This window comes from Paracoccus alkenifer (assembly GCF_900108405.1).
GTDB lineage: Bacteria > Pseudomonadota > Alphaproteobacteria > Rhodobacterales > Rhodobacteraceae > Paracoccus > Paracoccus alkenifer.
Genome location: NZ_FNXG01000006.1, coordinates 1 through 56929, shown reverse-complemented (window position 1 = coordinate 56929; position 56929 = coordinate 1). Strand labels below are relative to the sequence as shown.

55 protein-coding genes, 1 tRNA gene and 1 pseudogene (1 of these 57 cut by a window edge) are annotated in these 56929 nt (G+C 64.8%); 36 read left to right on the top strand and 21 right to left on the bottom strand.

The window, feature by feature from the left end; genetic code table 11:
- The 7 genes from BLW83_RS13445 to BLW83_RS13415 all read left to right on the top strand — a co-directional run.
- On the top strand, positions 1-244 hold the 3' portion of the coding sequence (locus tag BLW83_RS13445) for a DUF2303 family protein (RefSeq protein ID WP_090848758.1). 608 nt of this gene lie to the left of the window's left edge; only the last 244 of its 852 coding nucleotides appear in the window; its start codon lies off the left edge, out of view; it ends in the stop codon at positions 242-244.
- Positions 245-367: 123 nt separating this feature from the next.
- On the top strand, positions 368-1228 hold the full coding sequence (locus BLW83_RS13440; protein ID WP_090848757.1) for an outer membrane protein: 861 nt from the start codon (positions 368-370) through the stop codon (positions 1226-1228).
- A gap of 1 nt (position 1229) precedes the next feature.
- A complete protein-coding gene (locus tag BLW83_RS13435) occupies positions 1230-2234 on the top strand; it encodes a phosphoadenosine phosphosulfate reductase domain-containing protein (protein ID WP_218139132.1) in 1005 nt (334 codons plus the stop codon).
- Positions 2235-2263: 29 nt separating this feature from the next.
- A complete protein-coding gene (locus BLW83_RS13430; protein WP_090848756.1) occupies positions 2264-2524 on the top strand; it encodes a hypothetical protein in 261 nt (86 codons plus the stop codon).
- On the top strand, positions 2521-3210 hold the full coding sequence (locus BLW83_RS13425) for a hypothetical protein (protein ID WP_090848755.1): 690 nt from the start codon (positions 2521-2523) through the stop codon (positions 3208-3210). Before BLW83_RS13430 ends, BLW83_RS13425 begins: the two co-directional genes overlap by 4 nt.
- Entirely contained in the window at positions 3207-3437 is a 231-nt protein-coding gene (locus BLW83_RS13420; RefSeq protein ID WP_090848754.1) for a helix-turn-helix transcriptional regulator, read from the top strand. The genes BLW83_RS13425 and BLW83_RS13420 overlap by 4 nt, the downstream gene beginning before the upstream one ends.
- Positions 3437-4519, top strand: a complete 1083-nt coding sequence (locus tag BLW83_RS13415) for a site-specific integrase (protein WP_245728883.1) — start codon at positions 3437-3439, stop codon at positions 4517-4519. Before BLW83_RS13420 ends, BLW83_RS13415 begins: the two co-directional genes overlap by 1 nt.
- A 23-nt stretch (positions 4520-4542) precedes the next feature.
- On the opposite strand, the gene BLW83_RS13410 is transcribed toward BLW83_RS13415, so the two are convergent.
- Positions 4543-4618: transfer RNA gene (locus BLW83_RS13410), tRNA-Ile, on the bottom strand.
- Between the two features lie 129 nt (positions 4619-4747).
- Here BLW83_RS13410 and purM point away from each other — a divergent pair.
- Positions 4748-5797 (top strand): phosphoribosylformylglycinamidine cyclo-ligase, encoded by a 1050-nt coding sequence (purM, locus tag BLW83_RS13405; RefSeq protein WP_090848752.1) that lies wholly within the window; start codon positions 4748-4750, stop codon positions 5795-5797.
- Entirely contained in the window at positions 5797-6420 is a 624-nt protein-coding gene (purN, locus tag BLW83_RS13400) for a phosphoribosylglycinamide formyltransferase (RefSeq protein ID WP_090848751.1), read from the top strand. Before purM ends, purN begins: the two co-directional genes overlap by 1 nt.
- 79 nt (positions 6421-6499) lie before the next feature.
- Here the strand turns inward: purN and BLW83_RS13395 are convergent, their stop codons facing one another.
- From BLW83_RS13395 to BLW83_RS13370, 6 genes are all read right to left on the bottom strand, one after another.
- Positions 6500-7843: a branched-chain amino acid ABC transporter permease gene (locus tag BLW83_RS13395; RefSeq protein WP_090848750.1), complete on the bottom strand. Its 1344-nt coding sequence runs from the start codon at positions 7841-7843 to the stop codon at positions 6500-6502.
- A 15-nt stretch (positions 7844-7858) separates the two neighbouring features.
- The gene (locus BLW83_RS13390; protein ID WP_090848749.1) at positions 7859-8860 is read right to left on the bottom strand and encodes a branched-chain amino acid ABC transporter permease; all 1002 of its coding nucleotides are present in this window, start codon (positions 8858-8860) and stop codon (positions 7859-7861) included.
- A 33-nt stretch (positions 8861-8893) separates the two neighbouring features.
- On the bottom strand, positions 8894-9604 hold the full coding sequence (locus BLW83_RS13385) for an ABC transporter ATP-binding protein (RefSeq protein ID WP_090848748.1): 711 nt from the start codon (positions 9602-9604) through the stop codon (positions 8894-8896).
- Positions 9604-10491: an ABC transporter ATP-binding protein gene (locus BLW83_RS13380; protein WP_090848747.1), complete on the bottom strand. Its 888-nt coding sequence runs from the start codon at positions 10489-10491 to the stop codon at positions 9604-9606. Before BLW83_RS13380 ends, BLW83_RS13385 begins: the two co-directional genes overlap by 1 nt.
- A 110-nt stretch (positions 10492-10601) precedes the next feature.
- Positions 10602-11786, bottom strand: coding sequence for an ABC transporter substrate-binding protein (locus BLW83_RS13375; RefSeq protein WP_090848746.1), 1185 nt, complete (start codon positions 11784-11786; stop codon positions 10602-10604).
- A gap of 121 nt (positions 11787-11907) precedes the next feature.
- Positions 11908-13092, bottom strand: a complete 1185-nt coding sequence (locus tag BLW83_RS13370; RefSeq protein WP_090848745.1) for an ABC transporter substrate-binding protein — start codon at positions 13090-13092, stop codon at positions 11908-11910.
- 239 nt (positions 13093-13331) lie between these two features.
- Here BLW83_RS13370 and BLW83_RS13365 point away from each other — a divergent pair, with 239 nt between their 5' ends.
- Positions 13332-14756: a class II 3-deoxy-7-phosphoheptulonate synthase gene (locus BLW83_RS13365; RefSeq protein ID WP_090848845.1), complete on the top strand. Its 1425-nt coding sequence runs from the start codon at positions 13332-13334 to the stop codon at positions 14754-14756.
- A 318-nt stretch (positions 14757-15074) separates the two neighbouring features.
- On the opposite strand, the gene BLW83_RS13360 is transcribed toward BLW83_RS13365, so the two are convergent.
- Together BLW83_RS13360 and BLW83_RS13355 are read right to left on the bottom strand one after the other, a co-directional pair.
- Complete coding sequence (locus tag BLW83_RS13360; RefSeq protein WP_090848744.1) at positions 15075-15785, bottom strand: PAS domain-containing protein; 711 nt, start codon at positions 15783-15785, stop codon at positions 15075-15077.
- 114 nt (positions 15786-15899) lie between these two features.
- Complete coding sequence (locus tag BLW83_RS13355) at positions 15900-16469, bottom strand: LabA-like NYN domain-containing protein (protein ID WP_090848743.1); 570 nt, start codon at positions 16467-16469, stop codon at positions 15900-15902.
- Between the two features lie 32 nt (positions 16470-16501).
- On the opposite strand from BLW83_RS13355, the gene folK reads away from it, so the two are divergent.
- The 4 genes from folK to BLW83_RS13335 all read left to right on the top strand — a co-directional run bounded on the left by folK (position 16502) and on the right by BLW83_RS13335 (position 20359).
- On the top strand, positions 16502-17071 hold the full coding sequence (gene folK, locus BLW83_RS13350; RefSeq protein ID WP_090848742.1) for a 2-amino-4-hydroxy-6-hydroxymethyldihydropteridine diphosphokinase: 570 nt from the start codon (positions 16502-16504) through the stop codon (positions 17069-17071).
- 64 nt (positions 17072-17135) lie between these two features.
- Positions 17136-17492 carry a DNA-directed RNA polymerase subunit omega gene (gene rpoZ, locus BLW83_RS13345; protein WP_090848741.1) on the top strand — a complete coding sequence of 119 codons (357 nt, stop codon included), beginning with the start codon at positions 17136-17138 and terminating at the stop codon, positions 17490-17492.
- A 24-nt stretch (positions 17493-17516) separates the two neighbouring features.
- The gene (locus tag BLW83_RS13340; RefSeq protein WP_090848740.1) at positions 17517-19637 is read left to right on the top strand and encodes a RelA/SpoT family protein; all 2121 of its coding nucleotides are present in this window, start codon (positions 17517-17519) and stop codon (positions 19635-19637) included.
- Positions 19638-19723: 86 nt separating this feature from the next.
- Positions 19724-20359: a DUF2062 domain-containing protein gene (locus tag BLW83_RS13335; RefSeq protein ID WP_090848739.1), complete on the top strand. Its 636-nt coding sequence runs from the start codon at positions 19724-19726 to the stop codon at positions 20357-20359.
- Here BLW83_RS13335 and BLW83_RS13330 read toward each other — a convergent pair.
- The 3 genes from BLW83_RS13330 to gltX form a co-directional block, all read right to left on the bottom strand.
- On the bottom strand, positions 20356-21666 hold the full coding sequence (locus BLW83_RS13330) for an NAD(P)/FAD-dependent oxidoreductase (RefSeq protein WP_090848738.1): 1311 nt from the start codon (positions 21664-21666) through the stop codon (positions 20356-20358). The genes BLW83_RS13335 and BLW83_RS13330 overlap by 4 nt on opposite strands.
- 188 nt (positions 21667-21854) lie before the next feature.
- Positions 21855-23147 carry a citrate synthase gene (locus tag BLW83_RS13325; protein ID WP_090848737.1) on the bottom strand — a complete coding sequence of 431 codons (1293 nt, stop codon included), beginning with the start codon at positions 23145-23147 and terminating at the stop codon, positions 21855-21857.
- Positions 23148-23197: 50 nt separating this feature from the next.
- On the bottom strand, positions 23198-24589 hold the full coding sequence (gene gltX, locus BLW83_RS13320; protein ID WP_090848736.1) for a glutamate--tRNA ligase: 1392 nt from the start codon (positions 24587-24589) through the stop codon (positions 23198-23200).
- Between the two features lie 109 nt (positions 24590-24698).
- Between gltX and BLW83_RS13315 the strand changes: the two genes are divergently transcribed.
- Positions 24699-26939, top strand: coding sequence for a ComEC/Rec2 family competence protein (locus BLW83_RS13315; protein WP_090848735.1), 2241 nt, complete (start codon positions 24699-24701; stop codon positions 26937-26939).
- Positions 26940-26978: 39 nt separating this feature from the next.
- Here BLW83_RS13315 and BLW83_RS15760 read toward each other — a convergent pair whose 3' ends face one another.
- From BLW83_RS15760 to BLW83_RS15540, 7 genes are all read right to left on the bottom strand, one after another.
- On the bottom strand, positions 26979-27809 hold the full coding sequence (locus BLW83_RS15760; protein ID WP_090848734.1) for a TonB family protein: 831 nt from the start codon (positions 27807-27809) through the stop codon (positions 26979-26981).
- Positions 27806-28228 carry a TonB system transport protein ExbD gene (gene exbD, locus BLW83_RS13305; RefSeq protein WP_090848733.1) on the bottom strand — a complete coding sequence of 141 codons (423 nt, stop codon included), beginning with the start codon at positions 28226-28228 and terminating at the stop codon, positions 27806-27808. Before exbD ends, BLW83_RS15760 begins: the two co-directional genes overlap by 4 nt.
- A gap of 1 nt (position 28229) precedes the next feature.
- On the bottom strand, positions 28230-29006 hold the full coding sequence (gene exbB / locus BLW83_RS13300; protein ID WP_090848732.1) for a tonB-system energizer ExbB: 777 nt from the start codon (positions 29004-29006) through the stop codon (positions 28230-28232).
- A 40-nt stretch (positions 29007-29046) separates the two neighbouring features.
- Positions 29047-31134, bottom strand: a complete 2088-nt coding sequence (locus tag BLW83_RS13295) for a TonB-dependent receptor domain-containing protein (RefSeq protein ID WP_245728881.1) — start codon at positions 31132-31134, stop codon at positions 29047-29049.
- A gap of 627 nt (positions 31135-31761) precedes the next feature.
- Positions 31762-32247, bottom strand: a complete 486-nt coding sequence (locus BLW83_RS15850; RefSeq protein ID WP_245728879.1) for a toll/interleukin-1 receptor domain-containing protein — start codon at positions 32245-32247, stop codon at positions 31762-31764.
- A gap of 331 nt (positions 32248-32578) precedes the next feature.
- Positions 32579-33616 carry a hypothetical protein gene (locus tag BLW83_RS13285; protein WP_090848730.1) on the bottom strand — a complete coding sequence of 346 codons (1038 nt, stop codon included), beginning with the start codon at positions 33614-33616 and terminating at the stop codon, positions 32579-32581.
- 325 nt (positions 33617-33941) lie between these two features.
- Positions 33942-36125: an ATP-binding protein gene (locus BLW83_RS15540; protein ID WP_143042844.1), complete on the bottom strand. Its 2184-nt coding sequence runs from the start codon at positions 36123-36125 to the stop codon at positions 33942-33944.
- A gap of 324 nt (positions 36126-36449) precedes the next feature.
- Between BLW83_RS15540 and BLW83_RS13275 the strand changes: the two genes are divergently transcribed.
- The 4 genes from BLW83_RS13275 (at position 36450) to BLW83_RS13260 (ending at position 39323) form a co-directional block, all read left to right on the top strand.
- Positions 36450-36977 (top strand): antirestriction protein ArdA, encoded by a 528-nt coding sequence (locus BLW83_RS13275; RefSeq protein ID WP_090848728.1) that lies wholly within the window; start codon positions 36450-36452, stop codon positions 36975-36977.
- 194 nt (positions 36978-37171) lie between these two features.
- On the top strand, positions 37172-37375 hold the full coding sequence (locus tag BLW83_RS16105; protein WP_090848727.1) for a transcriptional regulator domain-containing protein: 204 nt from the start codon (positions 37172-37174) through the stop codon (positions 37373-37375).
- A gap of 58 nt (positions 37376-37433) precedes the next feature.
- Positions 37434-37952, top strand: coding sequence for a DUF2285 domain-containing protein (locus BLW83_RS13265; RefSeq protein WP_090848726.1), 519 nt, complete (start codon positions 37434-37436; stop codon positions 37950-37952).
- Positions 37953-38021: 69 nt separating this feature from the next.
- Positions 38022-39323, top strand: coding sequence for a hypothetical protein (locus BLW83_RS13260; protein WP_177172574.1), 1302 nt, complete (start codon positions 38022-38024; stop codon positions 39321-39323).
- 81 nt (positions 39324-39404) lie between these two features.
- On the opposite strand, the gene BLW83_RS13255 is transcribed toward BLW83_RS13260, so the two are convergent.
- On the bottom strand, positions 39405-39692 hold the full coding sequence (locus tag BLW83_RS13255) for a DNA -binding domain-containing protein (RefSeq protein ID WP_090848843.1): 288 nt from the start codon (positions 39690-39692) through the stop codon (positions 39405-39407).
- A 460-nt stretch (positions 39693-40152) separates the two neighbouring features.
- Between BLW83_RS13255 and BLW83_RS13250 the strand changes: the two genes are divergently transcribed.
- From BLW83_RS13250 to BLW83_RS13200, 12 genes and pseudogenes are all read left to right on the top strand, one after another.
- Positions 40153-40422 (top strand): helix-turn-helix transcriptional regulator, encoded by a 270-nt coding sequence (locus BLW83_RS13250; protein ID WP_090848725.1) that lies wholly within the window; start codon positions 40153-40155, stop codon positions 40420-40422.
- Positions 40423-41499, top strand: coding sequence for a replication initiator protein A (locus BLW83_RS13245; RefSeq protein ID WP_090848724.1), 1077 nt, complete (start codon positions 40423-40425; stop codon positions 41497-41499).
- Positions 41500-41557: 58 nt separating this feature from the next.
- Positions 41558-42076 (top strand): DUF2840 domain-containing protein, encoded by a 519-nt coding sequence (locus tag BLW83_RS13240; protein ID WP_090848723.1) that lies wholly within the window; start codon positions 41558-41560, stop codon positions 42074-42076.
- Positions 42073-42618: a S26 family signal peptidase gene (locus BLW83_RS13235; RefSeq protein WP_090848722.1), complete on the top strand. Its 546-nt coding sequence runs from the start codon at positions 42073-42075 to the stop codon at positions 42616-42618. The genes BLW83_RS13240 and BLW83_RS13235 overlap by 4 nt, the downstream gene beginning before the upstream one ends.
- 37 nt (positions 42619-42655) lie before the next feature.
- Entirely contained in the window at positions 42656-42991 is a 336-nt protein-coding gene (locus tag BLW83_RS13230) for a DUF736 domain-containing protein (RefSeq protein ID WP_090848721.1), read from the top strand.
- Positions 42988-43920, top strand: a complete 933-nt coding sequence (locus tag BLW83_RS13225; RefSeq protein ID WP_090848720.1) for a lytic transglycosylase domain-containing protein — start codon at positions 42988-42990, stop codon at positions 43918-43920. The genes BLW83_RS13230 and BLW83_RS13225 overlap by 4 nt, the downstream gene beginning before the upstream one ends.
- A 460-nt stretch (positions 43921-44380) precedes the next feature.
- Positions 44381-44881, top strand: a pseudogene (locus BLW83_RS16100) (relaxase/mobilization nuclease domain-containing protein); the annotation flags it as partial.
- Positions 44882-44890: 9 nt separating this feature from the next.
- Positions 44891-46288, top strand: a complete 1398-nt coding sequence (locus BLW83_RS16045; protein WP_425433968.1) for a DUF3363 domain-containing protein — start codon at positions 44891-44893, stop codon at positions 46286-46288.
- Positions 46289-46317: 29 nt separating this feature from the next.
- Complete coding sequence (locus BLW83_RS16095; RefSeq protein ID WP_090848718.1) at positions 46318-47088, top strand: helix-turn-helix transcriptional regulator; 771 nt, start codon at positions 46318-46320, stop codon at positions 47086-47088.
- Between the two features lie 207 nt (positions 47089-47295).
- Positions 47296-48255, top strand: coding sequence for a LysR family transcriptional regulator (locus BLW83_RS13210; protein ID WP_245728878.1), 960 nt, complete (start codon positions 47296-47298; stop codon positions 48253-48255).
- Between the two features lie 131 nt (positions 48256-48386).
- Positions 48387-50375: a conjugal transfer protein TraG gene (locus BLW83_RS13205; protein WP_090848716.1), complete on the top strand. Its 1989-nt coding sequence runs from the start codon at positions 48387-48389 to the stop codon at positions 50373-50375.
- Positions 50356-50841, top strand: a complete 486-nt coding sequence (locus BLW83_RS13200; protein WP_425433963.1) for a CopG family transcriptional regulator — start codon at positions 50356-50358, stop codon at positions 50839-50841. Before BLW83_RS13205 ends, BLW83_RS13200 begins: the two co-directional genes overlap by 20 nt.
- Here the strand turns inward: BLW83_RS13200 and trpS are convergent.
- A complete protein-coding gene (trpS, locus tag BLW83_RS13195; protein WP_245728876.1) occupies positions 50838-51992 on the bottom strand; it encodes a tryptophan--tRNA ligase in 1155 nt (384 codons plus the stop codon). The genes BLW83_RS13200 and trpS overlap by 4 nt on opposite strands.
- A 347-nt stretch (positions 51993-52339) precedes the next feature.
- Between trpS and trbB the strand changes: the two genes are divergently transcribed.
- From trbB to trbJ, 5 genes are all read left to right on the top strand, one after another.
- Complete coding sequence (gene trbB / locus BLW83_RS13190; protein ID WP_425433967.1) at positions 52340-53275, top strand: P-type conjugative transfer ATPase TrbB; 936 nt, start codon at positions 52340-52342, stop codon at positions 53273-53275.
- The gene (locus BLW83_RS13185; RefSeq protein WP_090848713.1) at positions 53272-53604 is read left to right on the top strand and encodes a TrbC/VirB2 family type IV secretion system protein; all 333 of its coding nucleotides are present in this window, start codon (positions 53272-53274) and stop codon (positions 53602-53604) included. Before trbB ends, BLW83_RS13185 begins: the two co-directional genes overlap by 4 nt.
- Positions 53604-53885 carry a VirB3 family type IV secretion system protein gene (locus BLW83_RS13180; protein ID WP_090848712.1) on the top strand — a complete coding sequence of 94 codons (282 nt, stop codon included), beginning with the start codon at positions 53604-53606 and terminating at the stop codon, positions 53883-53885. The genes BLW83_RS13185 and BLW83_RS13180 overlap by 1 nt, the downstream gene beginning before the upstream one ends.
- 10 nt (positions 53886-53895) lie before the next feature.
- Positions 53896-56382 carry a conjugal transfer protein TrbE gene (trbE, locus tag BLW83_RS13175; RefSeq protein WP_090848711.1) on the top strand — a complete coding sequence of 829 codons (2487 nt, stop codon included), beginning with the start codon at positions 53896-53898 and terminating at the stop codon, positions 56380-56382.
- The coding region (trbJ, locus tag BLW83_RS13170) for a P-type conjugative transfer protein TrbJ (RefSeq protein ID WP_090848841.1) at positions 56379-56929 on the top strand (551 nt) is incomplete at its 3' end. The genes trbE and trbJ, both read left to right, overlap by 4 nt.

Genomic DNA, 56929 nt, shown 5'->3' with positions numbered 1-56929 from the left:
CAAGGTGCAGAACGGCGTCATCATCCCGGAAAAATTCACCCTCCTGATCCCGCTCTACAACGGCGAGGATCCCGAGGCGCTGACCTGCCTGTTCCGCTGGCGTGCGCTTGGGGGTGGACAGGTCGGCCTCGGCTTCCAGTGGCACCGCGTCGAATACCAGCGCCGGTCGCATTTCGCACTGATCGCAACCACGGCCAGCGAAGAAACCGGCCTGCCTGCCTTCATGGGCCGGATCGCCGCCTGACGCTCCGGTGCGCCGCCCCGCGCGGGCGGCCATCCCGAGCGCCAGTCCGAGGGGCACCATGACACAGCAAACCACCACCGACCGATCCGCCCTGCTGCGCGCCGCAATCACAGGAGTTTCGAAATGACCCGCATCACCTCCGTCGCAGCCCTGCTGCTGACCACCACGCCCGTTCTCGCCGGCGGCTGGGTCGCCCCGATTACCGACGCCCCGCCCGTGACTCGCCCTGCACAGGCCGCTGCCCACGATTGGACCGGCGGATATGTCGGCCTGTCCTACGGCACCCAGCGGACCAAATCGCAGCGCGCGACCTACGAGGATCGCGAGCTGACCGAAACCCGCCCCGTCTACGAGGATCGCCCGATCACCGAGGTCCGGCGCGAAACCCGGCCCTACACCAAGCTGGATCAGCATCACGACTTGCAGGCCACCGGCTGCGAGCATCCCGGCAGCAAGTTTGAGATTACCAACGGCAGCACCATCGGCACTGTGCCGTGCGCCAGCGTCTTGAACGCCACGCCCAACGCCAGCTGGTCGGATTGGGCCATCGTCGGCCACGCGCCGGTGATCATCCAGGAGTGGACCGAGGTGACGGGCAGCGAGACGGTGCAGGTCGGCAGCGAGACCGTCGTTACCGGCGTCGAGTCCGTGCAGACCGGCACGGAGACGCTGCGCCAGTCCAGCAGCACTGCCGGCGTGTTTGCGGGCTACCGGCACCAGCTGGTCGGCGGGACCGTGATCGGGGTCGAGGCCAGCTATGCCCGCGCTGGCGGCCAGGACAGCACCCGGCTCATGGCGCAGGGCGGATACAGCCTCGGCCGCGTGTTGCCGTATCTCTCCATTGGCCATGATTTTTCCACCAGCGCCACCGTCTACGGCGCCGGCATCGACGTGGCGCTGTCCCGGCGGCTGATGGGGGGGCTGGCATACACCAAGGCCGATGATGCCGAGCGCATCGAGGCCCGCGCGGCGTGGAGGTGGTAACGTGACCGCTGCGGCCCAGCACATCGTCAACATCAGCGGCGGCAAGGACAGCACGGCCTGCTACCTGCTGGCGCAGGCGCGCGGGCGTCCGTTTCGGGCCGTGATGGCCGACACCGGCAACGAGCACCCGGTGACCATCGACTATGCCATGTCGCTGGGCGACCGCACCGGCGGACCGCAGGTTGAGCTGTTCAGAGCCGATTTCTCGGAGCGTATGGCCAAGAAGCGAGCTTATATCGCCGAGCACTGGCCGCGCGACGGTGTGCCGCAGGCAGCCGTGGATCGCGCTATCGCCGCATTGCAGCCGACCGGGATCCCTTTCCTCGATCTGTGCCTCTGGAAGGGGAGGTTCCCGTCTCGGCGCGCGCAGTTTTGTACCGAGTTTCTGAAGTCCGACGTCATCGGCCAGCAGGTGATCGACCCCGCCCGCCGGGCCGGGCCGGTGATCCAGTGGCTGGGGGTCCGCCGCGACGAAAGCATTGCCCGCCGCCAGGCGCCGCTGTGGCAGGTGGTCAGCACGCCTGGACTATCCTCGATGCGCTATTACCGGCCGCTGATCCATTGGACCGCCGAGGACGTGTTCTTTTATGCGCGCCGCCACGGCGTCGACCCTAACCCACTCTACCTGCAAGGCATGGGCCGGGTCGGCTGCCTCCCATGCATCAACGCCTCCAAGGTCGAAATCCGCGCCATCGCGACTCGCTTCCCCGAAGCGATTGAGCGCATCGCGGAATGGGAGGCAATCTGCGCCGAGACCAGCAAGCGCGGCGTCGGGACGTTTTTTGCAGCGGACGTGACCCCCGAAGGAGCGCGGCTGGGCAAGCGTATCGCGCGCATCGCCGACCCGGCAGAGCGGGCGGCCGCCTCGGCAGCAGCACCGTGGCCTGACGCCCGGCAGGTCGCTGAATGGGCGCGCACCGACCACGGCGGCCGGCAATACAGCTGGATCATCGATCACGAGGACGACGGGCTGTCCTGCTCGTCGCAATACGGGCTCTGCGAATGATGCACGATCAACCAGATGGAGGCCCCGCAATGACCACCAACGCCCCTCTGATCCATCGCAACATTACCATCACCCGCGCCGATGTCCCCGGGGCACCCTATGAGTGGATCCACGACGAGGGCAGCGCCCACGGCCAGGCCGAGACCATCGAGCAGGCGCGCCGGCAGATCAACCTCCACCTCGGCAGCCCTGATCCCGACTGCCCGGCCTGCCGCGGCACCGGCCGAGAGGACTGGGCGTATCTCGGGATCGTCAGGTGCGACCTCTGCTGGGCCGTGGATGCGGCATGACGATCGCTTTCCGCATCCTGATCGCCTGCGAGACCAGCGGCATCGCCCGCCGCGCCTTTGCTGCGCTGGGGCATGACGTCTGGTCCTGCGATCTCGACCCGGCCGAGGACGGCAGTAATCGCCACATCATCTGCGACGTGCGCGATGGCATCCTGTCCGAGGGCTGGGACTTGCTGGCCGTCATGCACCCGCCCTGCACCCGCCTTTGCAGGTCCGGCCGGCGCTGGATGTCCGGCCCCGGCAAATGGACCCCGCCCAAGCAGCTACCGCGCGGCCGCACCTGGGACTGCCTGCGGGCCGAATTCGAGATGGGCGTGCATGTTTTTTCGACCTGCTGGGAGGCGCGGATCCCGCGGCTGGCGATCGAGAACCCGGAAATGAACGACCTCGCCCGGGACCGCATGCCCGCCGATCTTCCGGCGCCGCAGATGGTCCAACCTTTCTGGTTCGGCGAGCCCGCCTATAAATCCACCGGCTGGTATCTGCGCGGCCTGCCGCCGCTGACCGAGACCGACAGGCTACCAGAACCTGTGCGCGGATCCGACGAATGGAAACGCTGGAATCGGGTGCACCGCCTGCCGCCCGGGCCGGAACGCGCTCGCCTGCGCAGCAGATCGTTCCCGGGAATGATGCAGGCCGCGGCCGAACAGTGGAGCGGTCATGCGATGCGCGAGATTGCGGCATGAGCAAGGCATCCCTGAGCTTCCGTCCGCGACTGCTGTCGGTGTCCGAAGCGGCGGCCTATCTGGGCTTGTCCGCCAGCACCCTGCGCGGCCTGCCGATCGCGCGCAGGGTCCATAACTCTAGACGTCTTTATGACATTCGCGATCTCGACGCCTATGCTGATGATCTGCCCTATGAGGGCGAGACCGGCAACGAGGTGGCGACATGCGACAGGCTGTTCGGGGTGTGATGCTCCCGCGGGTCCATCGCGTCCGCAAGGGCGGCAAGGTTTATCGCTGGCATCGGCCGACCCGCACCAAGCTGCCTGACGACATCCCCGAGGCACACCCCGACTTCATCGCCGCCTGGGCCGCTGCCGAGGCCAGCGCGCCGCGCCCGGTCGAGACCGCGCCGGCCGGCACTATCGCCGCAGCGGTGACGGCGATGCTCGGCTCGCGCAAGGTCAAGGGCTATTCGGCAGTCTACCGCCACGTGGTCCGGCGCGAGGCCGACGAAATCCGCGCCGAATATGGGGCCGGGCCGATGACCGGGCTGCGCGAGAATCACATTCGCGCCGATCTCGACAAATTCGCCGCCAGCAAGGCGAACGCGCGCCTCAAGGTCTGGCGGCTGATCTGCGGCCACGCCAGGACCGCCGGGACCATCTCGAACAACCCATGCGCCGGGCTGCAAAAGATCCCTGTCCAGACGGACGGCTTCGCGCCGTGGTCGGCAGATGACATTGCGAAATTCCGCACGCACTGGCCTTTCGGCTCGACTCAGCGTGCCTGCATGGAGCTGGTGTTCTGGACCGCCGCCCGGACCGTGGACGCGGTGGCGATCGGTCCCCAGCATATCGGCAGCGACGGTGTCCTGGTCTTCCGACAAAGCAAGACCGGCGGGCGCGCCTATGTGCCGTGGGCCGCGCCGCTGCCTCTGTGGGCACAGTCCTGGGCCGCAGAGCGCGATCAGATGCTTCAGGCCATCGCCTGCCTTTCGGGGAGCCTCACGTTCCTGCAAACGTCGCATGGGCGGCCGCGCAGCATCAAGGGGTTGGGGAATGTGGTCAGCACGGCCGCGCGCGAGGCAGGGCTGGTCGAACGATCAGCCCATGGGCTGCGCAAATCCCGCCTGACGATGATCGCCGAGGCCGGCGGATCGGCGCATGCGATCATGGCTTGGGGCGGCCACAAGACGCTGGCCGAAGCGCAGCGCTACACCGAGGCCGCCGAGATGCGGCGGCTGGTGACGGGGGCAGGGCAGGGGCCGGAACAGGAACGGAACGCTGTAAACCGGGCCGCCGTGGCTGTAAACTTGCCGAAATATCTTTAGCAATCAATTGCTTGCAGGGGTCATGGTAGGCCCGGAGGGATTCGAACCCCCAACCAAGGCGTTATGAGCGCCCTGCTCTAACCGTTGAGCTACGGGCCCGCCCGCCCCCCGCCTGTCGCAAATGCCGCAAGCGGGGTCAAGATAAACCGGCGCTCTGCCTGCCAGCGCGATTGTCTGCGCGCGGCGGCTGGGCTATCCACGCCCGGCGATCATCTGAAGGCGGGCGACATGACGGGCGAAACCAAGGCAACCGGGCTGACCTATGCCGCGGCAGGGGTGGATATCGACGCGGGCAACGCGCTGGTCGAGCGGATCAAGCCCGCCGCCGCCGCTACCGCGCGGCCGGGGGTGATGGCGGGCCTGGGCGGTTTCGGCGCGCTCTTCGACCCGCGCGCGGCCGGCTATGCCGACCCGGTGCTGGTGGCCGCGACCGACGGCGTCGGCACCAAGCTGCGCATCGCCATCGACACCGGCGAGGTCGGGGGCGTCGGCATCGACCTTGTGGCCATGTGCGTGAACGATCTGGTCTGCCAAGGCGCCGAGCCTCTGTTTTTCCTGGATTATTTCGCTACCGGCAAGCTCGATACCGAACAGGCCGCGCAGGTGATCGAGGGCATTGCCGAGGGCTGCCGCCGTTCCGGTTGCGCCCTGATCGGCGGGGAAACGGCCGAGATGCCGGGGATGTATCACGGCGGCGATTTCGACCTTGCCGGCTTTGCCGTGGGCGCGATGGAACGCGGCGCGCATCTGCCGCAGGGGGTGGCCGCGGGCGATGTGCTGCTGGGGCTCGGCTCGGACGGGGTGCATTCGAACGGCTATTCGCTGGTCCGCAAGGTGGTCGAACGCAGCGGGCTGGGCTGGGATGCGCCGGCGCCCTTTGCCGACGCGCCGCTGGGGCGCGCGCTGCTGACGCCGACGCGGCTTTATGTGCGCCCGCTGCTGGCGGCGCTGCGGGCGGGGGGCGTCCGCGCCGCGGCCCATATCACTGGCGGCGGCATCACCGAGAACCTGCCGCGGGTGCTGCCTGATGGCCTTGGCGCCAGCGTCGATCTGGACAGCTGGGAACTGCCGGCGGTATTCGGCTGGCTGGCCGCAACCGGCGGCACCCCGCCCGAGGAAATGCTCAAGACCTTCAACTGCGGCATCGGGATGATCGTCGTGGTCGCCCCGGACCGCGCCGAGGCGCTGGCCGAGCTGCTGCGCGAGGCGGGCGAAACCGTGGTGACGCTGGGCAGGGTCGAGGGCACGCCGGGCGTGCGCTACACCGGCACGCTTTGATGAGCGCGGCCCTGCAAGACGCGCCGCCAGACACCCCCAAACGCGTCGCGATCCTGATTTCCGGCGGTGGCTCGAACATGGTGCAGCTGGTGCGGTCGATGACCGGCGACCATCCGGCGCGGGCGGTGCTGGTCGCCTCGAACGACCCTGCCGCCGCCGGGCTGTCCCGCGCCGCCGAGATGGGCATTCCCACCGCCGCGGTCGATCATCGCCCCTTCGGCCGCGACCGCGCCGCGTTTGAATCGGCGCTGCTGGAGCCGCTGCTGGCCGCGCAGCCCGACATCCTGTGCCTTGCCGGGTTCATGCGGATCCTGACCCCGGATTTTGTGGCGCGCTTCAGCGGGAGGATGCTGAACATCCACCCCTCGCTCTTGCCGAAATATCCCGGGTTGAACACCCACGCCCGCGCGCTTGCCGCGGGCGACGCGCAGGCCGGGGCCACGGTGCATCTGGTCACCCCGGAACTCGACTGCGGCCCGATCCTTGGCCAGGCCAGCGTCCCGGTCGAACCCGGCGACACCCCCGACACGCTTGCCGCGCGGGTGCTGACCGCCGAACACCGGCTTTACCCGCTGGTCCTGCGCCGCTTTGCCGCAGGAAAAACCGGCCGCATCGACCTCTGACCCCTTCTTCATCACGGAAATATCCCGCGGGGGGAGCCCGCAGGGCGGGGGGCGCGAAGCCCCCCTTTTGCCCAGGATCCTAGCGTTCCGGCAGCAACCCCTTCGGGGCAAAGCGCAGCACCAGCAGCAGCACAACCCCCATCGCCAGATAGCGCATCTGCGGCGCGCTTTCGATCAGATGCGCGCGCAGGCCGCCCGCGGACAGGGGCGAGGTCAGAACCGCCATCGCGGCCGGGCCCCAGACCTCGGCCTTGATCCACAGGAACCAGATCAGGATCGCCCCCAGCACCGCGCCCCAGTTGTTGCCCGAGCCGCCGACGATCACCATCACCCAGATCAGGAACGTATAGCGCAGCGGGTTGTAGCCGCCCGGCGCCATCAGCCCGTCCAGCGTCACCATCATCGCGCCCGACAGGCCGATCACCGCGCAGCCCAGCACGAACAGCTGCAAATGCCGGCGGGTCACGTCCTTGCCCATCGCCGCCGCCGCGGTCTCGTTGTCGCGGATCGCGCGCATCATCCGGCCCCATGGCGAATACAGCGCCAGTTCCGTCAGCAGGATCAGCGTCAGCACCACCGCGACAAAGATCGCGGCATAGCACAGCTTGACATAGATGCCTGATCCGGTGGCCGCATCCAGCCCCCAGCGGGCGGCGGCGGCGACGAATTCGGGGTTCGATTGCAGCGCCAGCTCATAGGGGACGGGGCGGGGGATGCCGGTGATGTTCAGCACGCCGCGCGCCAGCCAGCCCTCGTTCTTGAGGATGGCGACGATGATTTCGCCGATGCCCAGCGTGGCGATGGCCAGATAGTCGGAACGCAGCCCCAGCGCCACCTTGCCGATCCCCCAGGCGGCGACGGCGGCCAGCACCATGCCCACGGGCCAGCTCAGCACCACCGGCAGGCCAAGGCCGCCGATATTGCCGGCCTTGGCGGGGTTGTTGGCCTCGATCGCGGCGACGGCGGGGTCGAACAGGATCCGCGCGGCGACATAGCCGGCAAGGACGATCAGCGTGATTACCACGCCGCGGGACAGGCCGCGCAGCCGCTGCGCCGCGGCCCAGACAAGCACCAGCGTCGCCAGCCCCACGGCCATCGCCAGCATCAGCCGCGGCCCGCCCGCGTCCCAGGCCCCCGCGACATGCGGGGTCGAGATCAGCACCGGCGCCAGCCCACCCAGCCCGATGAAGCCGACGACACCGGCGTTGAACAGCCCGCCATAGCCCCAGATCATATTGACCCCCAGCGCCGCCACCGCCGAGATCAGCCCCATGTTCAACAGCGCCAGCGCGCTGTTCCACGACCCCGAAAACATCGCGTTCGAGACGCTGCCCTCAAGCAGCAGCAGCGCCGCCACCGCCAGAAACAGCAGCGGTGCGCGCAGGGGGCTTGGCCTTGCATCGGCCTGTCGGGTGCTGGACATGGTTCCCCCTTTCGCTCAGTAAGCCTTGCCGCGGAACAGCCCCGTGGGGCGCACCAGCAGCACGACGATCAGGATGACAAAGCTGATCGCCAGCTTGTATTCCGTGCCCAGCATTTGCAGCAGGCCCGTGGGTTCGAACCCCAGATACTCGGCGACTTTTTTCCATGGATAGGTCAAGGCGACCTCGGAAAAGGCGATCAGGAAGCCGCCGGCGATGGCACCGACAGGGTTGCCGAGGCCCCCCACGATGGCGGCGGCAAAGATCGGCAGCAGGATCTGGAAATAGTTGAATGCCTTGAAGCTCTTGTCCAGCCCGTAAAGCGACCCGGCCATTACCGCCAGCGCGATGGCGATGATCCAGGTCAGCCGCACCACCCGGTCGGGGTCGATGCCCGACAGCAGCGCCAGATCCTCGTTATCGGCATAGGCGCGCATGGCCTTGCCGGCGCGGGTGCGGTTCAGGAACACGAACAGCGCCCAGACCGACAGCGCCGCGATCACCAGAGTGATCGCCTGGGTGGTGCGCAGCGACAGCCCCTCGGACAGGCCGGTCATCGCCTTGAACTGCGGCACGGTGACGACGAAACGGGCGCCATCGGCAAAATTGATCTCGCCCACGCCGATCACGATGCGGGTCAGCCCGTTCATCACGAACATCACGCCGACCGAGGCCATCACCACCACGATCGGCGCCGCCTTGATGCGGCGGTAATGGCGATAGACCCAGCGGTCGGTCAGCAGCGCCAGCGCCGCGGTCAGCGCAATGGCCGCGGGCAGCGCCAGCAGCGCGGTGGGCAGCGGCCCCAGCGTGATCCCCAGCGCCTGCAACCCCCAGGTCAGCAGGATCACCATGGCGGTGCCGAATGCCATGGTGTCGCCATGGGCAAAGTTGGAAAACCGCAGGATCCCGTAGATCAGCGTCACCCCCAGCGCCCCCAGCGCCAGCTGCGCCCCGTAGGCCGAGGCCGGGATGAAGACAAAGTTCAGGAATATGACGAGCGCGTTCAGCGGATCCATCGGTGGCCTCTCGTTGCGGCGGTCGCAGCCATGTCAGCCCCCCAGGAAGGTGCGGCGCACCTCGGGGTCGGCCATCAGTTCGGCGCCGGTGCCGGTATAGCGGTTGGCGCCCTGCACCAGCACATAGCCGATATCGGCGATTTCCAGCGCCTGCCGGGCGTTCTGTTCCACCATCAGGATGGAAATGCCGGTGCGGGCGATCTCGATGATGCGATCGAACAGCTCGTCCATGACGATGGGGCTGACGCCGGCGGTGGGTTCGTCCAGCATCAGCAGGCTGGGGCGGGTCATCAGCGCCCGGCCGACGGCGACCTGCTGGCGCTGGCCGCCAGACAGCTCGCCCGCGTGCTGGCGGCGCTTGTCGGCGACGGCGGGGAACAGGTGATAGACCTGCTCCATCGTGTCGCGGAAATCGTCGTCGCGGATATAGGCGCCCATTTCCAGGTTTTCCTCGACCGTCATGGTCGGAAAGACGTTGGCGACCTGCGGCACGAACCCCATGCCGCGGCGGACCCGGTCCTGAGGCGACAGCCCGCCGATATCCTGCCCGTCCAGCAGCACCGTGCCCTCGCGCAGGTCCAGCATCCCGAACACGGCCTTCATCGCGGTGGATTTGCCGGCGCCGTTCGGGCCGACGATCACTGCGATCTGGCCGCGCCCGACCGCGATGTCGCAGCCGTTGAGGATGTCGGCCTTGCCGTAGCCGCCGCGCATCCCCGTCGCGGAAAGATAGGCGTTTTCCATCACATGCCCCCCAAGGGTCGCGCCGGCAGCCCGTCGCCGCCCGCGCCGGCCTCGTCGCCCATCCCGGGCTGAAAGCCGTGGCTTTCGCCGAACAGGGTTTCTTCCTCGGCCTCGGCCTTGACCTTGTTTTTCAGCCCGCGGCCCAGATAGGCCTCGATCACGGCCTCATTGGCCATGATGCTGTCGGCCGGGCCCTCGGCCAGCACCTTGCCCTCGGCCATGACGATCACCGGGTCGCAGAGCTTGCCGATGAAATCCATGTCATGCTCGATCACGCAAAATGTATAGCCGCGTTCGCGGTTCAGGCGGATGATCGCGTCGGCGATGGTCATCAGCAGCGTGCGGTTCACGCCGGCGCCGACCTCGTCCAGGAACACGATGCGGGCATCGACCATCATGCAGCGGCCCAGTTCCAGCAGCTTTTTCTGCCCGCCCGACAGGTTGCCGGCCTTTTCCTCGGCCACGTGAGAAATGGTCAGGAAATCCAGCACCTCGTCGGCGCGGGCACGCAGCGCGCGTTCCTCGCCCGCGATGCGCTTGCGGCCGAACCAGGTGTTCCACAGGGTTTCCCCCGACTGGCCGGGCGGCACCATCATCAGGTTTTCGCGCACGCTCATCGAGGCGAATTCATGCGCCATCTGAAAGGTGCGCAGCAGCCCCTTGTGGAACAGCTGGTGCGGGGGCAGGCCGGTGATGTCCTCGCCGCCCATCAACACCCGGCCCGATGTCGGCGCCAGCACCCCGGCGATCACGTTGAACAGCGTCGATTTCCCGGCGCCGTTCGGGCCGATCAGCCCGGTGATCGACCCCTTGCGGATTTTCAGGCTGGCGCCATCCACGGCCCGAAAGCCGCCGAAGTGCCGGTGAAGGTCGTGGACCTCGATCATGCTTGCTCCGATTCTCCCCCGCGCGCTGCCTAGCGGGACATTGCACATCCGCCAAGCAAAACTGCCGCGACGCCCGCAAAAAGGCGCCGCGGACCCTGCGTCACAGGGGGCTAGCGGGTGCCGACCACGTTCAGGACGCCGCCCTTGTAGTCGACCTCGCGGTAGGTGCCGGCGCTTTCGCCGCCGCCCACCAGCTCGACCGCCGAGGCGCCGACATAGTCGATGTCCTGCCCCGCGGCCAACAGTTCCAGCGCGCGGCCCAGCTCGCCCGGCTGGATCTTTTCGCCGGGGGCGTTCGCGACCTCCATCACCTTGTCCTTGTAGACGCGCGGGTCGCTGGACCCTGCCGCCTGCATCGCCAGCATGATCAGCGCCGCCGCATCATAGGCTTCGGCGGCAAACGCGTCCGAGCCGTCGAACCCGGCCTCGCGCGCCAGTGCGATGAAAGCGTCGCGGCCCTCGCCCTCGGCCGAGGGGTTCTGCCCGAATGATTTTTCCAGCTCGGCCCCGAACTTGTCGACCAGCGCCTGCGTCACCATGCCGTCGGTGAACACGAAGCTGTCGAAGGCCCCCGCATCCAGCGACCCCCGCACGATGCCCGAGCCGCCCTGATCGACATAGCCCGCGACCACCAGCGCCTCGCCCCCGGCGGCGGCCAGCGCGCCGACCTCGGCCGAATAATCGGCCTTGCCGTCGTCATGGGCCGCGTTCATCGTGATGGTGCCGCCCCTGGCCTGAAAGGCCGTGACAAAGGAATCCGCCAGCCCCTTGCCGTAGTCGTTGTTGGTGTAGCTGACCGCCACCGACTTGATGCCGCGGTCGGTGATGATGTCGGCCATCACCTCGCCCTGCCGCGCGTCCGACGGCGAGGTGCGAAAGAAAAACCCCTGATCCTCGATGGTGGACAGCGCGGGCGAGGTCGCCGAGGGTGCGATCATCACCATGCCGTTGGGCACCGCCACCCGTTCCAGGCTGGCGATGGTTTCACCCGAACACATGCCGCCCATGATCCCGTTGACCCGTTCAGAGGTCACCAGCCGCTCGACCGCCGCGACCGAGGCCGCCGCATCGGCGCAGGTGTTGTCGGCGCGCACCGCGGTCACGGTCGAACCGTCCAGCAGCTTGCCGGAATCGGTGACCTCTTTCATTGCCATTTCGGCGGCGGCGGCCATCGGCGGCGCCATGGATTCCAGCGGGCCGGTAAAGCCCAGCGAGATGCCCAGCTTGATGTCCTCGGCCAGCGCGCCGCCGGCGGTCAACGCCAGCGCGGCCGTTGCGATCAGAAATCGGTTCATGCGTTCCTCCTGTTGGATGCGGGGTCCGGTCGTTTGGTGCCGGTTGCGCCCCGGTCGCCCGCTTGCGCGCGGGACGAAAAAACCCCGGCCGAACGGATCCGGCCGGGGTTGTGGTCAGGGGTCAGCGGGTGCCGACCGCGTTCAGCGTGCCGCCCTTGAAATCGACCTCGCGGTAGGTGCCGGCGCTTTCGCCCGGCTCGACGAATTCCACCGCCGAGGCGCCGTCATAGTCGATGTCCTCGCCGGCGGCGAGCAGTTCCAGCCCGCGGGCCAGATCGCCGGGGCCGATCTTTTCGCCGGGGGCGTTCGCGACCTCCATCACCTTGTCCTTGTAGACGCGCGGGTCGCTGGAACCCGCCGCCTGCATCGCCAGCAGCATCAGCGCCGTCGCATCATAGGATTCGGCAGCAAAGGCCGAGGTGCCGTCGAAACCGGCCTCTTTGGCCAGCTCGACGTATTTGTCGCGGCCCTCGCCCTCGGCCGCGGGGTTCTGGCCGAATGATTTTTCCAGCTCGGTGCCGAAACGGTCGACGACGGGCTGGCCGACCATGCCGTCGGGCAGGATGAAGACGTCGAACGCGCCCGCGTCAAGCACGCCGCGCATCACGCCCGAGCCGCCCTGATCGACATAGCCCACCACCGCCAGCGCGTCCCCGCCCGCGGCGGCCAGCGCGCCGACCTCGGCCGAATAATCGGCCTTGCCGTCGTCATGGGCGGAAATCATCGTGACCTTGCCGCCCCGCGCCTCGAACGCGGCCTTGAAGGATTCCGCCAGCCCCTTGCCATAGTCGTTGTTGGTATAGGTGATCGCGACCGAGTTGACGCCCTTTTCCTGCGCGATCTCGGCCATCACCTCGCCCTGGCGCGAATCCGACGGCGAGGTGCGGAAGAAGAAGCCCTGATCCTCGATGTCGGTCAGCGCCGGCGAGGTGGCCGAGGGCGAGATCATCACCATCCCGTTGGGCACGCCCACCCGTTCCAGGCTGGCGATGGTTTCGCCCGAGCACATGCCGCCCATGATCCCGTTGACCTTGTCCGAGGTCACCAGCCGCTCGACCGCCGCGACCGAGGCGGCCGCGTCGATGCAGGTGTTGTCGGCGCGCACCGCAACCACGGTCGAGCCGTCCAGCAGCTTGCCGGAATCGCTGACTTCCTTGATCGCCAGCTCGGCGCCGCTGGCCATGTTCGGCGCCAGCGATTCGAGCGGGCCGGTAAAGCCCAGCGACAGGCCGATCTTGACCTCTTCGGCCGAGGCGACACCCGCGCTCAGCGCCATCGCAGCCGTCGCCAGAAGCAGTTTTCTCATGTTGGTCTCCCTATCGGACATTCGTCCCTGTTTCGGACAGTAGGACGCGGTCTTTTGAAAGAAAAGCACTCTGTTACCACTGGCGCCGGTCAATCCGGCGCATGATCCGGGCAGTTCGGCGGCGTTCCGGCGGGGCCGGCGGGGCGGGCGGCGGGGCCGCTGGCGGGCAGGGGGCTTTGAACCGGGCCGCATCATCCCTATAAGACGGCAAGCCGCAGAAGGATGCAGTCATGCCGCAGATGCAAGAAACCGCCCGCAACGCCGCCGCAGCCGTGCAGAACGCGCCCGCGACCGACTGGCAGCGCGACGGCTGGCGCGCGCGGCCGCGGATCCAGATGCCCGATTATCCCGACGCCGACGCCGTGCGCCAGGCCGAGGCGCAGCTGAGCCGCTTTCCCCTGCTGATCTTTGCCGGCGAGGCCCGGCGGCTCAAGTCCCAGCTGGGCGAGGTCGCGCGGGGCGAGCGGTTCCTGCTGCAAGGCGGGGACTGCGCCGAAAGCTTTGCCGAATTCGGCAGCGACAATATCCGCGACACCTTCAAGGTGATGTTGCAGATGGCGATCGTGCTGACCTGGGGCGCGCAGATGCCGGTGGTCAAGGTCGGGCGCATGGCCGGCCAGTTCGCCAAGCCGCGCTCGGCCGGGACGGAAACCATCGGCGGGGTCGAGCTGCCCAGCTATCGCGGCGACATCATCAACGGCTTTGACTTCACCCCCGAGGCGCGGGTGCCCGATCCGCAGCGGATGCTGGCGGCCTATACGCAGGCGGCGGCGACGCTGAACCTGCTGCGCGCGTTTTCGACCGGCGGCTATGCCGACATGCACCGCGTGCAAAGCTGGATCGCCGATTTCACCGGCGGACCCGAGGCCGTGCGCTATCGCGAGGTGGCCGAGCGGATCAGCGACGCCATGGCCTTCATGGCGGCGGCCGGGGTGACCTCGGCCACGGCGCGCGATCTGGCCACGGTGGATTTCTATACCAGCCACGAGGCCCTGCTGCTGGAATACGAAGAGGCGCTGTGTCGCATCGATTCGACCACCGGCCTGCCGCTGGCGGGGTCCGGCCACATGCTGTGGATCGGCGACCGCACAAGGCAGGTGGACGGCGCCCATGTCGAATTCTGCCGGGGCGTGCAGAACCCCATTGGGCTGAAATGCGGCCCGTCGATCACCGATGACGACCTCAAGGCGCTGATCTGGAAGCTGAACCCCGAAAACGAACCGGGCCGGCTGACCCTGATCGCGCGGTTCGGCGCGGGTTCTGTGGGCGAGCACCTGCCCCGCCTGGTCCGTGTCGTGCAGGCCGAGGGCGCGAATGTCGTCTGGACCTGCGACCCGATGCACGGCAACACCATCAAGTCGGCCTCGGGCTACAAGACCCGGCCGTTCGATTCCGTGCTGCGCGAGGTGCGCGAATTCTTTGCCGTCCATGCGGCCGAGGGCACCGTTCCCGGCGGCGTGCATTTCGAGATGACCGGGCAGGATGTCACCGAATGCACCGGCGGCGTGCGTGCCGTGACCGACGAGGATCTGTCCTCGCGCTATCACACCGCCTGCGACCCGCGGCTGAACGCCAGCCAGTCGCTGGAACTGGCGTTCCTTGTGGCCGAGGAACTGCGCGCCCGCCGCACCAGCGCCCCTTCGACGCTGCGCGACGTGGGCTGAACCCGGCCGCAGATACCCTTGAACGCGGCGCGTCCCCCGGGGCGCGCCGTTTCGTTTGGGGGCGGGTGCAAATTGATGGGCCGCGCCTGCGTCGCCCTGTGCATGGGTATTTGGACCAGAAAGAAGCAGCGATACCGTCTGGCCATGCAGCGGCGGGCTGGCGGCGAAGGCAGGCGGTGCCGCCGACGGCAAGGTCGAGTGGTGCGGCAGACCAGCGCCGGTGAATGCGGCACTGCGGCGAATACCGCCCGATCGGGCAGGGCGGCTGCGCAAGGGGCCGTCCGCTGGCCAGTCCTCTGCGGGTCAGTCCTCTGCGGGTCAGTCCTCGGTGATCACCCGGAACCTTGCTCGACGTTCGTCGGGGGTTTCGTCCTCGCGGATCACCGGCCGGGGCGCTGCCGGTTTCCATGGCGCCGAAGGCTCGGCGAACCCCTGCGGCGAGGGCGAGGGCACCAGCACCCGCGCCCCCTCGATCACCGGATCTGCGCGGTCCGACAGCAGGTCGAAGCGGCGCGGTGTCATGCCCATCGTGCCCTCCGTCGCCAGACACCCCAGCGCGCGGTTCACATCGCCCAGATCCGAGCGCAGGGGCAGCAGCAGCATCTTGCCGTTCAGCCCGGCGCGGCCATAGGCGGTCGGGGAATGCAGGGTCAGCTCGGCGATCTGCGGCCCCTGGAACACGGTTTCCAGCACATCCGAGATACGCCCCCGCGACCCCGGCTGCATCACCGCGCAGAGCGGCATCCCCCGCACCTCCATCCCCATCAGGTCGATCAGATGGCGCCCCGCCAGCCGGAACCGCGCCGCACCCGGGGCGATGCGTTCGAGGATGAAGGCATAATCCAGCGCATGGCGCAGCCCCATCGGCGAGACATCCTGCCGCGCGGGGATCGCCCGCCCCTGGCGCAGCGAATCCCAATAGCCGCGCAGCCCCGCCAGCACCCGTGCCGGTGACTGCCGGTCGAAATCGGGCAAATGCAGCACCCTTGGCGCGTCACCGGCCGGGTCGGGACCGTTTTTTTCGTCCATCGCACCAAAATTCCTACTCATACAAAACAGGAGTTTACAGGGCGCGGCGGCGCTCGTCTCGGGTAAAATTGACGAAAGGTTAAGTCGGGCGGGTTTCAGCCGTGTGAAATCCGCTCAGACCTCGTCGGGGGCGGTCATGTCGTGGTCGCGCGGCTCGCGCGGCGGGCGGCCGATGATGTCGCGCAGCGCGTCCAGCTCGATGAAGTTGTCCGCCTGGCGGCGCAGCTCGTCGGCGATCATCGGCGGCTGGCTGCGCAGGGTCGAGACGACCGAGACCCGCACCCCCTGCCGCTGCATCGCCTCGATCATCGGGCGCAGGTCGCCGTCGCCGGAAAACACCACCGCATGGTCCAGATGCGGCGCCAGCTGCAGCGCATCCACGGTCAGCTCGACATCCATGTTGCCCTTGATCCGGCGGCGCCCCATCGAGTCGGTGAACTCGCGCGCCGACTTGGTCACGATGGCAAAGCCGTTGTAGGTCAGCCAGTCGATCAGCGGCCGGATCGGGGAATATTCCTCGCTTTCCAGCAGAGCGGTGTAGTAATAGGCGCGGGTGAGCTTGCCCCGACGCTCGAACTCCTGACGCAACAGCTTGTAATCTATGTCGAAGCCCAGAGACTTGGCTGCTGCGTGCAGGTTCGACCCGTCGATGAACAGCGCCAACCTGTCGTCCTTGTAGAACAATGTCTTACTCCCAAAGTTCCGGAAATGCGAATATGAAGGAAGATGTAGTCCTGCTTGCGCTTGGTGCAAACCTGTTTTCTTCGACAGGTTCACCGGCCGCCGCGCTGCGGGCCGCGCTGGTGGCCCTGGGCGCCGAGGGGCTGGCCCTGCGCCACGTCAGCCGGTTCTGGCGCACCCCGGCATTTCCGCCCGGATCGGGGCCGGATTACGTCAATGCGGCAGCGGCGGTGCAGTCGCCCATGGGCGCGCAGGACACGCTGGCGGCGGCGCATCGGGTGGAATCGGCGCTGGGGCGGGTGCGCGATGGCGGCCGCTGGGGGGCGCGGGTGATCGACATCGACCTGCTGGCGATGGACGATCTGGTGCTGCCCGATGGCGCCGAACAGGACCGCTGGCGCGCGCTGCCCCCGGCGCAGGCGCAACAGCTGACCCCGGACCGGCTGATCCTGCCGCATCCGCGGATGCAGGACCGCGGCTTTGTCCTGGCGCCGCTGGCCGAGATCGCGCCGCAATGGCGCCACCCGCGGACCGGGCAGACCGTGGCCGCGATGCTGGCCGCGCTGGGGCCTGCGGGGGTGGCGGGCATGGCGCCGCTTGCTTGACATTCCCCGGGCTGGCGCCCACATATGCCACCTTGCCCTTACAGCCGATTCGCAGAGGTATGCCATGGCCCGCGTGACAGTCGAGGATTGCGTCGACAAGGTTCCCAACCGTTTTGACCTGGTCCTGCTGGCGGCCCATCGCGCCCGCGAAATCTCTTCCGGTGCCGCCCCGACGGTGGACCCCGACAACGACAAGAACCCGGTGATCGCGCTGCGCGAGATCGCCGACGAAACCCAGCCCGTGGACGATCTGCGCGAGCGGATGATCGAGCAGACCCAGACCCAGATCGAGGTCGACGAGCCCGAAGAGGACGCGATGGCGCTGCTGCTGGGTGCCGAGATCGACCGTCCCAAGCCCGCCGACGAGGAATCCGAGGAACGGATGCTGCGGATGATGCTGGAAGCGCAAAGCCGCAACTGACGGCAACCGGGGCGGATTCGTCGGTTGGAAAGATTCGACGTCGAAGATCTGATCGCGCTGGTCCGCAACTACAACCCGCGGACCAATGCCGAACTGATCCGGCAGGCCTTTGACTATGGCCGCCGGATGCACGAGGGGCAATTCCGCCACTCGGGCGAACCCTATTTCACCCATCCCGTCGCCGTCGCCGCCATCCTGACCGAGATGCGGCTGGACGATGCCACCATCATCACCGCGCTGCTGCACGACACGATCGAGGACACCCGGTCCACCTGGACCGACGTGGCCCAGATCTTTGGCCGCGAGATCGCCGATCTGGTGGACGGGGTCACCAAGCTGACCAACCTGCAACTCTCGGGTGCGCATTCCAAGCAGGCCGAAAATTTTCGCAAGCTTTTCATGGCCATGTCGCGCGATCTTCGCGTGATTCTGGTCAAGCTGGCCGATCGGCTGCACAATATGCGCACCATCAAGTCGATGCGCCCCGACAAGCAGGTGCAGAAGGCGCGCGAGACCATGGACATTTTTGCGCCGCTCGCCGGGCGCATGGGGATGCAGTGGATGCGCGAAGAGCTTGAAGATCTTGCCTTCAAGGTCATCAACCCCGAAGCGCGCAATTCCATCATCCGCCGCTTCGTAGTGCTGCAAAAGGAAAACGGCGACGTGATCCCGCAGATCACCGCCGACATCCGCGCCACGCTGGACGCCGAGGGGGTCGAGGCCGAGGTTTTCGGCCGCGCCAAGCGCCCGTTCAGCGTCTGGCGCAAGATGCAGGAAAAACAGCTGGCCTTCAGCCGCCTGTCCGACATCTACGGGTTCCGCATCATCACCCGCTCCGAGGCGGATTGCTACCGCACGCTGGGGATCATCCACCGTAAATGGCGGGCGGTGCCGGGGCGGTTCAAGGATTACATCAGCCAGCCCAAGTCGAACGGCTACCGCTCGATCCACACCACGGTTTCGGCCCGCGACGGCACAAGGGTCGAGGTGCAGATCCGCACCCGCGCCATGCACGAGGTGGCCGAGGCGGGGGTGGCCGCGCATTGGGCTTATCGCGACGGGGTGCGCAGCAAGAACCCCTTTGCCGTCGATCCGGCCGAATGGCTGGCCGGGCTGACCGAACGTTTCGGCGAGGAAGACCACGACGAGTTTCTGGAACACGTCAAGCTGGAAATGTATCAGGACCAGGTGTTCTGCTTTACCCCGCGCGGCGACGTGATTCAGCTGCCCAAGGGGGCGACGCCCATCGACTTTGCCTATGCGATCCACACCCGCATCGGCAACAGCTGCGTCGGCGCCAAGGTCGACGGAATCCGGGTGCCGCTGTGGACGCGCCTGAAAAACGGGCAGGCGGTGGACATCATTTCCGCCACCGGGCAGCGGCCGCAGGCGACCTGGCTGGACATCGTGGTGACCGGGCGCGCCAAGGCCGCGATCCGGCGCTCCTTGCGCGAAGAGGATCGTTCCCGCTTTATCCGGCTGGGGTCGGAACTGGTGCGCGTCGCGTTCGAACACGTCAACCGCAAGGCCACCGACAAGGCACTGCGCGCTGCCGCCAAGACGCTGGCGCTGCCCGATGTGGATGAAATGCTGGCCCGAATCGGCTCGGCCGAGATGTCGGCGCAAGAGCTGATCCGCGCGCTTTACCCCGACCTCACCCCGATCGAAGAGGAAATCGACAGCGCCCGTGCCGTTGCCGGGCTTGAGGCCGATCAGGAATTCACCCGCGCCCCCTGCTGCGACCCGCTGCCGGGCGAACGCATCGTCGGCATCACCTATCGCGGCAAAGGGGTGGTGATCCACGCCATCGACTGCCCGGTGCTGGCCGATTTCGAGGATCAGCCCGACCGCTGGGTGGACCTGCGCTGGCGCGAGGGGCGCCATCCTCCGGTCTATTCCTCGCGGCTGGGGCTGACGATCCGCCACGACGCGGGCGTGCTGGGGCGGATCTGCACGCTGATCGGGGCACAGGGGGCGAATATCTCGGATCTCGAATTCCTTGATCGCAAACAGGATTTCTACCGGCTGCGCGTCGATGTCGAGCTGCGCGACCGGGAACATCTGCACGCGCTGCTGACCGCGCTGGACGCCGAGCCGGACGTCGCGCAGGTGGCGCGGATCCGCGACCCCTCGGCGCGTTTCTAAGACGGGCGGCCGCGCCGATTCCCGGTTGCAGCCGGGGTGCGCGGCTGGTTCACTGGGCCGGGTTTTCCGAACGGGACAGACACAGAGTGTTCAAGCGCAAGCCTCGCAGCTATTCGCAGATCGCCAGCGACATCGTCTATCCGCGGGGCGGCTGGGGCCGGGCGGCGCGTTATATCGTCCACCGCGTCCGCCGGCTGCCGGACGAACCCAGCCGCATCGGCCGCGGGGTGGCGGCGGGGGTGTTCATCAGCTTTACCCCGCTGTTCGGCGTGCATCTGCTGGGCGGGCTGGCGCTGGCTTGGGTGCTGCGTGGCAATCTGTTCGCCGCGGTGCTGGGGTCGCTGGTCGGCAACCCGGTCACCATTCCCTTTATCGCGGTCACATCGGTCGGGCTGGGGCGCTGGATGCTGGGAGTGCCGGGCAGCATGTCGCCGGGGGTCATCATGGCCGCCTTTACTGCCGCAGGCGGGCAGCTCTGGCATAATTTCATGTCGATCTTTGACAGCCGCGTGGCAGAGTGGGATCGGCTCGAGGCGTTCTTCAACGGGATTTTTCTGCCCTATCTGGTGGGCGGCTTTATCCCGGGGGTGATCGCGGCGGTGATTTTCCACTATCTGACCGTGCCGCTGGTGCGCGCCTATCACCGCCGCAAGGCGCAGCGCAGCGCCCGTCGCAATGGCGCCCCATCAGCGGTGGACGCCCCCCCCGAGGACGGGGGCTAGACCCCCAGCCGGTCGCGCAGAGAATACCAGCCCATGCCGGCGACCAGCAGCGGCCAGCGCAGCGCCGCGCCGCCGGGAAAGGCGGGCAGGGGCAGGGCGGCCATGGTGTCGAACCCCTCGGACTGGCCGATCACCGCCTGCGCCATCAGCTTGCCCGAAAGACTGGCCAGCGCCACCCCGTGGCCGGAAAACCCGCTGGCCGACAGGCAGTTCGGCGCCGGCCGCGCGAAATACGGCAGCCGGTTCATGGTGATCGCCAGCGTGCCGCCCCAGCCATGGGTGATGCGCACGCCCCCAAGCTGCGGATAGACCTGTTCCAGCGGGCGGCGCACCTTGGCGGCGATGTCCCGCGGAAAGCGATAGCCAAGGCTTTCGCCGCCGCCGAACACCAGCCGCCGGTCCGCGCTCAGCCGCCAATAGTTCACCACGAAACGAGTGTCGTGGACGGCGATGTTTTCCGCCAGGATGTCGTCGGCACGCGCCCCCAGCGGCTCGGTCGCGACGACGAAATTGTTGATCGGCATGACGCGGGCGGCGACGCCCATGTCCAGATGCCCCAGATAGCCGTTCGCGGCCAGAATGACGTGATCGCAGATCACCCGCCCGGTGCCGGTCTGCACCACCGAGGTCTCGCCCGCGCGCCGACCGTGGCTGATGGCATGGACATGGGCGCCCTCGTGGATGCGCACGCCCGACGCTGCGGCCAGCCGCGCCAGCCCCAGCCCCAGCGCCAGCGGGTCCAGATGGCCTGCGCCGCGATCAAGATCACCCCCCGCATATAGCGGCGATTTCACCAGCGCCCGCAGCCCGGCCGCATCCAGCGGCTCGATCAGCGCATAGTCGTAATCGCGGGCCAGCCGCTCGGCGTTTTCATGGGCGTGGCGGACCTCGCGGGCGGTGCGGGCGGCATGAGCGATACCGGGATGGACCGTCACCCCGGCCTCGGCGGCGTACGAGCGGGTCAGGGTCTTGGCCTCTTCGGCCATGTCCCACAGCCGCCGCGCCGCCGCGCGCCCGGCCACCCGTTCCAGCTCGTCGACCTCAAGCCGCTGCCCCGATCCCATCTGCCCGCCATTGCGCCCCGAGGCGCCAAAGCCCACCCGCTGCGCCTCAAGCAGCACGACCGAGCGCCCCGCCCGCGCCAGCGTCAGCGCCGCGCCCAGTCCGGTGTAGCCCGCGCCCACCACCACCACATCGGCGCGCGCATCGCCCCGCAGCGGGGGAAACGGCGGCAGCGCCGGGTTCTGCTCGGCGTACAGGCTGGGCGGATATTCCCCGCGGCGGTCATTGGCGAAAAGCAGGTTCATGCGCGCCCCCATGTTCGGCCCCGCTTTACCACCCGCAACCCGGATAACGGAATGGCCGAGGGCCGCTTTCTTCATCACTGAAATATCCCGGGGTCCGGGGCAGCGCCCCGGTCCGACCGAGCAACCCGGCGCGCCAAAAGAAAAAGGGGACCAAACCGGCCCCCTTTTCCCCAACAATTCCAGCAGCCTCAGCGCTTGGCCACGTCCAGGTAATCGCGCCGGTCCGAGCCGATATACAGCTGCCGCGGGCGGCCGATCTTGCTGTCCGGGTCGCCCAGCATTTCCTTCCACTGCGAAATCCAGCCGACGGTGCGCGACAGCGCAAAGATCGGGGTGAACATCGAGGTCGGGAAGCCCATCGCCGACAGGATGATGCCGGAATAGAAATCGACGTTCGGATAGAGCTTTTTCGAAACGAAATATTCGTCCTCAAGCGCGATCCGCTCCAGCTCCTTGGCGACCTGCAGCGTCGGGTTGTTCTCGATCCCGAGAAGGTCCAGCACCTCGTCGGCCGATTCCTTCATGATCTTGGCACGCGGGTCGAAGTTCTTGTAGACGCGGTGGCCAAAGCCCATCAGCCGGAACGGGTCGTCCTTGTCCTTGGCGCGCCTGATGTATTCGGGGATGCGGTCGACGGTGCCGATTTCCTGCAGCATCTCCAGCGCGGCCTGGTTGGCGCCGCCATGGGCGGGGCCCCACAGGCAGGCGATGCCGGCGGCGATACAGGCAAAGGGATTGGCCCCGGATGATCCCGCCAGCCGCACCGTCGAGGTCGAGGCGTTCTGTTCGTGGTCCGCGTGCAGGGTAAAGATGCGGTCCATGGCGCGGGCCAGCGCCGGATCGGTGTGATAGGGCTCGGCCGGGACCGAAAAACACATGTGCAGGAAGTTCGAGGCGTAATCGAGATCGTTCTTCGGATAGACGAAGGGCTGGCCCAGCGAATATTTATAGGCCATCGCCGCCAGCGTCGGCAGCTTGGCGATCAGCCGGATCGAGGCGACCTCGCGGTGATGCGGGTCGTTGATGTCAAGGCTGTCGTGATAGAACGCCGACATGGCGCCGACCACGCCGACCAGCGTCGCCATCGGGTGGCTGTCGCGGCGGAACCCGCGAAAGAAATAATGCAGCTGCTCGTGCACCATGGTGTGGTGGGTGATCAGCCACTCGAATTTCTCCATCTGGTCGGCGCTCGGCAGTTCGCCGTTCAGCAGCAGATAGCAGACTTCCAGATAGTGGCTTTTCTGGGCCAGCTGCTCGATCGGATAGCCGCGATACCACAGCTCGCCCACATCGCCGTCGATATAGGTGATCGCGCTTTCGCAGGCCGCCGTCGAGGTGAAGCCGGGATCGAAGGTGAAGACGTCGCCCTGCCCGTAAAGCTTGCGGATGTCGATACATTCCGCCCCCACGGTGGGGGTCAGGATCGGCAGATCAAATTCCCTGTCGTTCAGCGAAATCCGGGCGGTTCTGGCTTCGGCCATCGCATATTCCTTTGCTCGGGGCCCATCGGGGCCGCTGCGTATGGGCACTCTCACGCCGTGGCATCTGCCAGGCGGGCGAGCGTTTCGTCGCGCCCGAGGGCCAGCATCATGTCGAATATGCTCGGGGTCGAGGTCCGCCCGGCGAGTGCCGCCCGCACGGGGGCTGCGATCTTGCCAAGGCCCAGCCCGTTCGACTCGGCTATCCGCTGTGCAATCGCCTCCAGGTCGTCTCGCGCCCAGATAACATTCTGCAACGCAGCGGTCAAATCATTGAGTATACCTTTGGACACCGTATCCAGAACCGCCGCCGCCTTGTCGTCCGGCTGCACCGGGCGTTCGATCAGGGCAAAGCGGCCCTGGTCCAGCAGCTGCGGCAGGGTGCGGGATTTCTGCTTGAGCACCGACAGCGCCGGGGTCAGGCGGGCAAGCTGCGTCCCGGTCAGCGCGGGCTGGCCGGTGGCGGAAAGGAAGCCCGCCAGCTCGTCCAGCAGTGCCACGTCGCCCATGGCTGCGACATGATGCCCCGAGACATGCTCCAGCTTCTTGAAGTCCAGCCGCGCCGGCGCCTTGCCGATTCCCGACAGGTCGAACCATGCGCGCGCCTGCGCGTCGTCGAACAGCTCGTCGTCGCCATGGCTCCAGCCCAGCCGGGCCAGATAGTTGCGCATCGCGCTGGCCGGATAGCCCATGGCGGCGTATTCATGCAGCCCCACCGCGCCGTGGCGCTTGGACAGTTTCTTGCCGTCGGGGCCGTGGATCAGCGGGATATGCGCGAACACCGGCAGCGCCCAGCCGTTGGCCGCATAGACCTGCGCCTGGCGCGCGGCGTTGGTCAGGTGGTCGTCGCCGCGGATGATATGGGTCACGCCCATGTCGTGGTCGTCCACAACCACCGCGTGCATATAGGTCGGCGTCCCGTCCGAACGCAGCAGCACCATGTCGTCCAGCTGGTCATTGCGGAAGGTCACGTCCCCCTGCACCTCGTCATGGATCACCGTCACGCCTTCGCGCGGGGCCTTCAGCCGGATCGCATGGGGCGCGTCGGGCCGGGTTGCGGGGTCCGCATCGCGCCACGGGCTGACAAAGGGGCGGTTGGGGTTCTCGGCCCGCCATGCCTCGATCTCGGCCGGGGTGGTATAGCAGGGATAGGCGGTGCCCGCGGCCATCATCGCCCGCGCGACCTCGGCGTGGCGCTCGGCGCGGGCGAACTGGCTGACCGGTTCTCCGTCCCAGTCCAGCCCCAGCCAGCGCAGCCCCTGCAGGATCGCCTCGGTCGCCTCGGGGGTGGAACGGGCGCGGTCGGTATCCTCGATCCGCAGCAGGAATTTCCCGCCGCGGCCGCGGGCATACAGCCAGTTGAACAGCGCCGTGCGCGCGCCGCCGATATGCAGATAGCCGGTGGGCGAGGGCGCAAAGCGCGTGACGACGGGGGGTGATTGCATGGCTGCGTCCTGCTGCGGTCGTTCAGGGGGGCGGTCGTTAACCTTTCGCTAAGAACCGCCGGGTTAGGATCGGCGCAGGGATACGCGACGATTCAGGGTAAGGACAAGCTTGACCGCAACGGATGCAGCGAAACCGGGGGGCAGTCGCGGCTGGGCGGGCAGGGCGCTTGCGGCCCTGACGGCGCGCGGGCGGGTGTCGGCGCGCAGCGGCCGCTCGGCCGGCGATCTGGCGCAGCGGGCCGGATTGCTGATCCGCGCGCCGATTCTGGTGTCCTTTGGCATTGGCCTGTGGTTTTCGCTGCGGTTCGAGCCGGGGGCGGCGCTTTATGCGGCTGCCGGCGCGGGGATGCTGCTGGGGATGGCGGCGGCGCGGCGGGTGCTGCGGCTGGCGGATACCGGGCGGATCCCGTGGGAGCGGGCCGAGTTCCTGCGGATGGCGGCGCTTGGCACGGCGCTGGTGCTGTCGGGGTTTCTGGCCGCCGGGCTGCGGCTGCACATGGTCGCGGCCCCGGTGATGGATTACCGCTATTACGGCCCGGTCGAGGGGCGGGTGGTCGAAATCGACCGCTCGGCCCGCGACCGGATGCGGGTGACGCTGGACCGGGTGGTGCTGCGCCATACCTCGCCCGACCGCACCCCGCGCCGGGTGCGGCTGTCGCTGCCGCCGGGGGCGGAGCTGCCGCCGACCTCGGCGCGGGTGATGCTGACCGCGCATCTCGGCCCGCCGCCGCCGCCCGCGGAACCCGGGGCCTTCGATTTCCGCCGCAGCGCGTTTTTCGCCGGGCTGGGCGCCGTCGGCTATACCCGCACCCCGATTCTGGTCGCCGAGCCGCCGCCGCCCCGGCTGCTGGACGCCACCGCCGCACGGCTGCGGCTATCGAAAGCGATGCAGGACCGGATCGGCGGGCAGGCAGGGGCGGTGGCCTCGGCGCTGGTGACGGGCGACCGCTCGGGCATTGCCGAGGCCACAAATCAGGTGATGCGCGATTCTAACCTGTATCACATCGTGTCGATTTCCGGCCTGCACATGAGCATGTTGGCCGCCTTTGTCTATGGCGCGATCCGGCTGGCGCTGGCCGGGGTGCAGGGCTTGGGTCCGGGCATGATCGGCGGCGCGCTGGCCGGCGCGCCTTTGCACAAGCTGGCCGCGCTGGTCGCGCTGGCGGCGGCGACGCTGTATCTGTGGGTCTCGGGCGGGGGGGTGCCGACGGAACGCGCCTGGGTGATGGTGGCGGTGATGCTGGGCGCGGTGCTGCTGGACCGGCGCGCGATTTCGCTGCGCACGCTGGCGGTGGCGGCGCTGGTGATCCTGTATCTGGCGCCCGAGGCGCTGGTCACGCCCGGTTTCCAGATGAGCTTTGCCGCCACCGCCGCGCTGATCTTGCTGTTTCCCGCGTGGTCGCGGGGGGCGCAGACACTGCCCTGGGTGGTGCGCGGCGCGATGCTGCTGGTGATTTCATCACTGATCGCGGGGCTGGCCACCGCGCCCCTGGCGGCGGCGCATTTCAACCGCTCGGCCCAATACGGGATCGTCGCCAATCTGCTGGTGGTGCCGGTGATGGGCAGCGTGGTGATGCCCGCCGGCGTGATCGCCGCCGTGCTGGCGCCGCTGGGGCTGGCGGGGCCGGCACTGTGGGCGATGGGGCTGGGCACGCGCTGGATGCTGTGGGTGGCCGAGCTGGTCACCGGCTGGGGCGGCGCGGTGATGACCGTCCCGGTGCCCGACTGGCGCGTGCTGCCGCTGGGCGGCGCCGGCATCGCGATCTGGCTGTTTTCGCTGCAAGGCGCCGGGCGGGCCACACGGCGGGCCGGGGTTGCGATGCTGCTGCTGGCGCTGGCCGGCGCGACGCTGCTATGGATGCGGACCCAGCGCCCCGACATCCTCATCGCGCCCGAGGCCGCAACGGTCGGGATCATGACCCCCGCGGGCCGCGCCCTGTCGAAACCCGGCGGCGCCTTTGCCGCCGACAGCTGGCTGCGCGCCGACGGCGATACCGCCGCCGCGCCCGAGGCGGGGGCGCGCATGGGGTGGGATGGGCCTACGGCAGAGCGTCGCGCCCGGCTGGGCGGCATCGAGGTGGTGCATCTGACCGGAAAATCCGCCCCTCAGCGCGCCGAGAGCGCCTGCCGGGGTGGCGCAGTGGTCATTCTTGCAGCCCGGGCCCCGCCGGGGCTGACGGGCGACTGCCTGCTGGTCGACCAGACGGAAACCCGCCGCAGCGGCGCCCGCGCCGGCTGGCTGCGGCACGGGCAACTGCACTGGCTGACCGAGGCCGAGATGACCGGAGAGCGGCTGTGGTCCTCGCCCACCGAACGGCGCCGATGGGGGCTTTCGGGGCGCGCCCGATGAGCGCCGGGACGGCCCCGCCGCGCCCGCCCGCACCGCGCCTCAGCGCGTGATGCGGAACGGGACCACGATGGATTTCGGCTTTCCATCGGGCGGGGCGGGCAGTCGCGGCATCCGCTGCGCGTGCCGCATCAGCGCCGCATCCACGCGCGCGTCGCCGCTGCCTTGCGTCAGCGTCGCCTGCGCCCCGCCGCCGGCGTCGATGCGCACCGTCACCGTCGCCGACAGCTGCCCGCGAGAGGTGACGCGCGCGCGGCTCATATGGCGCGCGGTCGCCTGGCGCACCTGGTTTTCCCAGGATTGCACCGCCTGGGCCGACGCTTTCGCCTGACCGGCGCTGCCCGCGGGCGAGCGCGCGGTCTGTTGCTGGCTGGGCGCCTGGTTGCGCGGCTCGGTGGGGGTGGGCTTGGGCGGCTCTTTCCTGGGCTCGCGCTGCTGGGGTTCGGGTGGCGGGCGGCGCAGCAGGCGCGGCCGTTCCCTGGGGCGGACGGCGGCGATGGTCTCGACCGGCTCGACCACCGGCTCGGTCTCGACGGGTTCGGGTTCCGGTTCGACCACGGGTTCCGGCTCTGGCTCTGGCTCGGGTTCCGGCTCGGGTTCAGGCGGCGGCTCCACCGGCTCTTCGGCCTCGGGGAACTCGGGGGCCTGCAACTCGGCCAGCTGCGGCAGCTCGGGCAGGGTCTCGGTCAGCTGGTTGGGGATCTCGGCCACGCCGGCGGTCGGCTCGGGCGGCAGCAGTTCGACGACCGTGGCCTCGGGCGCGGCAGGCGCCGGCGCGGGACGCCGCGCCAGCGTCGTGGCGCCGACCAGATGCGCGCCAAGCACCAGAACGGCGGCGGTGAACCACCAGCCCGGACGCCCCGCCGCCATCATGATCCCGGCACCATTTCAAGGCCGACCAGCCCGATGCGGCCCCAGCCGGCATCACGGATAAGGTTCATCAGCCCCATCAGCTCGCCATATTCCACGTTGCGGTCGGCACGCAGGTAGATCCGCGCCTCGGGGTCGCCGCCGGTGGCCTCGTCCAGCGCCCCGGGCAGGGCCTCGACCCCGATCTCGCTGTTGGCCAGCGCGACGCTGCCGTCGGCTTGCAGGGTCACATAGACCGGCTCGTCCGGGCGCGGCGCCGCGGCGGCGGTCGAGGCCGGCAGGTCCACGTTCACATCTACCGTCGCCAGCGGCGCCGCCACCATGAAGATGATCAGCAGCACCAGCATCACGTCGATAAAGGGCGTGACGTTGATTTCCGACAGCTCGTCAAGCTGTTCGCCGTCGTCGTGGGATGCAGCCATCTCAGAGCCTCCGCGTGGCGTGGTCGAGCTCGCGGCTGACCAGCCGTTCGATCAGCGCGCCGCTGTCGCGCAGCTGGGCGCGGTGGGACGCGATGGCGCGCGCGCACAGGTTGTAGATGATCACCGCCGGGATAGCCGCGACCAGCCCCAGCGCGGTGGCCAGCAGCGCCTCGGCGATGCCGGGGGCGACGACCGCAAGATTGGTGGTCTGCGCGCGCGAGATGCCGACGAATGCGTTCATGATTCCCCAGACCGTGCCGAACAGCCCGACAAAGGGCGCGGTCGAGCCGATGGTGGCCAGCAGCCCGGTCCCCACGCCAAGCTGGCGGCCGGCGGCGGCCTCGATCCGGGCAAGGGTCGAGGCCACGCGTTCCTTGACCCCCTGCACCGGCACGTCGGGCAGGTCGGGACGGGCGCCGACCATTTCACGCCCGGCCGCCCGCAGCATCCGCGCCACCGGATCGCGCCGCCGGCCCAGCTGCGCCGCCGCGGGGGCAAGCCCGCCCGCGCCCGCGATCCGCCGCTGGCTGCCCGCCGCCGCGCGCGCGGCCGAGGCGATCTCGACCAGCTTGAACAGCGCCACCGTCCAGGTCACCACCGAGGCCGCCGCCAGCCCGATCATCACCGCCTTGACCACGATGTCGGCGGCCATGAACATCCCCCAGGGGGACAGGTCATGGGGCAGGGTGTGGGCGGGCAGGCTGCCCGCGTCCTGTGCGACGACGGGCGACGCGGCGAGCAATGCGCTGGCGACAAGGACGGGAAGGCGGCAGTTCATATGGGTCTCCGTGGCGCTTGCTTGGCGCGGTTGAATCGGTTCAGAAATTGGCCGTCAGCCCCAGCCACAGTCGGCGGCCTTCCTGAACGGTGTTGAAGTCGCTGGCCACCACCTCTTTGTTGAAGACGTTGTAGACAGCGGCATTCAAGGTCGCCATTTCGGTCAGCTGATAGTTCGCGCCGAGATCGACGGTGGTGTAGGCGGCATATTTCCTGCCTGTCTGCCCGTTGATTTCGACCGGGGTGCCGTTGCTGCCGATGCGCAACCCCGAGTTGATCTCGGAGCCATGGTAATTGGCACTGAGCCAGCTATCCAACCCATCGACCGGGGTTTGCCAGTCGAAACGCAGGCTTGCCATATGTTCGGGCGTGCGGGCCAGCGGGAAGCCGGCATATTCGCCGGTTTTCTGCTTGGACTTGGTGTAGGTATACGAGGCACGGGCAGAAAGCGCGGGGGTGATCGACCAGTCCCCCGCAAGTTCCAGGCCGCTGATCGTCGCCTTGTCCACGTTGAAATTCTGGATCAGGCGGCGGTAATACAACTCGCCGTCGCCGCCCACATATTGGGGGCCGTCCGTCCAGTATTCATATTCGTCGATCACCCCGTCGCCGTTGGTGTCCGTGCCCAGGCTGCGCTGTTGCAGCTTGTTGTCGAATTTTGTGTGAAAGGCCGTGGCGCTGAGCCGGAAATCATTGCCTTCATAGACCCCGCCCACTTCGATGTTGACGGTTTCCTCGGGCTTCAGGTCGGGGTTGCCCAGAATCGCCGCGCAAGAGGGCGGCGTGTTGCTGGCACAGCCGGCGCCGCCGCTGGTATAGGCATAACCGGGGATGATCGAGCGCAGTTCCGGCGTCTTGTAGCCGGTCGAGATGCCGCCCTTGATGGTCAGGCTGTCGGTCGCGCTCCACACCCCGTAGATCCGCGGGGCGACATGGCCGCCATAAAGCTCGTGGTCGGTATAGCGCAGCCCCATCGTCAGCGCGAAATCGTCACGCAGGCGCCATTCGTCCTCGACATAAAGCGCCCATTCGTCGGCGCGGAACTTCTGATCGACGGGATCTTCGCCGGGCTCGACAGCGCCGGGGTTCTGGTCGGTCAGGTCGGTGCGCATGAACTGGCCGCCGACGGTCAGGTTGTGGTCGCCCCGCCACGACAGCTGCCGCGTCGCCTTGGCGTCCAGCACCGTGTTGCGCACCTCGGGCGAGCGCAGATTTTCGACAAAGGGACCGCCCGCCGCCGTGCGGCTGAACGAGGTCCGCTCGCCGATCTCCTGCGACAGGCTGATCTCGGTATCCAGCGCGTCGTAGCGGCCCTTGTGGGTCAGCGACCAGTGGTCGCGGTCGTTGTCATTATATCCCAGGCCGCCATAGTTTTCGCTGGTGATCCGGGTCCGCCCGGCCTCAAGCAGCAGGTCGTTCTGGTCATCCACGCGCCACGACAGCCGCGCGCCAAGGTCATAGTCGTCCGAGCCGCTGGGGCCGCCGGTGATCTCGGAGGCATCCTGATCGAATTTCCGCCCCCAGACCTGCAACCCCAGCACATTGTCGATCAGCGGACCCGAGGCATAGAACGAATTCTGGCGCGAATTCTCGAACCCGTCCTCGCCCTGGATCACCACCTCGGTCGTGACCGAGCCGGTCCACACATCCGCCACCGGCTTGGTGATGACATTGATCACGCCGCCCATCGCATCCGACCCGTAAAGCGAGGACATCGGCCCGCGCACGATCTCGATCCGCTCGATTGCGGCGATCGGAGGGATGAAGCTTTGTTCATAGCCCGCGTTGCCGTTGGTGCGCGCGTCGCGGGTGCTTTGGCGTTTTCCGTCCACGAGGATCAGCGTGTATTGGCCGGGCAGGCCGCGGATATAGATGTCCTGTTCGTTTGCGGTGCCGGTGGTGGCGACGCCCTGCACCTCTTTCAGCGCATCGGTCAGGCTGGTGAAATTGCCCTTTTGCAGCTCTTCGGCGGTGATGACCGAGATGCTGGCCGGGGCATCCTTGATGCTCTGCTCAAAGCCGGCGGCGGTGATGACGATTTCGTCCAGGACGATGGGCTGCTGGGCTGCGGCGGGCAGGGCGCAGCCCAGCCCGCAGCTCAGCGCGGTGCCGGATGCGAATGCCGCCATGAGCCGGCGGCGGGACGGGTGGGGTGCAGATATGGGCATGGTCATGTCCTTGCAGATTGCGCAAAAAAGACACGCCTTGGCTGGCAACCCGGGTCTTGTGGACGATCAGGCGTAGCGGTGCGGGGCGAGATACATTGCTGGCTGGGTAGACGACCTTGCAAGGGGGCGTCAATACCCGATTGTTTTGATCACCCTCTTTTACCGACCCCGTTCCGGCCAGCAGGGACAGGCCGGACACCGGCTGGCCCCGGGGTGAAGGTTGTTAAATGCCAGCAAGGCACCGGCCTGCGCGCAGCGATCGCGGATGAATCACGGGCAGCCGGACGCGCATGACCCTCGGCATGGCCGGGGCGCCGCGGACAAGATGGCGCTTGAATGGTGAAAATGGCGGGCCGAAGCCGAAGAAACGGAGAACTACACCTACGCTATACCCCTCTAAAATCGAGGCCCGATAGAAAGAACTGCCGCAGCAGTGCGCCCCATTCAGACTTTCAACTCAAATATTTGACTTGCTCAAAGCTGCCGAAACGAACGGTTTTGAGCAGTGGGAGGGAGGCAAACCTCCACGGGAAACGTGGCCTATATGGCTAAATTCAGGTGATAGCGTGTTTCTATCACCTGAATTGACTAGGCCGCGACCAACTCAGCAATCTTCGCCGCAACCGCCGCCATCGACTCTTCGGCAGTGTTCAGCCCAGCCCGAGACGCCAGCAGAAGGCTGACCTTCTCCAGCTCCTCATACGTCGTCCCGTGCACGACTGGCACTAGCCGCTCACGCCGAAGAAGTGCCGAAAGCTCTTTGTCCGCGACACCTTCTGCCGGGAGACGGCGCAGCATGGCTGGCGTAACCAGCACGATGCCGACGCGAGAATTTACCAAGCCCTTGTCGATTGCCCGCATCATCGGCACGCCGAGGCCAAGGTCTTTCTCGCTAAACCATACGCGAACACCGCGCGCTTCAAGCAGGTCATGAAGGTCTTTCGCGGACCCTTGACGATCATCCCATGCGTGGCACAGGAAAACGTCCCGGAGATCAGGCTGCGAAACAGCGAGGCTTTCGATAGTTTCACGGACAGGAGTGAGTGTCCGCACTTCTTCGGGTGTGTACCACACCCCCGAACTCGATGGGGACCAGCGCGGCTTTGAGCTGCGCCCCGAACTGCTGCCGCCCCGGCTTCCCGAAGAAGGGGAGGGAGAGGGCCGATAGCTGCTAAAATCACTGTATCCGCCGTAGCCGCTATAACTCCGTGAACGACCGTAACGACCTCCACATGCGGGGCAGTCGGCCGCCGCCGCCGCCGAACGGTGCCCCCTTACTGGTGCAGTGCATCTGGCCATATGCCCCCCTTTCTTTTCATCGACTATTCTGCCGGAAACTTGAGTTGGCTATTTGCGTCCAACGTTCAATATAACTGACATATGCACCGAGAATACTCTCGGAATATCAGTGACCGCGACGTTTCGACCGATAGCCACTCCGCCGTCGCCGTAGGCCGCGCTCAAAGAGCTTATCGTGCAGCAGGGATTTAAGTCGTTCTTGCCATCCATCAGTATGCACTACGCGATCAAAGTGTGCGTCCTGATCGCGGAGAAGGTCGAGCCGCGACCGTTGCGACGCCTCATCCCAATCTTGGTACAGCAAATAGACTGCGTTGCCGTATCTGAGGTTCTCGAACACGACTAGGTCATCAGCAAACTGTGCGCCGAAATATGAGCCGAATCCGCCCTGACCGCGAATATAGGCTTTCGGCTCGAAACCCTCGAACAATCGCACCCGCTCGCGAATATGCTTCTCAAAATCGGGTGCGTTCATCGGATGCGCCGATCCCAGCAAGCGAGCAACAACTTCGTCAGCGGTACCCGGTGGGAAAATCTGCCAGTCGAGAGTGACGGTTGAGATGTATTCTTCGCGCGTGGCGTCGCTCGCGAACACGCCGGTGACGCCCGTATTCTCTTGCAGGACGTTGATCGCCCAAAGCAGCATCAAGTCGAACTCGGCCATGCCCCGGCTAAGCATGGGCGCGAGGGCGAACTTGACCGCCACCTGCTCACCGCCTTTGTCTTCAAGCACACTCGCTTCGATAATCATGCCCTGCGGCTCGAAAATTTGGTTCTGGTAAACGTCTTTAGTCCAAGAACGCATCGTCCAGCCGTTGCGTGCGCCATCTCCAAAGTTGGGCGACTCGAAGGTCCATGTCTTCTGGACCATCGGCCAATCCTCACGCTTACGATCCCATCCATGCGCATTTCGCTCAGACCACTTTCCGGCGTCGGCGGGTGGTTGGGTTGGACCTTCGGCGATGATGGAGGAGCCGTCTATGCTCAATCCAACGTGGCTATACTGGCCCGCTTCCAGATCGTCACGGTTGATCTTCTTGGTCGCGGCGACGGCGACGAGATCGCCGTCAATCTCATTGAGTGCGTGCCGAACAAACGGCGGGATCTTGCGGTAGTTGCTTTTCCAAGGAAAACGCTGTGCCATTGTTGCCCCCCAACTGTGGCCCGGAGCGTACGGGGGCGACAGTGAATAGACAAGAGCCGTTCGAAGACACCCTCCAAGTAGAGGTGACAATCGGTTTGTGATTTAACGAGACCTGTTCACGCAGATAAAAAAGAAAGCCGAGCGTACGTGATTGCAGCACGTCTTCCCTAAATTTCCGAACGGTATAGCTAGATCGCCAGCCTCGGCGATCTACACCGATGTTGTCGTTCTGACGGGTCTTTTGGTCCAGAGCGCGCTCTCGCGGCGCGGTCAAAGAAACTGCAACCTATAATTTCTCCATCGGCTGATCGCAGTTACTTTCAGTTTAGTGCACCCCCTCGGCGCACGCCTTTACGTCCTGAAAGAGTGAAACGAGGTGATGTCCCGACATATCTAAAATCGGTTCGAACATAAAAGAGTTCAGATGAATATTTTCCGGCGTCATCAAAGCTACGCGCTTGACCGTCGCAAGAGTGAGGCCGTCACACCCGTCCATTTTCTCGAACTTGCGAATAAGCTTTCCGGTCTGACTGTTGCTGATTGACTTTACGTAATCGTCGTCGTTGATTGTTTTAATTAATACTTCTTCTGCAACGAGGCGGATTCCGATGGCAAGTGTAATCTTCTCCTCTAACCTGAGGTCATCATTACCACGCTCACAAATGTCGACACATGCCGACATCACTAGGTCGAAGACAGTGCCACCCTTTGCGCTAAAATCAGTGTATGCGCCTTTCGCCAGAATTGCTTCGTAAATTCTGGCAAGGTCATCAATAGTTATGTTCTTCGTATCCTCCTTAACGTGCAGTAAAGACGTCAATTTGGAGAACAAATCTATATTTCCTACATATTCCGTTAAATTTCTTACAAACGGAATAGAAGCTACCAAAACAACCGGATCGTTGAGCTTCTGCTTCCAATCTTCAAATGGGTTATCGCTAAGGCGATCTGGTATAAGCTGAAGCGCACCGTTGAGCCGGTTGCAGAGCAGCTTGTTGTCTCCATAAATCCCAATCCTCCCTCGCACGGTACGATAGAAATCGTAGTTATGAGTGAGCAGGACAAGGTGGAAATTATCCTCTCTGCGTATGTCGTTTAGGTATTCGATGATCGCGTATTTGTTTTTGTAATCAAAGGAATCTGCTATATCGTCGAGCACCATAAGTGTTTCGATACGGGCTTTTTTCCGTGCCTCAACCTCGAATATGATATTGAGGATATAAAGTGCGCGCCTCTCTCCCGTGCTAAGTCCTCGGTCAAGGGTCGAACGTTCGGTTTTTCGCGCAGCACCCCCTTCGCGATCCTTGACGTAGAAGGAAATTTGCGGCGCTGAAACGTTCAATACGGCGTCGCCTTTGTTCTCCACGCGCACTTCAAAGGGAACTGAAAATCTGTCATTAAACTGCGCGATTACCGACTCCCAGCGCGTCTGCTCTTTCTCTGCCTCTGAAATAATATCTCTAATTTTTTCTTTGCTAGAATCATATTCGGAAATAAGATCAAAGTATGCTTTATCATTTTCCACAAGATATGAAATCCACACTCTTTGCTTGAATGCATCGATGTCGCTAAGTTCCGCAACGACAAAAGGATTTTCAATTAGGTAGTCGCGAAAGCTCCTAAGTTCTGCTGTGGTGAGCATTCCATCAACCTTCTGGAACATCTCTGCTAGCTTTGGGTCGGTTAGTATCTTCTCTTTTTCCGCATCAATAGCTGCAACAAGCTCAGAATCCGTTGTAATCTCGCTTCGCTTGCCATCGTGATTGAGGTTGACTGAATGTCCGCCGTCGAACCAGCCGTTCGCCTTAAGGTTTTTTGCAATAGTCTCTGCGTTGCTATGGTTAAATACACCTTTTTTGAAATACATTGATTGATCTATTATCTGTTCATAAATTTTGGTGTAGTCATCAATCAGAGATTTTACATCTCCATTTTGGAGAAATTCGAGGACTTTTTCGCTAAATAGAATCTTATATTTTAATGAAGAAAAATGCGCATGCGCCCCTTCCTTGACCTCTCTTTCAAGTCGCGCCAAGGCGACCAAAACGTCCTCAGGCCGAACCTTGAAGGCTGTGGAAATTGCCAAGTCGATGTCCTTCGACAACCCAGAAGGTTTTTTAAGCGCCTTTAGAAGGCTTTCTTTTTTCTCTGCAATTGAACCAAATATTTCATCATATCGGGCCTTGAGGTCTTCGCTCGCCAACAATGTCGATATCCGCGAAGACTGATATTTTTCGTCGATGGAGTCGATTACAAAGATTGAGTCAGGATCAATAGCCGCGCCAGTTTCATCCGCGACCGAAAGTACACTATCCCGTTCGGGAAAGTATATATCTTCAGGCTGCTTGCCATTGACGTAGCTCCGCAAGGATTTAGCGAGTGAAGTCTTCATCACCCCGTTGGGGGCATATATCAGTACAGGCATGTTTCTGTTAGAAAAATCAAATGTATGCTTGAGAGCGTCGATCCCAAAGCAATACTTCATATCGACTGTGACGGTCGTCGGCATATCCCCCCCCCATGATCCAGCTCTGACGTAAATGCAGATTGTCATGCTCTAAGCGATAACTCCATGGGATAGTTACCCCATGTGCCTTCGCGCCTCGCCGCTTCAGCAGATAGCTGCTAAGGGCGTTGCCCTCGCGCCAGCAAGGTAAGTGAAACCGTCCGGGGCGGTATCCCCAGCCTTCCGCGCCCCAAGGGGCTTGTGCAGGCTGGGTGATTCCCCTCCACCCCGGCCGCCCTTGCTCGTTGCTACCCCAGTCTCGGCGACGGCCAGAAGGTCAGGCGCGGCGTTCCGCTTCGCTGACCTTCAGACCCGAGGATCAGAGACATGACCAACGTATCCGACAGCACCCCCCGCATCTATGTCGCTTGCCTTGCCGCCTACAACAACGGCTATCTGCATGGCGCTTGGATCGACGCGGATCAGGATGCGGACCAGATTAGGGACGCGATTGCCGCGATGCTTGCCCGTTCCCCTGTCGAGGACGCGGAGGAATACGCCATTCACGATTACGAGGGCTTCGAGGGCGTCAGCATCTCGGAATATGACGGCATCGACACCGTGACGCGGATGGCCACTTTCATCGCAGAGCATGGCGCACTTGGCGCGGGCCTGCTGGAGCAGTTCAGCGGCGACATGGACCAAGCCGAATCCACGTTGGAGGATTGCTATCATGGTCAGTTCGCCAGCCTCGCCGACTACATGGAGGAATTGACCACCGAGAGCGTCACGATCCCCGAGGCGCTGCGCTACTATGTCGATTGGCAGGCGATGGCGCGCGACGCCGAGATGGGCGGCGACCTGTTCACTATCGAGACGGCGCACGGCGAGGTCCATGTGTTTTCCAACAGGTGAAAACATGACTGCCTGTCCGTGCTCATACGCGCAGGCATCTCGAAAGCACCGGCTGTTGCCAAGCTAAAAACACCAAAGAATGATCGGGTTAGCCGCTCAAGGTATCTGCTTTGAGCGGCTTCTATATTTCCAGTGATCCTTGAACCTCTTTTTGCCGGGCGCTGCCCAGCATCCCGGCTTGGGGAGGTGACGCCATGCTCAGCATCGATTGGCGATCTCCAGCGGCATACGGGCACACAAAGCACATTCCAGCCGCTGGTTTCGCTTGGGAATATTTGCGCCGCAACGACGAATATCGTCGGGACTGCCAGAACATCGCATTGACCGGAGGGCCGGCTGCCCGCGACCTTGAAGCGTTCGCGCATCGCTGGGGGTTGCGATTTCCCGTGCGATCCTGACGCGCCACATGACCAGCAATCCCCAATCTGGAGCCCGCGCCTTCAACCGCAAGCGGTAATGCTGTCCCCGGTCAGTCACAAGGAAGGCGACACCGAACCGATATTGACGCTGGCGCATCTCGACGGCCTCGATCTGCGCCGCGCCGCCGATGGCTGGCACGGTATTTGGCAGGTGGATGGCGTCAAACATCAATTCTGGCTGCCCGAGGCGGTGCCCGACGCAGCCGCCTTCTATGCGGTTACCCTGCCGATGGATTCCTTTCTGGAACTGCGCGCCCACGCCGCCCGCCGTTTCTGGCGATCTCTCATCGGCCGCGCACCCGGTCCCGATTTCCGGACTGTCCCCGCCCAGCTCCGGCAATGGCATATCCTCTCGCTGCGCGCGCTCGACGCCCGGCTGCGCGGCGAGAGCTATCGCACTATCGCCGAAGTCGTGCTCGGCTTTCGCGGCACCAAAGAGGATTTCGAAGGCGACCCGCGCAAGAACAAGGCCCGACGTCTGGTCGCGCACGGTATCAAGATGATGCGTGGCGGCTATCGTCTTTTGCTCCACTATCCGCTTAAGTTACGCTGCTAACGGCTGAACCTTCTGCTAGGAAGACATAGACAGAGTCTTGGTAGAGGAAAACAATATCTTGAGGGCTACATGGCGACCTTTTCCGAAGACGATGTTCACAAGTTTCTTCACGCCAAAGGGTTGGAGACAATAATTGTCGATTGTCCTGAGTTCGACCTAGCTAAAGTTGAGCCGCCGGTGCCGGTCGAGCCGTGTGATGATGAGACTAATTTCGAACTCTGGAGAATCATTAAGGCCCGCGCAATGGCGCGACTTCATGGAACGATCCGCTATGGAAGCTTCGTTGGAACAAAAATTAAGCTCCCCACTGACAATACCACGCCGATGGAACTCGACCTAATAGGCATCCACGAGGACGGTCTGTTCGTGTTGGAATTGAAAGTCGGACGGGCGGCAGAGCGCAATGCGTTCTCCGAGCTATTTGCCTACAGTAATTATATCGCTGGAATCTTCGCCCTGTCTGGCCATCAGGACATCACTAATGTTTTAGTTGCTAAACTCGATAACAAGATTACCAAACAGGCATTTCTTTACGATCTTCTGATTAACGAACGAGACATCATTGTCTATCGCCCAAGTTTTCCTAGTCGTAACGTAGAAAGCTTGCGGTTAGACCTATATTTACCAAGCGACGACGACTTTCGTCATTTTACCAACGAACTTTTGTCACACGGCGCAATGGCTTGCGTGGTGATTTCATTCGATGATCTCGATGGTTGGTTCGACAGCAAAGAGGAGAGTGGCAGCCTCAATGACTGGACCAAGGAACATCTGTCGGCTCTAAGCGGCTACGCCGCCCAGCTAATGGAAGCGGAACGGCTGCACGGCTTTTGCTTCATCCGCAAACCATGGCAGGAGATTCCTCGCCATTATCGCAACAGCCTGTTCGTCTGCGCGCTAAATCCCTTTCGCATCGCAGAGCCAGAACGTGCCGACGCGATACTATCGCAATTGAAGGCAAGCGAGCGGGACACATTTCGGGAAACGCCGGAGTTAGCATTTGACGGACGGTTGATTCGTTTAGCGCAGCGCGCAATTAAAGACTGTCTTACGAATGATTATAGGGCGGAGGTTGAGACACCCTATTGGGGCGCAATCGTCACCGAGACCCAAGAGGTTGTCTTCACGCACAACTTTGCGTTCCGACCAACCGGGATCATGCGTGAAGCCTATGTTGGTTACCTTAATGACCTTTATGCGCGAGAGGCGGCGGGCAAAGGTTGTGGCGAAGATGTCTCCGTTCTGAAAGTCAACGAGGTTAACAACTGGATGGGCGCTTGGACCTTTATGGAGCGTTGTGGCTTCAAGGCAGGCGAAGCGTTGGAAGACTATCCGGATTGCGACGATAATTTCGTCTCGGAGTCGGATTAAGCTTCCGAACAGTCGATCAGTAAATCCGTTACGCTTGCGCGGTGAACCACCGGAAGATTTTCATAGTAATTGTCACGTAGCTCAATATTTGTTCGCTGCCGCCTGCTCCAGAATTGTCCGGTAGCCCTCACGTGATAGCCATTGCGCGCGCTCAAGATGGCTTTGCCAGCAACGGCGCGCCCGAAGTTCCTCGGCCGCCGGATCGCGGTGCAGCACGATCCGCGCCACTTCCTTCCAGTCCGCATCCTCGGCCTTGGCATCGAGAAGACGCAGATAGGTCACGAAATGCCGTTCGTCATAGACGGTTATGGTGTCGCCGGTCGGCGCTTCATCGTCCACATCGGGATCGAGTTCGACGGGCACTCGCATGGTCATTCCCCTTCAACTGGAGAGAGCCTTGCTTGCGGTGCGCCCCCGCAATGGCCCCTCTGACCTGGTGATCGGGGAGTTAGTAACCGTGCTGGACGGCCCCATGGCCTTTAGCTCGGAAAGCCTGTTGTATACGCCACAGGCTCCCCGACCATAGGGTCAAGGAGTGTGGTGCCGTCACGGCCGACACCAACCGCCAACAGGGGTTACTACGCCCCGGAACAGTGCGTCTGTTCCGGCTACATTCCTAACCGAACCGCGCACGAATGTCTTTGCCTATTCGGCGCGGCAGGCAGTGAGTCGCTGAAATCCCTCACCTATTAGCCGCGCACCGCCCCGAAGGGGGGTGCCGCCAGCGCATAGGCACAAATGCGGCACGCTACGCGCCGCCGATCTCTCGCCATGGTTCGCCACAGTCCGCTGCCGCCCCCGGCAGCCCAATCCTGACTGGAGGTGATCCATGCCCAACCCGCTTGCGGGCCTGCCGCCGCGCCTGTTGCGCACCAAGGAAGCCGCGCGCTTCCTCGGCATATCCATCCGAACCCTTGAGAAACATCGCACCTACGGCACCGGCCCGACCTATCGCAAGGTCGGCGGTCGCGTCCTCTACACCGTCCGTGATCTGGAAAACTGGAGCGCGGTCGGCGAACGCAAATCCACCCGCGACAAGACCGCCGGCACCGTCTTTCCCGCGCGTCCGCTTACGCCCGAAGAACGGAGCGACTGCTAGATGCTGCGCGAGGATGATCACGACCCCGCGCTCACGACCGAGGACAGCGAGCGCAGCCGCCTAAACCCCTTCGTGGTTGCAACGGGCGACGCGCCGCCGCGCGACCAGCGCGATTTGATGGAACGGCCGTTTTTCTCGCTGGCGAAGACCCCACGCACCAAGCCGATTCTCTACAAGGCCGCCGACATAGAGGTGCAGGTGTTCGGGATGCCCGAGCACGGCATGGCGACCATATGGGACGCCGATGTGCTGATATGGGCGGCCTCGCAGATTGTCGCGGCCGAGAATGACGGCCTCACGACTTCGCGCTTCGTCCGGTTCACGCCCTACCACCTGTTGCGCGCCATCGGGCGGCCGACCGGCAATCACCAATACCGGCTTCTGAAAGCCGCGCTGGCGAGGCTGCAATCGACCGTCATCGCCACAACCATTCGCAACGGCCCGCATTGGCGTCGCCGCCAGTTTTCTTGGATCAACGAATGGGAGGAAATGACGACGCGCGCCGGCCGCGTCGAGGGCATGGAGTTCGTCCTGCCCGAATGGTTCTACAACAGCGTCATCGACCGCTCGCTGGTCCTGACCATCGACCCGGCCTATTTCCGGCTGACTGGCGGCATCGAGCGATGGCTTTACCGCGTCGCCCGAAAGCACGCCGGGCACCAGCGCCATGGCTGGACTTTCGAGGTCGCGCACCTTCATCAGAAATCTGGCAGCCTCGCCCGGCCGTCCGACTTCGCGCTCGACCTGCGCCGCATCGCGGCCCGCCAGTCGCTCCCCGGCTACCTGCTCCAGATCGAGCGGGAAGACGGCCGCGAACTGCTGCGCATCCGCCCCGAAAAACTGTCAACAGGCACTGTTGATAACCCTGTTAATGCCATCGGCAGATCAGGCGCACGGGGTATCGGCAGATCAGGCGCATCACTATCGGCAGATCAGGCGCACGAACCGCAGCTAACGCTCTGGCCTGAAAAGCGGAATCCCACCGCTAACTTATCTAACAGAGAATCTAACTCTTTCTCTTTGACGCGCGCGCAGGCGAAGCGTGGTGCCGGTTCTGCCCGAAGGGGCGAGCCATGACGGCCGCGCCCGACGCGCTGCGCCCGCGCAGCCCCCAGCACATCACCGGAGACGAACAATGACCCGTCGCGCCCACCGCAGCGCACACGGCCGTCCGCTGCCGGACGGTCCCGCGCCCTTCACCACACTGGTCGAGTTGACCTTCGAGAAACGCAAGATCGAGCACTGGATACGCTTCGGCCGCAAGAGCTACGAGCAGATCATCGACCGCCGCCGCAGTGTCGTCGGCTTCGCGCCGGGCAGCATCTTCGCCTTCGTCCGATGGGCGAACGGCGAGCATGGCACGGTTGTTTCCCGCATCGACATTGTGCGGGCAATCGGGCGCGGCGAACCGTTCCAGACATTGCCCTTCGTCCGCCCCGGCGGCGAAATCCTGTTGCGCCTCGATAGCTGGCCCAAGGTGCAGCGTGCGCTTGCCGCCATCGACGCCTTGGAATCGCTCGGCCTCGATCCGGCCGATGCCTCGCCGGATCACTGGCGGCACGTCCACAACCGTTTGACCGCCAATCTGGAACCGCACGCCTACACGCCCGAGCGACATGCCGCTTGGCTTCATCGCCGAAGGATCGAGCCATGACGCGCCGCCGCACCCTTACGGTGACGGCGCTGGCGGTGATCGGCATCGCCGCCGCAAGCGCCGTCGAGACGCCGACGAAACTCATCTGGAACGCCACCGCCAGCGCGCCGGTCGGGTTCTACACTGTCGAGCCGGCCGAGCGGATCGAGGTGCCCGAGCTGGTCGCCGTCATACCGCTCGAATCGCTCGCCGCCTTCATGGTCGAGCGCGGCTATATCGCGCGAGGCGTTCCGCTCCTGAAGCGCGTCTTGGGCCTGCCGGGACAGTGGGTTTGCCGCACCGGCCGCACGATCACGGTGAACGGGATCGAAATGGGCGAGGCGCTGGAGCGTGACAGCCTCGGCCGCGATCTGCCCATCTGGCAGGGCTGCCGCGTGATCGGCGACGACCAGCTTTTCCTCATGAATTGGGAAGTCCGCGACAGCCTCGACGGTCGGTATTTCGGACCCATCCCGGCAAGCTCCGTCATCGGCCGAGCGGTCCCGCTCTGGACCGATGAGGAAGGCGTCGGCCGCTACGAGTGGCGCGCGCCGACGCACTGAAACCACCCCCCCGAAAACCAACCGCAGGAGATTTCCCATGGCAGAAATAGGCACCTTCACCCGCACCGAAACCGGCTATGCGGGAGAGCTTCATTCGTTCGGCCTCCACGAAAAGCTGTTCATCGTCCCGGCCAAGCCGAGCGACGTGAAAAACGCGCCCGACTATCGCGTGCGCCTCGATAGCGAGGACGGCCCGGACGCCGGCCCCGCATGGAAGGACGCCAGCGAAAATGCCGGCGACTTCGTGTCGTTGCGGCTGGAGGGACCGATCTTCCCGTTCCCGATCCGCGCCAAGCTGTTCCAGTCCAACGACGATCCATCGGTCTGGACGCTGCGTTGGAAGCACCCCCGGAAAGTCGAGGACGAGGAATGACGGCCGCGCGCGTCCGGCCCGCCATCCGGTTCAAGATCGTCATCCCTTTGTTCGCGGAAAAGCCGTCTCATCCCTTCGTCCCGCTCGGCCATCGGACGGCCGGCGGGCGCAGCGAAGGTCAGGGGCCGCCATCGGCCGGCGCTTGCGCCTTGCCCTTGACCGCAGCGAGCACGCTGGCAGGCTGGTGTCGAAGCGGAGACAGGACTGCATGGCATTGTGCCGTCCTGATACTGGCCGGCGCACTTTCCATCTGCGCCGGATCGGGCGTCGCTGTCGCGCAATCCGTGCCGGTCGAGCGCCCGGCCGCCGCCCATCCCTATGCGGCGCACATCGCCGAGGCGTCGCAGCGTTTCGGCATCCCCGAGCACTGGATTCGCGCCGTGCTGCGCGCCGAAAGCGCGGGCGATGTGCGCGCGGTTTCGGCGGCCGGCGCGATGGGATTGATGCAGGTGATGCCCGACACATGGGCGGGCCTGCGCGTCCGTCATGGCCTCGGCCGCGATTCCTACGACCCGCGCGACAACATCCTCGCAGGCACGGCCTATCTGCGCGAGATGTTCGACCGCTACGGCAATGTCGGCGCGATGCTTGCGGCCTATAATGCCGGCCCCGGCCGCTACGACGAGCACCGCGCGACGGGCCGCCCGCTTCCCGCCGAGACACGCGCCTATGTCGCCGCGCTCGCCCCGATCCTTGGCGGCGCGGCTCCATCGGATGCGCCGTTGCAACCACCGGCACCGCCGCCCGACTGGCGCGAGGCACCGCTATTCGTCATGCGCCCGGACGACACGCGAGCTGCCGCCGCGCCGCCGTCCGAGGTGCAAACAGGCGACGGCCGCGCTGCCGTTCCGGCGCGCGACCCCGCCCGTGCGGAGCTGCAGGACGGCAGCATTTTCGTGGCGAGCGCCAGCGACGGGGGAACGCCATGAGGGCGGCGTTACCGCGCTCGGCGGCGCTGGTTTCGGCATCCGGTCGGGCAGGTTTGCGCCCGGCAGGATTCCCGGCAGGAGGGGCAGAAAAGACAGAAAGGGCGGAGGGCAAGATTAAAGAAGACGGCACCATATCGGGCCGCTTCTGGAAATTGTTGTTGTCTGCACACTGGTTAGGTGGCCGGTTCCGGCACCATGGTTTTGAGGGGCCGCGTGCCGCGATTTCGCGCAAAGCCTTGGCTTTGCAGGGTTTCGAGCGGCACCATAGGCGCAGATCGGCCGTTTTCCGGGGGTTTTGGCTGGAGTCGCGTCCTTGAGCGCCGACGACGAAAACCGCTTCCGTCCGAAGCCCGGCCGCATCCGATCCGACACGCCGAAGGCAGGCAAGACCAAGAGCTTTTTCACGCAGGTCAAGAAGATCACCCGGCAGCATCAGGCAGCGGCCTCCCGCGATCCTTCCATGCCGTCATCCGCCCGCCCGTCATCGCCGGGCCGGTCCCGTGCCGAGGTCGCCAGCGGCAAGGGCGTGAAGCGCGGCCGGGGCGCGAGCTTCGTGCGCGCCCGCAATATCTCCGGCCATTGGCATCATCGCCAGCCCGGCAGCCGCCGCGTCATCGTCAAGCAGCGCAGCGTCAGGGCCGCATGGAAGGGCGGCCGTGCCCGCGCGCATCTGCGCTATGTCCAACGCGACGGCACGTCACGCGATGGCGAGCGGGGCCGGCTCTATTCGGCGACCGAGGACCGCGCCGATGGCGACGCCTTCCTTGATCGCGGCAAGGACGACCGCCACCAATTCAGATTCATCGTTTCGCCCGAGGATGGCGCGGAGCTGACGGACCTCACGGCCTACACCCGCGATTTCATGAAACAGGTGGAAGCCGACCTCGGCACGAAACTCGATTGGGTTGCGGTGAACCACTACAACACCGGCCATCCCCATGTGCATATCATCGTCAACGGCCGCGACGATATGGGCGGGGATCTAGTCATCAACGGCGACTATCTTTCCGCCGGCCTGCGCGAACGGGCCAGCGAGCTTGCCAGTCTGGAACTCGGCCCCGTCACCGAGATCGAGCAGACCCGCAAGCTGTCCGCCGAAATCGACCAAGACCGCTTGACCCGGATCGACCGCGCCATGGCCGAGGAAGCCGATGCCCGTTTCCTCGACTTGCGCCATGAACCGGCAGAGCCGAGGCGGCAGTTCGAGCGGACGCTACGCCTGCGCCGCCTCGCCCAGCTGGAGAAGATGGGGCTGGCGGTCGAGCACGCGCCCGGCGTTTGGGAGTTGAGCAAGGACATGGAACCGGCCCTGCGCGAGCTAGGCGAGCGTGGCGACGTTATTCGCACCATGCAGAAGGCGCTCGGCCCGTATGGCGGCGAACGCGATCCCATGAGCTTCCAAATCCATGACGGTGCGCCCGAGACGCCCATCGTCGGCCGTGTCGTGGACAAGCATCTGTCGGACGAGTTGGGGGAGAACCTGACCGTAGTGGTGGACGGGATCGACGGGCGGACGCACCACATCGCCGGTATCGCGCCCGAGCGGCTGGAGGACGCCCGCATTGGCAGCGTCGTCCAGATCGGCCCGGCAGAGGTGACGGCTCGGCCGTCCGACCGCAGCATCACCGCCATCGCCGAGGACGGCATCTATCGGCCGAGCCGTCATCTGGAGCAGGCCAAGTTCGAGGGGCGCGTTCCCGGTGGCGACTATGAGGGCTATGTCGATGCCCATGTGCGCCGGCTGGAGGCGCTGCGCCGGGCCGAGATCGTGGAGCGGATCGACGCCGACCAATGGCGCATCCCTGATGATCTGGTCAGCCGCGCGGCTGATTACGATGTCGGCCGCGACCGGCAGGCCAGCGTTCGCGTGCTTTCCCCGGTTGATCTGCAAAGGCAGATCGGTTCGGATGGCGCAACCTGGCTGGACCGGCGATTGGTCCATGGCGAAACGGCCGACCTTGCGCCGACCGGCTTCGGGCAACAGGTCCGCGAAGCCATGAATCAGCGCCGCGAACATCATATCGAACAGCGCGACGCCACGCGCAGCAGGGACGGCCGCATCTTCTATCGGCGCAATCTTCTCGCCACCCTGCGCGAGCGGGAAGTTGCGCGCGCCGGTGCGGAGATGGCCGAGGGCAAGGCGTTACCGTTCCGCGCCGCCAAGGATGGCGAGAGTGTCAGCGGCAGGTTCACCGGGACTGTCCAGCTAACGAGCGGCAAATTCGCCGTGGTCGAGAAATCCCATGAGTTCACCCTAGTCCCTTGGCGGCCGGTCATCGATCGCCAACTCGGCCGTGAGGTTATGGGCATCGTGCAGGGCGGATCGGTGTCGTGGCAGCTTGGTCGATCTCGTGGGATAGGGTTGTAGAATGAGGGGTAGAGTAAGGAGGCACACAAATGGATACCGCCGATGTTATCATCCCCGAAACTCTCGATCACATGGCGCGCGCAATATCTGAATGCAGATCACAAGAAACGTTATGTTCCACGCTGGACGTTTTCACGCGGTGGGCTGGGTTTCGCTGGTATGCCGTTCATGATGCGAATGTTAATTGGCCGTCAGTGAAACGTTCGCTCGAATGGATTTGGCTTACGAACTATCCCTCCGAACTTTGGGAGGATTACGATAGATCGGGATTTGCGCGGCACGATCCAATCATTCGTGCGCTAGAGTGCTCGGCGTCGGCGGTTCCTTGGACGGAAATCCCGACCATAATCCCTCTGTCGCGCGCGCAGGAGGACGTCCTATCGAGTGCATTCTGCGCAGGTATACGAGCCGGAGTAAGTGTCGCTGTCCGCGTGCCCGGCAGGAGGCAAGGCATCGTAACTCTGATTTCAGATCACCCCATTGAAATCGCGTCCTGCCACAAAGCAACCCTCGGATTTATTGCTCCGATTGCATTTGATGCTGCAAACCGAACCGGAGACACGCATTCCCCTCACGGCACAACCTCCAACCTTCAAATGTCTCCAAGACAGTTAGAATGTCTGGTTCTTGTCGCCAGAGGCAAGAGCGATTGGGAAGCGGGACAGATACTCGGAATAAGCGAGCAAACTGTCCATCGGCATGTTGAAATCGTTCGGATGAAACTTGGAGTTCGTCGTAGAACGCAGCTTGTAGCCAAGGCATTACATCTTGGGCTGATAGGGTACGGTGACGTTCTTTAACCATCTTGTCGAAGGTTCCTCGATTTCGGTCGGCGATTTTTCATTCCGACATAGGCCACAGAATGAGCCGAATACACTAACCTGACTAGGTTAGCCTCATTCTCCAGTGGAAGCGGATACAATTGGTCCTCCAGCAAACGCGCGTCAGGAAGACAGGTATCGCAGCCGATGAGACGATGGACCGCAACGAGAGCAAATGAACGTCGATTGAGTGCGCCGACCTTGCTCGGCGCACGCATTCCCCTCGCGTCGCTGATCCAAACGCTCGCCGTCGCCGAATATCTCAACTTCCGTCACGCGGCGAACGCACTCGGCATAGCGCAGTCCAGCGTCAGCGCCCGCGTGAAGGCGCTGGAAGAAGACCTCGGCATCCTCCTGTTCGAGCGTCACGCACGCGGTGTCAGGTTGACCGAGGCCGGTCGCCACTTCGTCGAGCGCGTCGCTGCCGGCGTCGATCAGCTCGACCATGCGGTGAAAACCGCAGGCATGGCAGCGGCAGGCGAATGTGGTCGCCTACGTATCGGCGTTCATGCCTTAACCCCCAGCAGCTTCCTCGCCGATCTGATCCGGCAGTATCGGGAAAACCATCCCAGCATCGAGGTCGAGATCGCCGAGGGCACAGCCCGCGATGCGATCATGCAGCTTCGCGCCGACCGGCTGGACGTGGCGTTCGTCGCCGGCACGCCCGAGCTGCCCGACTGCCATACCCGCCCGATCTGGACCGAACCGCTGGTTGCCGTGTTGCCGGATGGGCATCGCCTCGCCGGACAGTCGGCAATCACTTGGGCCGATCTGGTCGGCGAGACTTTCCTTGTCCGCTATGGTGGCACCGGCCCGCAGGTTCACGACCATATCGTGTTGCGCATTGCCGGACGCTGGCCTGCGCCGTCCATCCTTCGCTTCGACGTAGGACGCGGCACGCTACTCTCCATGGTCGAACAGGGCTTCGGCATCACCATCGTCGGGGCGGCCACGGCGCTGCTGCCGACGACCGGCATCGTTTTCCTGCCCTTAGCGGATGAGCCAGAGCCGGTTGCCTTTACTGCCGTCTGGTCGCCGTTCAATCGCAGCGCCATCCTGAAAAACCTGCTCAACCTCGCAAACAATATGAGCCGCTGCGGCGATTCGCCCGGCCAGTTGCGTAGCGGCGACCAGCCCGCCGGATAGCGGCCAAGGCAACCCGTCCTATTTGCCGCCGATAGTATCCGGCAGCCCTCCGACATCCTCTTTCCTATTGCCCGCCCCGATTTTGCCTACTCTCTGATCGGCTCCGTCTCTTTTACCGACTGGAGCCTGCCTTGCGCGGAGGACGAATCCTTTGGGGTCAGATCGCCGTAGTCTTCACCATCGTTCTGGTAATGACGTGGGCGGCGACGCAATGGGTAGCGTTCCGTCTCGGCTTCCAGCCCCAGCTTGGCAATCCGTGGTTCGAGCTGGTTGGCCTGCCGGTCTATTACCCGCCCGCCTTCTTCTGGTGGTGGTTTTCGTTCGACGCCTACGCGCCCGCGATCTTCGTCGAGGGCGGTATCATCGCCGTATCGGGCGGCTTCCTCGCCATCGCCGCCGCCATCCTCATGTCGATCATCCGGGCACGGGAGGCGCGCAACGTCGCCACCTACGGCTCCGCACGATGGGCCGAGGACAAGGAAATCCGCGCGGCCGGATTGCTCGGCCCCGATGGCGTCCTGCTCGGCCGATACGACCGGGACTATCTGCGCCATGACGGTCCCGAGCATGTCCTATGCTTCGCCCCGACGCGCAGCGGCAAAGGTGTCGGGCTGGTGGTGCCGACGCTGCTGACATGGCCGGCATCCGCCATCGTTCACGACATAAAAGGGGAAAACTGGACGCTGACAGCCGGCTTCCGCGCGAAGCATGGCCGTGTGCTGCTGTTCGATCCCACGAACGCCAGATCGTCCGCCTACAATCCGCTGCTCGAAGTCAGGCAAGGCGAATGGGAAGTCCGCGACGTGCAGAACATCGCGGATATTCTGGTCGATCCCGAAGGAAGCTTGGACAAGCGCAACCATTGGGAAAAGACCAGCCATAGCTTGCTGGTCGGCGCGATCCTGCATGTTCTCTATGCGGAGAAAGACAAGACGCTGGCGGGCGTCGCCAACTTCCTCTCCGATCCCCGCCGTCCGGTCGAGGCGACCTTGCGCGCCATGATGGATACGCCGCATCTCGGCGAGGCCGGCGTTCATCCAGTCATCGCGTCATCGGCCCGCGAGCTGTTGAACAAATCCGAAAACGAACGGTCGGGCGTCTTAAGCACCGCCATGTCGTTTCTCGGCCTCTACCGCGATCCTGTCGTGGCGCGGGTGACGGCGCGGTGCGACTGGCGCATTGCCGATCTGGTGGGAAGCCACCAGCCCGTCACGCTCTATCTTGTCGTGCCGCCGTCCGACATAAACCGCACCAAGCCGCTTATCCGCCTGATCCTCAACCAGATCGGCAGGCGGTTGACCGAGGAATTGACTACCTCCGGCAAGTGTCATCGGCTGCTGTTGATGCTGGACGAGTTTCCGGCGCTCGGCAGATTGGATTTTTTCGAGTCCGCCCTGGCCTTCATGGCGGGCTACGGAATCAAAGGCTTCCTGATCGCGCAGAGCCTCAACCAGATCGAGCGCGCCTACGGGCCGAACAACGCGATCCTCGACAACTGCCATGTCCGCGTCAGCTTCGCCACCAACGACGAGCGCACCGCCAAGCGGGTGAGCGACGCACTCGGCACGGCGACCGAGCTGCGCGATTCCACCAACTATGCCGGGCACCGCCTTGCGCCATGGTTAGGGCATTTGATGGTTTCGCGGCAGGAGACGGCGCGCCCACTACTCACGCCGGGCGAAATCATGCAGCTTCCGCCGACCGACGAAATTGTCATGGTTGCGGGCACGCCCCCGATCCGCGCCACCAAGGCCCGGTATTTCGAGGACGCGCGGTTGCAGGAACGCATCCTGACCCCGCCCGATCTGGTCGCCGCTCCGCTGGCGCCCAGCCCATCCGCCGATGATTGGTCCGGCCGTGTGGTCGCGGCAGAAAGCCGTTCCGCGACCGACGCCGCACACGGGGCCGAGGGCGATCCGGCCAATGCCGGCATCCGCCGCGAGCCGGAGCTGCCAAGCCAAGAGGAAATCGTCGCGCCGCCGCCATCGCCCGAACAGGAGTTCGAGTTTCTGGACGACGAGCCGGACGTTGACGCGGCCAAAGCCCGCGCCATGCGCCAACGCATGAGGATGGTGGCGCGGCAAGTGGCATTGAATCCCGATGATGGAATCGACCTTTGAGGACACGCCAATGGCAACCAGAACCCGCCTGAATCTCTATTTCGACCCCGCGCTCATTCCGCAGATCGAGGCGATGGCGTTGCGCCGCTCGGTGGCGCTACGCCGCAATGTCTCGAAATCCGCCATCGTGGAGGCGGCGGTCATGTCCTACCTGTCCGGCGATGCCGACGACCAGCTTGAAGCCGCTATGTCGCGCCGCCTGGACAAGCTCGGCCGCCAGATCGATACGCTCGACCTGGATCTCGCCGTCCTCGGCGAGACGGTCGCGCAGTACATCCATTTCTGGATGACCATCACGCCGCCGCTTACGGGAGCCGCACAATCCGCAGCCCGCGCCAAAGGCGCGGAACGGTTCGAGGGCTTCATGCAGACCCTCGGCAAGCGGCTGGCGACGGGCGACAGATTCCTAAAGGAACTGTCGCGCGATATTGACGCCGCCGCCGATACAACATCCGAAAAAAGCTAACTTCGGAGATCGAGACGGAATGTCCCAAGCGCGTCCATCACTTCCTCTTTCGTTGCCTCGGTAATCTCTCTGCCAATTCGCGCACCCGTTTGAAGGACATCCATCAGATAGTCCCGGTCTTGAGCGAGCGTCAATCGACGCTCTCGAATTGGAGCAAGCAACGTCTGTAGCACGGAAATCAGGCGGCGCTTCAACACCATGTCCCCAAGACCACCCCGACGATAGTGGGCTTTCAGCTCCGCGATAGCCTCGCGGTCTTCGTCGAATGCGTCGAGATAGGTGAAGACGACATTTCCCTCGACGCGGCCGGGATCGGAAATCCGCAGATGATCGGGGTCCGTATACATCTGGTTGACGGCTTCCTTGATTTCTTCATCACTCGCCGACAGCAGAATTGCATTGCCTTGAGACTTACTCATTTTGGCTTTGCCATCCACACCGGGCAATCGCCCGATAGCGGGAATAAGCGCGCGAGCCTCTGGAAGAACCGATTTACTTGTTTGACGATTAAGACGGCGCACGATCTCGTTTGTCTGTTCGATCAACGGTGCCTGATCTTCGCCGACCGGGACAATGGTTGCCTTAAACCCCGTAATATCGGCGGCCTGCCCAACTGGATAGCACAGGAAGCCGGCAGGTATGTCGCGGCCGAAACCGCGAGCCTGAATTTCATCCTTAATCGTTGGATTCCGTTCGAGCCGGGCTACCGTGACAAAATTTAGGTAGAGCATCGTCAATTCAGCCAGCGCGGGCAACGCCGACTGGACGCAGATTGTTGAAATCGTCGGGTCTATGCCAACGCCCAAATAGTGCAACGTCACTTCCATGACGTTGCGCCGCACCTTCTCGGGATCATGGGCATTATCAGTCAGTGCTTGGGTATCAGCGAGCAGAAGATATTGCTTGTGCTGATACTGGAGCGCGACTCGATTGCGGAGCGATCCCACATAGTGCCCCAAATGCAAGGGGCCGGTAGTGCGGTCGCCAGTCAAGATTACAGAGCGGAGGTCAGTTTCCGAGGGCATTGTCGAAGCTCTTTCGTAAAGAGCCGCTGCCTCGGTCGGATGGAAAGTGATCGGATAGACCAAGCCGCCAAAGCAGCGGCCAAGGTCAAGATGATATGACGGGGCCGCGCTTAGAAAGCGCGCCACCAGCGTTGCGAGAGAACTGTAGGCCGGTTCGTCATGACCGCTACCAATATAGCGTGGTCTACGGTCTGCCAAGCTCCGATTGCGCGGGATCGGCCTTCTGGCGAACTTATTGCTGTTCCGAGTCCAAATCGGTTCAGGGATGGTAGGAGCCGAGCAGCTTACCCATCCTATTTGCCGCCGTTCGCCGCCGATCACCGCACGCAGCTAGATACTTGTTGAACCGGCCGGATTTCGGCCTCTCTTAATCGACCCCGATCCGGGGATCGCCTGTCGCGTCCCCGCAAGAAGCCGGGGCCGACATGACCACCAACCACCAAAGACCGGAAGCCATTGCGCGCGGCGCGCGCATGTTGCGTACCGCGCTCGGCCCCGCCATTGCCCGGCTGCTCGAAGACCCGGCCGTGGTCGAGGTGATGCTGAACCCGGACGGGCGGTTGTGGATCGACCGCCTGTCCGAAGGGCTTTCCGACACGGGCGAGCGCCTGTCCGCCGCCGATGGCGAACGCATCGTGCGGCTGGTCGCGCATCATGTCGGTGCGGAGGTTCACGCCCGCAGCCCCCGCGTCTCGGCCGAGCTGCCGGAGTCGGGCGAAAGATTCGAGGGCCTGCTGCCGCCCGTGGTCGCCGCCCCGACCTTCGCCATCCGCAAGCCCGCCGTCGCCGTGTTCAGCCTCGACGATTATGTGGCGGCGGGCATCATGTCCGCCGATCAGGCTGCGACGCTACGCGAGGCCGTTTCTTCCCGCGCCAACATCCTCGTGGCGGGCGGCACCAGCACCGGCAAGACCACGCTGACCAACGCTCTGCTCGCCGAGGTAGCGAAGACGGCGGATCGCGTCGTCATCATCGAGGACACGCGCGAGCTGCAATGCGCCGCGCCCAACCTTGTCGCCATGCGGACGAAAGACGGCGTGGCGACGCTTTCCGATCTGGTCCGTTCCTCGCTGCGCCTGCGCCCCGACCGTATTCCCATCGGCGAGGTGCGGGGATCGGAAGCCCTCGACCTTCTGAAAGCGTGGGGCACCGGCCATCCGGGCGGGATCGGCACCATCCATGCAGGCACTGGCATCGGTGCGCTCCGTCGCCTTGAACAGCTCATCCAAGAGGCTGTCGTCACCGTCCCGCGCGCCCTGATCGCCGAGACAATCGACCTTGTTGCCGTCCTTTCCGGGCGCGGCTCCGCGCGCCGGCTGGCCGAGCTTGCCCGCGTCGAGGGGCTGGGGCCGGACGGCGACTACCGCATCACCCCCGCAATCCAAACCAGCACAGGAGAACCCCAATGATCCGCACGCTTTCGCGCGGCTATCGCCGCATGGCGACCGCCGCATCCGCCCTTGCCATCAGTCTCATGCTCGCCCCGGCCGCTCATGCGTCCGGTTCGTCGATGCCGTGGGAAGCACCGCTCCAAAGCATCCTCCAGTCCATTGAGGGGCCGGTCGCCAAGATCATCGCGGTGATAATTATCATTGTCACCGGCCTGACCCTCGCGTTCGGCGATACCAGCGGCGGATTCCGTCGCCTGATCCAGATCGTGTTCGGCCTGTCCATCGCCTTTGCGGCGTCGAGTTTCTTCCTCTCATTCTTCTCGTTCGGCGGCGGGGCGCTCATCTGATGGCGGCCGCGTTCGAGCAACTGGACGCCGTTCCGGGCTTCACGATCCCGGTTCACCGGGCGCTGACCGAGCATATCCTGCTCGGCGGCGCACCGCGCTCCATCGCGATTCTGAACGGAACGCTGGCCGGGGCCGTGGGCCTCGGCCTGCGCCTCTGGCTGGTCGGCATCGCCATATGGGCCATCGGCCATTTCGCAGCGGTATCGGCGGCGAAACGCGATCCTCAATTCGTCGAGGTCGGACGGCGGCATATCCGCATCCCGGCTTTCCTGTCGGTGTGAGGGCGCGGCCATGATGAACCTTGCCGAATACCGCCGCACCGCCACCCGGCTCGCCGACTATCTGCCATGGGCCGCATTGGTCGGCTCCGGCGTCGTCTTGAACAAGGACGGGAGTTTTCAGAGGACGGCGAAGTTTCGCGGTCCCGATCTGGATTCCGCCGTTGCGGCCGAGCTGGTCGCCGTCGCCGGCCGCATTAACAATGCCGTCCGCCGCCTCGGCTCCGGCTGGAGCATCTTCGTCGAAGCCGTTCGGCTTGCGGCTCCGCAATACCCCGAGAGCAAGTTCCCCGATGCGGCATCCGCATTGGTCGATGCCGAACGGAAAGCTCAGTTCGAGGAACAAGACGCTCACTTCGAGTCCCAATATTACCTGACTTTCCTCTGGCTCCCGCCTGCCGATGAGGTCGCGCGAACTGAGGCATGGCTCTACGAGGGCCGCGAGAAAGCCGGCGTAGACCCGTGGGAGCTGCTGCGCGGCTTCATCGACCGAACCGACCGCGTGCTGGCCTTGCTCGACGGCTTCATGCCCGAGTGCCGTTGGATGGATGACGGCGCGACGCTGACCTATCTCCATTCGACTATCTCGACCAACCGGCATCGCGTGCGCGTGCCCGAGGTGCCGATGCACCTCGACGCGCTGCTCGCCGACCAGCCTTTGACCGGCGGGCTGGAGCCGCGCCTTGGCGACGCGCATCTGCGCGTCCTGACCATCGTGGGGTTCCCGACCGCGACAACGCCGGGCCTGCTCGACGAAATGAACCGGCTGCCGTTCCCCTACAGGTGGAGCACGCGCGCGATCCTGCTCGACAAGACCGATGCGACCCGGCTGCTGACCCGCATCCGTCGCCAATGGTTCGCCAAGCGCAAGAGCGTCGCCGCGATTCTGAAAGAGGTGATGACCAACGAGGCGTCCGCGCTCGTGGACACCGACGCCGCCAACAAGGCGCTCGACGCCGACATGGCGTTGCAGGAGCTTGGGGCGGACGTGGCGGGCATGGCCTACGTCACGGCGACCGTCACCGTTTGGGATGCCGACCCGCGCCTTGCCGACGAGAAGCTGCGCCTGGTCGAGAAGATCGTTCAGGGCCGCGACTTCACCGCCATGGCCGAGACGGTCAACGCGGTTGACGCATGGCTCGGCAGTCTGCCCGGACACGCCTACGCCAATGTCCGCCAGCCGCCCATCAGCACTTTGAATCTCGCCCACATGATCCCGCTTTCAGCGGTGTGGGCGGGGCCGGAACGGGACGAGCATTTCGGTGCACCCCCTTTGCTCTTTGGAAAGACCGAAGGCTCAACCCCGTTCCGGTTATCCCTCCATGTCGGCGACGTAGGCCACACCCTTGTCGTCGGCCCCACAGGCGCGGGCAAATCCGTGCTGCTCGCCCTCATGGCCTTGCAGTTCCGGCGCTATGCGGGATCGCAGGTTTTCGCCTTCGACTTCGGCGGCTCGATCCGCGCTGCGTCGCTCGCCATGGGCGGTGACTGGCACGACCTTGGCGGCGGGCTGACAGAAGGGGCCGAGGCGTCCGTCTCGCTCCAGCCGCTTGCCCGCATCCACGATACCTATGAACGCGCATGGGCGGCGGACTGGATTGCCGCCATCCTCATGCGCGAAGGCATCGCCATCACGCCCGAGGTGAAGGAGCATCTTTGGACGGCGCTGACTTCGCTCGCCTCCGCGCCGGTCGAAGAACGCACGATCACCGGCCTTGCGGTCCTGCTGCAATCCAACGATCTGAAACAGGCGCTCCGTCCGTTCTGCGTGGGCGGTGCCTATGGCCGGTTGCTCGACGCCGAGACAGAGCATTTGGGATCGGCGGACGTGCAAGCCTTCGAGATCGAGGGCCTTGTCGGGACCGGCGCGGCCCCGGCCGTGCTCGCCTATCTGTTCCATCGCATCGGCGACCGGCTCGACGGGCGGCCGACGCTGCTCATCATCGACGAGGGCTGGCTTGCGCTGGACGACGAGGGGTTCGCCGGCCAGCTCCGCGAATGGCTCAAGACGTTGAGAAAAAAGAACGCCTCGGTCGTCTTCGCCACGCAAAGCCTGTCCGACATTGACGGCAGCAACATCGCGCCCGCGATTATCGAGAGCTGCCCGACGCGGCTCCTGTTGCCGAACGAGCGTGCCATCGAGCCGCAGATCACGGCCATCTATCGCCGCTTCGGCCTCAATGACAGGCAGATCGAAATCCTCGCACGGGCCACGCCCAAGCGGGATTATTACTGCCAGTCGCGGCGCGGCAATCGGCTGTTCGAGCTTGGCCTGTCCGAAGTCGGCCTCGCGCTCTGCGCCGCATCCGCCAAATCCGACCAGACGCTCATAGCGCAGATCATCGCCGAACACGGCCGCGACGGCTTCCTCGCCGCATGGCTGCGTGAGCGCGGCGTCGATTGGGCGGCCGACCTGATCCCCAACCTCACCAATCTTGCCGACCGGCCGGAATCCGCCGCGCCGGCCCGGCTCGATACCCCACAGGAGATTCTTCCATGACCTATTCCAAGTTTGTCGGGGCCTCGGCCCTTGCGCTGGCGCTCGCCGTTCCGGTCGCGCTTTCGCCCATGCTGGCAAGCCCGGCCCATGCGCAATTCGGCTTCGGCCGCATCGTCTATGACCCGAGCAACTACGCGCAGAACGTCCTCACGGCAGCGCGCACGCTCGAACAGATCAATAACCAGATCACCAGCCTCCAGAATGAAGCGCAGATGCTCATCAATCAGGCCCGCAACCTTGCGAGCCTGCCGCATAGCTCGCTCCAGCAGCTCCAGCAGAACGTCCAGCGCACGCAACAGCTTCTCGGCCAAGCGCAGAACATCGCGTTCGAGGTCGGGCAGATCGACCAAGCGTTCCAGCAGCAATATGGCAACGTCTCGCTTTCGGCGACCGACGCCCAACTGGTCGCCGATGCGCGCGGCCGTTGGGAAAACACGGTCGGCGGCTTGCAGGACGCCATGCGCGTGCAGGCGGGCGCGGTCGGCAATATCGACAGCAACCGCGCCGAGATGGCCGCGCTGGTCGGCCAGAGCCAAGGCGCGACCGG

Coding starts and splice junctions, on each gene's coding strand:
- BLW83_RS13440 (WP_090848757.1), top strand. CDS start 368: ATGACCCGCATCACCTCCGTCGCAGCCCTGCTGCTGACCACCACGCCC.
- BLW83_RS13430 (WP_090848756.1), top strand. CDS start 2,264: ATGACCACCAACGCCCCTCTGATCCATCGCAACATTACCATCACCCGC.
- BLW83_RS13425 (WP_090848755.1), top strand. CDS start 2,521: ATGACGATCGCTTTCCGCATCCTGATCGCCTGCGAGACCAGCGGCATC.
- BLW83_RS13420 (WP_090848754.1), top strand. CDS start 3,207: ATGAGCAAGGCATCCCTGAGCTTCCGTCCGCGACTGCTGTCGGTGTCC.
- BLW83_RS13415 (WP_245728883.1), top strand. CDS start 3,437: ATGCTCCCGCGGGTCCATCGCGTCCGCAAGGGCGGCAAGGTTTATCGC.
- purM (WP_090848752.1), top strand. CDS start 4,748: ATGACGGGCGAAACCAAGGCAACCGGGCTGACCTATGCCGCGGCAGGG.
- purN (WP_090848751.1), top strand. CDS start 5,797: ATGAGCGCGGCCCTGCAAGACGCGCCGCCAGACACCCCCAAACGCGTC.
- BLW83_RS13395 (WP_090848750.1), bottom strand. CDS start 7,843: ATGTCCAGCACCCGACAGGCCGATGCAAGGCCAAGCCCCCTGCGCGCA.
- BLW83_RS13390 (WP_090848749.1), bottom strand. CDS start 8,860: ATGGATCCGCTGAACGCGCTCGTCATATTCCTGAACTTTGTCTTCATC.
- BLW83_RS13385 (WP_090848748.1), bottom strand. CDS start 9,604: ATGGAAAACGCCTATCTTTCCGCGACGGGGATGCGCGGCGGCTACGGC.
- BLW83_RS13380 (WP_090848747.1), bottom strand. CDS start 10,491: ATGATCGAGGTCCACGACCTTCACCGGCACTTCGGCGGCTTTCGGGCC.
- BLW83_RS13375 (WP_090848746.1), bottom strand. CDS start 11,786: ATGAACCGATTTCTGATCGCAACGGCCGCGCTGGCGTTGACCGCCGGC.
- BLW83_RS13370 (WP_090848745.1), bottom strand. CDS start 13,092: ATGAGAAAACTGCTTCTGGCGACGGCTGCGATGGCGCTGAGCGCGGGT.
- BLW83_RS13365 (WP_090848845.1), top strand. CDS start 13,332: ATGCAAGAAACCGCCCGCAACGCCGCCGCAGCCGTGCAGAACGCGCCC.
- BLW83_RS13360 (WP_090848744.1), bottom strand. CDS start 15,785: ATGGACGAAAAAAACGGTCCCGACCCGGCCGGTGACGCGCCAAGGGTG.
- folK (WP_090848742.1), top strand. CDS start 16,502: ATGAAGGAAGATGTAGTCCTGCTTGCGCTTGGTGCAAACCTGTTTTCT.
- rpoZ (WP_090848741.1), top strand. CDS start 17,136: ATGGCCCGCGTGACAGTCGAGGATTGCGTCGACAAGGTTCCCAACCGT.
- BLW83_RS13330 (WP_090848738.1), bottom strand. CDS start 21,666: ATGAACCTGCTTTTCGCCAATGACCGCCGCGGGGAATATCCGCCCAGC.
- BLW83_RS13325 (WP_090848737.1), bottom strand. CDS start 23,147: ATGGCCGAAGCCAGAACCGCCCGGATTTCGCTGAACGACAGGGAATTT.
- gltX (WP_090848736.1), bottom strand. CDS start 24,589: ATGCAATCACCCCCCGTCGTCACGCGCTTTGCGCCCTCGCCCACCGGC.
- BLW83_RS15760 (WP_090848734.1), bottom strand. CDS start 27,809: ATGATGGCGGCGGGGCGTCCGGGCTGGTGGTTCACCGCCGCCGTTCTG.
- exbD (WP_090848733.1), bottom strand. CDS start 28,228: ATGGCTGCATCCCACGACGACGGCGAACAGCTTGACGAGCTGTCGGAA.
- exbB (WP_090848732.1), bottom strand. CDS start 29,006: ATGAACTGCCGCCTTCCCGTCCTTGTCGCCAGCGCATTGCTCGCCGCG.
- BLW83_RS13295 (WP_245728881.1), bottom strand. CDS start 31,134: ATGGCGGCATTCGCATCCGGCACCGCGCTGAGCTGCGGGCTGGGCTGC.
- BLW83_RS13285 (WP_090848730.1), bottom strand. CDS start 33,616: ATGGCACAGCGTTTTCCTTGGAAAAGCAACTACCGCAAGATCCCGCCG.
- BLW83_RS15540 (WP_143042844.1), bottom strand. CDS start 36,125: ATGCCGACGACCGTCACAGTCGATATGAAGTATTGCTTTGGGATCGAC.
- BLW83_RS13275 (WP_090848728.1), top strand. CDS start 36,450: ATGACCAACGTATCCGACAGCACCCCCCGCATCTATGTCGCTTGCCTT.
- BLW83_RS16105 (WP_090848727.1), top strand. CDS start 37,172: ATGCTCAGCATCGATTGGCGATCTCCAGCGGCATACGGGCACACAAAG.
- BLW83_RS13265 (WP_090848726.1), top strand. CDS start 37,434: ATGCTGTCCCCGGTCAGTCACAAGGAAGGCGACACCGAACCGATATTG.
- BLW83_RS13260 (WP_177172574.1), top strand. CDS start 38,022: ATGGCGACCTTTTCCGAAGACGATGTTCACAAGTTTCTTCACGCCAAA.
- BLW83_RS13255 (WP_090848843.1), bottom strand. CDS start 39,692: ATGCGAGTGCCCGTCGAACTCGATCCCGATGTGGACGATGAAGCGCCG.
- BLW83_RS13250 (WP_090848725.1), top strand. CDS start 40,153: ATGCCCAACCCGCTTGCGGGCCTGCCGCCGCGCCTGTTGCGCACCAAG.
- BLW83_RS13245 (WP_090848724.1), top strand. CDS start 40,423: ATGCTGCGCGAGGATGATCACGACCCCGCGCTCACGACCGAGGACAGC.
- BLW83_RS13240 (WP_090848723.1), top strand. CDS start 41,558: ATGACCCGTCGCGCCCACCGCAGCGCACACGGCCGTCCGCTGCCGGAC.
- BLW83_RS13235 (WP_090848722.1), top strand. CDS start 42,073: ATGACGCGCCGCCGCACCCTTACGGTGACGGCGCTGGCGGTGATCGGC.
- BLW83_RS13230 (WP_090848721.1), top strand. CDS start 42,656: ATGGCAGAAATAGGCACCTTCACCCGCACCGAAACCGGCTATGCGGGA.
- BLW83_RS13225 (WP_090848720.1), top strand. CDS start 42,988: ATGACGGCCGCGCGCGTCCGGCCCGCCATCCGGTTCAAGATCGTCATC.
- BLW83_RS16045 (WP_425433968.1), top strand. CDS start 44,891: ATGGGCGGGGATCTAGTCATCAACGGCGACTATCTTTCCGCCGGCCTG.
- BLW83_RS16095 (WP_090848718.1), top strand. CDS start 46,318: ATGGATACCGCCGATGTTATCATCCCCGAAACTCTCGATCACATGGCG.
- BLW83_RS13200 (WP_425433963.1), top strand. CDS start 50,356: ATGATGGAATCGACCTTTGAGGACACGCCAATGGCAACCAGAACCCGC.
- trbB (WP_425433967.1), top strand. CDS start 52,340: ATGTTGCGTACCGCGCTCGGCCCCGCCATTGCCCGGCTGCTCGAAGAC.
- BLW83_RS13185 (WP_090848713.1), top strand. CDS start 53,272: ATGATCCGCACGCTTTCGCGCGGCTATCGCCGCATGGCGACCGCCGCA.
- BLW83_RS13180 (WP_090848712.1), top strand. CDS start 53,604: ATGGCGGCCGCGTTCGAGCAACTGGACGCCGTTCCGGGCTTCACGATC.
- trbE (WP_090848711.1), top strand. CDS start 53,896: ATGATGAACCTTGCCGAATACCGCCGCACCGCCACCCGGCTCGCCGAC.